The 57,081-nt window shown below is 71.9% G+C and carries 44 protein-coding genes and 2 pseudogenes (1 of these 46 only partly in view); 18 read left to right on the top strand and 28 right to left on the bottom strand.

Going from position 1 to position 57,081, the window contains the following annotated elements:
- From ACFVS9_RS31635 to ACFVS9_RS31580, 12 genes are all read right to left on the bottom strand, one after another.
- Positions 1–216, bottom strand: partial view of an acyl-CoA dehydrogenase gene (locus ACFVS9_RS31635; protein WP_389937994.1) — the start only. It extends 2,001 nt beyond the left edge of the window; 216 of the gene's 2,217 nt are visible here — the first part of the coding sequence; its start codon is at positions 214–216; its stop codon lies off the left edge, out of view.
- 6 nt (positions 217–222) lie between these two features.
- The gene (locus ACFVS9_RS31630; protein ID WP_383117747.1) at positions 223–1,383 is read right to left on the bottom strand and encodes a steroid 3-ketoacyl-CoA thiolase; all 1,161 of its coding nucleotides are present in this window, start codon (positions 1,381–1,383) and stop codon (positions 223–225) included.
- A gap of 246 nt (positions 1,384–1,629) precedes the next feature.
- Positions 1,630–2,424, bottom strand: a complete 795-nt coding sequence (locus tag ACFVS9_RS31625; protein WP_389937989.1) for an SDR family oxidoreductase — start codon at positions 2,422–2,424, stop codon at positions 1,630–1,632.
- A gap of 36 nt (positions 2,425–2,460) precedes the next feature.
- The gene (locus ACFVS9_RS31620; RefSeq protein WP_389937986.1) at positions 2,461–3,213 is read right to left on the bottom strand and encodes an SDR family NAD(P)-dependent oxidoreductase; all 753 of its coding nucleotides are present in this window, start codon (positions 3,211–3,213) and stop codon (positions 2,461–2,463) included.
- Positions 3,214–3,358: 145 nt separating this feature from the next.
- Positions 3,359–5,101: an FAD-binding protein gene (locus tag ACFVS9_RS31615; RefSeq protein WP_389937983.1), complete on the bottom strand. Its 1,743-nt coding sequence runs from the start codon at positions 5,099–5,101 to the stop codon at positions 3,359–3,361.
- Positions 5,098–6,081 (bottom strand): VOC family protein, encoded by a 984-nt coding sequence (locus ACFVS9_RS31610; RefSeq protein ID WP_389937980.1) that lies wholly within the window; start codon positions 6,079–6,081, stop codon positions 5,098–5,100. The genes ACFVS9_RS31615 and ACFVS9_RS31610 overlap by 4 nt, the downstream gene beginning before the upstream one ends.
- 44 nt (positions 6,082–6,125) lie before the next feature.
- Positions 6,126–7,310, bottom strand: coding sequence for an acyl-CoA dehydrogenase family protein (locus tag ACFVS9_RS31605; protein ID WP_389937977.1), 1,185 nt, complete (start codon positions 7,308–7,310; stop codon positions 6,126–6,128).
- Between the two features lie 8 nt (positions 7,311–7,318).
- Positions 7,319–8,383 carry a 4-hydroxy-2-oxovalerate aldolase gene (gene dmpG, locus ACFVS9_RS31600; RefSeq protein WP_389937974.1) on the bottom strand — a complete coding sequence of 355 codons (1,065 nt, stop codon included), beginning with the start codon at positions 8,381–8,383 and terminating at the stop codon, positions 7,319–7,321.
- 22 nt (positions 8,384–8,405) lie between these two features.
- Positions 8,406–9,314: an acetaldehyde dehydrogenase (acetylating) gene (locus tag ACFVS9_RS31595; protein WP_383117740.1), complete on the bottom strand. Its 909-nt coding sequence runs from the start codon at positions 9,312–9,314 to the stop codon at positions 8,406–8,408.
- A gap of 163 nt (positions 9,315–9,477) precedes the next feature.
- A complete protein-coding gene (locus tag ACFVS9_RS31590; RefSeq protein WP_383117739.1) occupies positions 9,478–10,563 on the bottom strand; it encodes a 2Fe-2S iron-sulfur cluster-binding protein in 1,086 nt (361 codons plus the stop codon).
- A 40-nt stretch (positions 10,564–10,603) separates the two neighbouring features.
- Positions 10,604–12,295: an FAD-binding protein gene (locus ACFVS9_RS31585; protein WP_389937970.1), complete on the bottom strand. Its 1,692-nt coding sequence runs from the start codon at positions 12,293–12,295 to the stop codon at positions 10,604–10,606.
- Positions 12,292–13,158: an alpha/beta fold hydrolase gene (locus ACFVS9_RS31580; protein WP_389937967.1), complete on the bottom strand. Its 867-nt coding sequence runs from the start codon at positions 13,156–13,158 to the stop codon at positions 12,292–12,294. Before ACFVS9_RS31580 ends, ACFVS9_RS31585 begins: the two co-directional genes overlap by 4 nt.
- 259 nt (positions 13,159–13,417) lie before the next feature.
- On the opposite strand from ACFVS9_RS31580, the gene ACFVS9_RS31575 reads away from it, so the two are divergent.
- Complete coding sequence (locus tag ACFVS9_RS31575; protein WP_389937964.1) at positions 13,418–14,008, top strand: flavin reductase family protein; 591 nt, start codon at positions 13,418–13,420, stop codon at positions 14,006–14,008.
- Positions 14,009–14,210: 202 nt separating this feature from the next.
- On the opposite strand, the gene ACFVS9_RS31570 is transcribed toward ACFVS9_RS31575, so the two are convergent.
- Complete coding sequence (locus ACFVS9_RS31570) at positions 14,211–15,128, bottom strand: IclR family transcriptional regulator (RefSeq protein ID WP_389937961.1); 918 nt, start codon at positions 15,126–15,128, stop codon at positions 14,211–14,213.
- 228 nt (positions 15,129–15,356) lie between these two features.
- Between ACFVS9_RS31570 and ACFVS9_RS31565 the strand changes: the two genes are divergently transcribed.
- Positions 15,357–16,211: an LLM class F420-dependent oxidoreductase gene (locus ACFVS9_RS31565; RefSeq protein ID WP_389937958.1), complete on the top strand. Its 855-nt coding sequence runs from the start codon at positions 15,357–15,359 to the stop codon at positions 16,209–16,211.
- A 31-nt stretch (positions 16,212–16,242) separates the two neighbouring features.
- A complete protein-coding gene (locus ACFVS9_RS31560; protein ID WP_389937955.1) occupies positions 16,243–17,388 on the top strand; it encodes a nuclear transport factor 2 family protein in 1,146 nt (381 codons plus the stop codon).
- Positions 17,389–17,476: 88 nt separating this feature from the next.
- Here ACFVS9_RS31560 and ACFVS9_RS31555 read toward each other — a convergent pair whose 3' ends face one another.
- The 3 genes from ACFVS9_RS31555 to ACFVS9_RS31545 all read right to left on the bottom strand — a co-directional run bounded on the left by ACFVS9_RS31555 (position 17,477) and on the right by ACFVS9_RS31545 (position 22,185).
- The gene (locus ACFVS9_RS31555; protein ID WP_389937952.1) at positions 17,477–18,982 is read right to left on the bottom strand and encodes an MFS transporter; all 1,506 of its coding nucleotides are present in this window, start codon (positions 18,980–18,982) and stop codon (positions 17,477–17,479) included.
- Positions 18,983–19,199: 217 nt separating this feature from the next.
- Positions 19,200–20,621 (bottom strand): amidase, encoded by a 1,422-nt coding sequence (locus ACFVS9_RS31550; RefSeq protein WP_389937949.1) that lies wholly within the window; start codon positions 20,619–20,621, stop codon positions 19,200–19,202.
- 652 nt (positions 20,622–21,273) lie between these two features.
- The gene (locus ACFVS9_RS31545; RefSeq protein WP_389937946.1) at positions 21,274–22,185 is read right to left on the bottom strand and encodes an SDR family oxidoreductase; all 912 of its coding nucleotides are present in this window, start codon (positions 22,183–22,185) and stop codon (positions 21,274–21,276) included.
- 109 nt (positions 22,186–22,294) lie between these two features.
- Here ACFVS9_RS31545 and ACFVS9_RS31540 point away from each other — a divergent pair, with 109 nt between their 5' ends.
- From ACFVS9_RS31540 to ACFVS9_RS31525, 4 genes are all read left to right on the top strand, one after another.
- Entirely contained in the window at positions 22,295–23,050 is a 756-nt protein-coding gene (locus ACFVS9_RS31540) for an enoyl-CoA hydratase family protein (RefSeq protein ID WP_389937943.1), read from the top strand.
- Positions 23,047–23,919 (top strand): CoA transferase subunit A, encoded by an 873-nt coding sequence (locus tag ACFVS9_RS31535; RefSeq protein WP_389937940.1) that lies wholly within the window; start codon positions 23,047–23,049, stop codon positions 23,917–23,919. The genes ACFVS9_RS31540 and ACFVS9_RS31535 overlap by 4 nt, the downstream gene beginning before the upstream one ends.
- The gene (locus ACFVS9_RS31530) at positions 23,916–24,686 is read left to right on the top strand and encodes a CoA-transferase subunit beta (protein ID WP_389937937.1); all 771 of its coding nucleotides are present in this window, start codon (positions 23,916–23,918) and stop codon (positions 24,684–24,686) included. The genes ACFVS9_RS31535 and ACFVS9_RS31530 overlap by 4 nt, the downstream gene beginning before the upstream one ends.
- Before the next feature lie 155 nt (positions 24,687–24,841).
- Complete coding sequence (locus ACFVS9_RS31525) at positions 24,842–25,834, top strand: NAD(P)H-dependent flavin oxidoreductase (RefSeq protein ID WP_389938003.1); 993 nt, start codon at positions 24,842–24,844, stop codon at positions 25,832–25,834.
- Positions 25,835–26,180: 346 nt separating this feature from the next.
- Here ACFVS9_RS31525 and ACFVS9_RS31520 read toward each other — a convergent pair whose 3' ends face one another.
- The 4 genes from ACFVS9_RS31520 to ACFVS9_RS31505 form a co-directional block, all read right to left on the bottom strand.
- Positions 26,181–27,338, bottom strand: a complete 1,158-nt coding sequence (locus tag ACFVS9_RS31520) for an acetyl-CoA C-acetyltransferase (protein WP_383116590.1) — start codon at positions 27,336–27,338, stop codon at positions 26,181–26,183.
- A 78-nt stretch (positions 27,339–27,416) separates the two neighbouring features.
- Positions 27,417–28,052, bottom strand: coding sequence for a TetR/AcrR family transcriptional regulator (locus ACFVS9_RS31515; RefSeq protein ID WP_389937934.1), 636 nt, complete (start codon positions 28,050–28,052; stop codon positions 27,417–27,419).
- Positions 28,053–28,066: 14 nt separating this feature from the next.
- The gene (locus tag ACFVS9_RS31510) at positions 28,067–28,852 is read right to left on the bottom strand and encodes an SDR family oxidoreductase (RefSeq protein ID WP_383116588.1); all 786 of its coding nucleotides are present in this window, start codon (positions 28,850–28,852) and stop codon (positions 28,067–28,069) included.
- A complete protein-coding gene (locus ACFVS9_RS31505; protein WP_389937930.1) occupies positions 28,849–30,015 on the bottom strand; it encodes an acyl-CoA dehydrogenase family protein in 1,167 nt (388 codons plus the stop codon). The genes ACFVS9_RS31510 and ACFVS9_RS31505 overlap by 4 nt, the downstream gene beginning before the upstream one ends.
- Before the next feature lie 46 nt (positions 30,016–30,061).
- On the opposite strand from ACFVS9_RS31505, the gene ACFVS9_RS31500 reads away from it, so the two are divergent.
- The 5 genes from ACFVS9_RS31500 to ACFVS9_RS31480 all read left to right on the top strand — a co-directional run bounded on the left by ACFVS9_RS31500 (position 30,062) and on the right by ACFVS9_RS31480 (position 35,627).
- The gene (locus tag ACFVS9_RS31500; protein ID WP_389937927.1) at positions 30,062–30,994 is read left to right on the top strand and encodes an enoyl-CoA hydratase; all 933 of its coding nucleotides are present in this window, start codon (positions 30,062–30,064) and stop codon (positions 30,992–30,994) included.
- The gene (locus tag ACFVS9_RS31495; protein ID WP_389937925.1) at positions 30,994–32,163 is read left to right on the top strand and encodes an acyl-CoA dehydrogenase family protein; all 1,170 of its coding nucleotides are present in this window, start codon (positions 30,994–30,996) and stop codon (positions 32,161–32,163) included. Before ACFVS9_RS31500 ends, ACFVS9_RS31495 begins: the two co-directional genes overlap by 1 nt.
- A complete protein-coding gene (locus tag ACFVS9_RS31490) occupies positions 32,163–33,194 on the top strand; it encodes an acyl-CoA dehydrogenase family protein (protein WP_389937922.1) in 1,032 nt (343 codons plus the stop codon). Before ACFVS9_RS31495 ends, ACFVS9_RS31490 begins: the two co-directional genes overlap by 1 nt.
- Positions 33,191–34,285 (top strand): acyl-CoA dehydrogenase family protein, encoded by a 1,095-nt coding sequence (locus tag ACFVS9_RS31485; RefSeq protein ID WP_389937919.1) that lies wholly within the window; start codon positions 33,191–33,193, stop codon positions 34,283–34,285. Before ACFVS9_RS31490 ends, ACFVS9_RS31485 begins: the two co-directional genes overlap by 4 nt.
- A gap of 586 nt (positions 34,286–34,871) precedes the next feature.
- The gene (locus ACFVS9_RS31480; RefSeq protein WP_389937916.1) at positions 34,872–35,627 is read left to right on the top strand and encodes an SDR family NAD(P)-dependent oxidoreductase; all 756 of its coding nucleotides are present in this window, start codon (positions 34,872–34,874) and stop codon (positions 35,625–35,627) included.
- Between the two features lie 447 nt (positions 35,628–36,074).
- On the opposite strand, the gene ACFVS9_RS31475 is transcribed toward ACFVS9_RS31480, so the two are convergent.
- The 5 genes and pseudogenes from ACFVS9_RS31475 to ACFVS9_RS31455 form a co-directional block, all read right to left on the bottom strand.
- A complete protein-coding gene (locus ACFVS9_RS31475) occupies positions 36,075–39,056 on the bottom strand; it encodes a KR domain-containing protein (protein ID WP_389937913.1) in 2,982 nt (993 codons plus the stop codon).
- Complete coding sequence (locus ACFVS9_RS31470; protein WP_389937911.1) at positions 39,043–41,925, bottom strand: type I polyketide synthase; 2,883 nt, start codon at positions 41,923–41,925, stop codon at positions 39,043–39,045. The genes ACFVS9_RS31475 and ACFVS9_RS31470 overlap by 14 nt, the downstream gene beginning before the upstream one ends.
- A 70-nt stretch (positions 41,926–41,995) precedes the next feature.
- Positions 41,996–42,646 (bottom strand): annotated as a pseudogene (locus ACFVS9_RS31465) (polyketide synthase); the annotation flags it as partial.
- A gap of 128 nt (positions 42,647–42,774) precedes the next feature.
- Complete coding sequence (locus ACFVS9_RS31460; protein ID WP_389937908.1) at positions 42,775–42,999, bottom strand: DUF5988 family protein; 225 nt, start codon at positions 42,997–42,999, stop codon at positions 42,775–42,777.
- 755 nt (positions 43,000–43,754) lie between these two features.
- On the bottom strand, positions 43,755–46,529 hold the full coding sequence (locus tag ACFVS9_RS31455) for an AAA family ATPase (RefSeq protein WP_389937905.1): 2,775 nt from the start codon (positions 46,527–46,529) through the stop codon (positions 43,755–43,757).
- Positions 46,530–46,709: 180 nt separating this feature from the next.
- On the opposite strand from ACFVS9_RS31455, the gene ACFVS9_RS31450 reads away from it, so the two are divergent.
- Entirely contained in the window at positions 46,710–47,624 is a 915-nt protein-coding gene (locus ACFVS9_RS31450; RefSeq protein ID WP_389937902.1) for an MBL fold metallo-hydrolase, read from the top strand.
- Between the two features lie 29 nt (positions 47,625–47,653).
- On the top strand, positions 47,654–49,177 hold the full coding sequence (locus ACFVS9_RS31445; protein ID WP_389937899.1) for a carboxylesterase/lipase family protein: 1,524 nt from the start codon (positions 47,654–47,656) through the stop codon (positions 49,175–49,177).
- A gap of 433 nt (positions 49,178–49,610) precedes the next feature.
- Here ACFVS9_RS31445 and ACFVS9_RS31440 read toward each other — a convergent pair whose 3' ends face one another.
- Positions 49,611–50,525: an NmrA family NAD(P)-binding protein gene (locus ACFVS9_RS31440; protein WP_389937896.1), complete on the bottom strand. Its 915-nt coding sequence runs from the start codon at positions 50,523–50,525 to the stop codon at positions 49,611–49,613.
- Positions 50,526–50,623: 98 nt separating this feature from the next.
- Between ACFVS9_RS31440 and ACFVS9_RS31435 the strand changes: the two genes are divergently transcribed.
- The 4 genes from ACFVS9_RS31435 (at position 50,624) to ACFVS9_RS31420 (ending at position 54,679) form a co-directional block, all read left to right on the top strand.
- Positions 50,624–51,202 carry a TetR/AcrR family transcriptional regulator gene (locus ACFVS9_RS31435; RefSeq protein ID WP_389937893.1) on the top strand — a complete coding sequence of 193 codons (579 nt, stop codon included), beginning with the start codon at positions 50,624–50,626 and terminating at the stop codon, positions 51,200–51,202.
- 314 nt (positions 51,203–51,516) lie between these two features.
- Positions 51,517–51,978, top strand: a complete 462-nt coding sequence (locus ACFVS9_RS31430; RefSeq protein WP_383116579.1) for a VOC family protein — start codon at positions 51,517–51,519, stop codon at positions 51,976–51,978.
- A gap of 762 nt (positions 51,979–52,740) precedes the next feature.
- Positions 52,741–52,986, top strand: coding sequence for a hypothetical protein (locus ACFVS9_RS31425; RefSeq protein WP_383116578.1), 246 nt, complete (start codon positions 52,741–52,743; stop codon positions 52,984–52,986).
- A 550-nt stretch (positions 52,987–53,536) separates the two neighbouring features.
- Complete coding sequence (locus ACFVS9_RS31420; RefSeq protein ID WP_389937890.1) at positions 53,537–54,679, top strand: DUF4190 domain-containing protein; 1,143 nt, start codon at positions 53,537–53,539, stop codon at positions 54,677–54,679.
- A gap of 806 nt (positions 54,680–55,485) precedes the next feature.
- On the opposite strand, the pseudogene ACFVS9_RS31415 reads toward ACFVS9_RS31420, so the two are convergent.
- Together ACFVS9_RS31415 and ACFVS9_RS31410 are read right to left on the bottom strand one after the other, a co-directional pair.
- Positions 55,486–56,262: pseudogene (locus ACFVS9_RS31415) on the bottom strand (IS5 family transposase).
- 48 nt (positions 56,263–56,310) lie between these two features.
- Entirely contained in the window at positions 56,311–56,757 is a 447-nt protein-coding gene (locus tag ACFVS9_RS31410; protein ID WP_389937887.1) for a hypothetical protein, read from the bottom strand.
- Positions 56,758–57,081: the final 324 nt, after the last annotated feature.

The raw sequence follows: 57,081 nt of genomic DNA, 5'->3' as shown, positions 1-57,081 counted from the left end.
GGCGAGTTCGGTGAGACCGTAGCCCGCTCCGCCGTTCTCCTCGGGCAGGTGGAGGCCGAGGAGGCCCTGTCCGGCGAGGGCGTGCCAGTACGGCGGAAGCGTCTCGTCCTCGGCGTCGACCGCCTTGCGCAGGACGTCCGCGGTGACGTGCCGGCCGGTGAAGGCGCGTACGGAGTCGCGCAGGTCACGGTGTTCCTCGGTCAGCCCGATGGTCATGGTGTCTCAGATCCGTTCGATGATCGTCGCCGTCGAGTGCGCGCCGCCGGCGCACATGGTGATCAGCGCGGTGGACTTGTCGGCACGCTCCATCTCGTGGAGTGCCTGGGTGATCAGCCGGGCGCCGGTGGAGCCCACCGCGTGGCCGAGCGCGATGGCGCCGCCGTTGACGTTGACCTTGCCCATGTCGGCCTTGTGGACCTGGGCCCAGGAGAGCACCACGGACGCGAACGCCTCGTTGATCTCGACGAGGTCGATGTCGTCCAGGGTCATCCCGGATTTCTTCAGGACCTCGCGGGTGGCTTCGACGGGGCCGTCGAGGTGGTAGTAGGGGTCGGCGCCGACCATCGTGGAGGCGATGATCCGGGCGCGGCCGCGCAGTCCGAGACTGTCGGCGCGCTCCTTGTTCATGAGCAGGACGGCGGCGGCGCCGTCGCTGATCTGGGAGGAGTTGCCCGCGGTGTGGATGCCGTCGGGGATCACGGGCCTGAGCCCGGCGAGGCCTTCGGCGGTGGTGTCCCTGAGGCCCTGGTCACGGGAGACGACGGCACGCTCACCGCTGGGTCCCTCTGCGGTCATGACCGGGGCGTCGACGTCGATGATCTGTCCGGCGAAGCGGCCCTCCGCCCAGGCGCGGGCGGCCTTCCGCTGGGAGGCGAGCCCGAGGGCGTCGGCCTCGGAGCGGGTGATGCCGCGGTGGTGGGCGATCCGCTCGGCGGCGCTGAACTGGTCCGGCATGTCCAGGGACCAGGTCTCCGGTACGGGGATGCCGGTGCCGGGGGTCTGCGCCTGTCCGAGGAAGACCCGGCTCATCGACTCGACGCCGCAGCCGATGCCCACGTCGATGGTGCCCGCGGTGATCAGCCCGTGGATCAGGTGCACGGCCTGCTGCGAGGAACCGCAGGCGCAGTCGACCGAGGTGCAGGCGGTCGTGTACGGCAGACCGCTGTGCAGCCACGCGGTGCGGGTGACGTTGTTGGACTGCTCGCCGGCCTGGGTGACACAACCGCCGACGACCTGCTCGACCAGCTCGGGTGCGAGGCCCGCCCGGTCCAGCAGGCCCTTCTGTGCCAGGCCCAGCAGTTCGGCCGGGTGCAGGCCCGACAGGACCCCGCGGCGCCGGCCCACCGGCGTGCGCGCGGCTTCGACTATGACGGCCTCGGCCATGGTTCTCCGTAGGTGTGAAGCGGCCCGCCAGGGGCCGGAGAGGATGCGTCTGGGGCGCCTGTTGGGTTGCGCCACCCACAGAACTAGAATTCATTCTGGTCAAAAGCAAGTGGCCGTCCCACTGAGTGGGTACGGCCCAGCCGTCCGGCCCCCTGTCGTGCGGGGGCCGGGGCGCGCCCCGGCCCGGTCCTGGCCGGCCGGTCCGGTTCCGGTCCGCCAGGACCGCTCCCGACCGGCCTCGTCGGGTCAGACGTGGTCCGGGCCGCGCAGGACAGCCTCGGCGCCTCCGTCGACGTACAGCACCTGGCCGGTCACATGGGTGTTCTCCACGCCGGTCAGCCAGCGCAGGGCCCGCGCGACGACCTCGGGCTCGGCGGGGCCGTTCAGCGGCATGGGCACGGCCTGCGCGACGATCCTGCGCTGCTCCTCGGTGACGGCCACGGCGGCGTGCATCGGGGTGAGCACCACGCCGGGACCGACGGCGTTCAGCGGGATGCCCGCGCCGGCCCACGCGTCGCTGACAGCGGTGCGGCGCACCCAGCGGGCCAGCGCCGCCTTGGAGGCGGGGTAGAGGGCGCGGCCCGCGCCCGCTTCCGCCAGGGCGGCGGCCGCGGCGAGCGCGGCCGGCTCGTCACCGGCGAGGCAGGCGCCGACGACGTCGTCGGCGCCGGTCTTCGTCCCGACGATGGAACCGACGAACGCGGCGCGGGGCGCGTCGGCGCGGGCGAGGGCGGGGCGCAGGCCCTGGAGGATCTCGGTGACGCCGAAGTAGTTGACGGCGATGGTGGCGGGCACCTGCGCGGAGATGCCGGCGCAGGCGATCACGGCGTCCAGTACTCCCCCGCTGCGTTCGAGGACGGCGCGGACGGCTTCCTGTCGTCCCGCCGGGGTACCGAGGTCGGCGCACACGTCGGCGTCCTTCAGGTCGACGCCGATCACGTCGTCCCCCTGGTCCTTCAGCAGTGCGGCCACCGCCCTGCCGATGCCCGAGGCGGCGCCGGTGACGGCGACCCGGCGCTGTGCGGGTGCTGTTGTGGTCATGGGTTGTGCCTTCCTGTGGGTCCTGCGTCGGTGTCGTCAGATGTGGGAGCCGCCGTCGGCCCGGATCTCCGCGCCGGTGAGGTATCCGGCGTCCGGGGAGGCGGCGAAGGCGATGACACCCGCGATCTGCTGCGGGTCAGCCGTGCCGAACGGCGCGCGGATGCGCCGGTAGTAGCTGGTGTCGAGGTCTGCGGGAAGCATGTCGGACCGGGAGGTCAGGGGTGTGGCGACGGTGCCGGGCGATACGGGGACGACCCGGATGCGGCGGTACGACATCTCGGACGCCAGGGACAGGGAGAACGCCAGCACCGCGCCCTTGGTCGCGGAGTAGGCGCTCATGAAGGGGTTGCCGTGAGTCGCCGACGAGGAGGCGACGTTGACGATGACGCCCGTGCCGTCGGGCAGATGGCGCAGCGCCTCGCGGCAGAACACCGCGGTGCCGACGACGTTGACGGAGAACAGGAACCGCAGGTCGTCGACGGTGAGCCGGTCGATGGGCGTGGTGCGGTGCACTCCGGCCACGTTGACCAGGACGTCGATGCCGCCCATGGTCTCGGCGGCACGGGACACGGCGGCCACCACCGCGCTCTCGTCGGACACGTCGGCGACATGGGTGTGGATCCGTCCGGTGCCGGGCGGCAGCAGGCCGGCGGTCCCGCGCAGTCCGTCCCCGGACCGGTCGACGGCGAAGACGGCGGCGCCCTCCGAAGCGAGTCGCAGCGCGGCGGCGCGACCGATCCCGGAGGCTGCGCCGGTGATCAGGACGGCGGTGTCCTCGAAACGGTTCATCAGGGCCCTCCACGGCAACACCCGGAGAACTCGCGGCGCGAGCCTCCGGGATCTCGGACGATGGACAGGCCGCCGCGGCCGGCCAGGGGTCAGGGCCCATCGGTCCTACGACAGCGGGACACGGCGGCGACCCTGCCCCGCGCGGTCACTCCGCACTCGGGGCAGGTTCGGAGACCGGGGAGTCGGGCTCGGAGACCAGGGCGGCGGATCCAGAGACCGGGGAGTCGGGCCCGGAGACCGGGACAGCAGGACCGGAGGCCGGGGAGGCGGGTCCAGAGACCGGAACAGCAGGACCGGAGGCCGGGGAGGCGGGTCCAGAGACCGGAACAGCAGGACCGGAGACCGGGGAGGCGGGCCCGGAGACCAGGACAGCAGGGCCGGAGATCGGGGCGGGTGGGGAGGGCCGCGGGGCGGAGCACGCGGCCGAGCGGCCCGCTCTGCGGCCGAAGAAGGTGCCGTCGCCCAGGGAGGTGCCGCTGACGTAGCCGTGTCCGTGGATGCCGGAGGTGGCTCGCCCGGCCGCGTACAGGCCGGGGACTGCGGCACCGGAAACGTCCAGCACGGCACCGTCCACGGTGGTGCGCAGGCCTCCCAGGGTGAATCCGGCGGCGCCCGGCCCGGCACCGGCGCTCTTGCGGTCGCCGGTGTGGAAGCCGAGCCGCGGGTCGAGGGCGGCGAAGGGCGGCTCCAGCGGCCTGACCCAGCGCGGGTTCTTGTGGAAGTAGGGGTCCTCGCCCCGTTCGGCGTGCGTGTTGTAGGTGCCGACTGCCGTCTCCAAGGCACCTTCCGGCATGCCGAGTTCGCGTTCGAGGCCGGCGAGGCTCTCGTCGGCGTACCGGGGCAGCACGCCCCAGCGTTCCGTCTCGGGCACGGACTCGTAGCCCTCCTGGTCGACGATCAGCCAGTAGGGGCCCGGCTGGGTCAGGAACGCCGCCGTGCTGAACAGGCCGGGGTAGACGTCCTCGTTGATGAAGCGCTGCCCGTGGGCGTTGACGAGCAGGCCGCGCACGGCCAGGGCGGGCAGCGTGGTCATGGCGATCTCCACCGCCGCCATCCGCCGGGTGGCCGCCCCCACGGCGCAGGCCATCCGGATGCCGCTGCCGTCGTCCAGCCCGTCGCTGACCTTGCCGAGGCCGAGCAGGGCGGGGGCGTGGTCGGTGAGCATCTCCTCGTTGTCGACGAACCCGCCGGTGGTCAGGACGACGCCCTGGCGGGCGCGCACGGCCAGGTCCTGTCCGTAGCGGCGGGCGGTGACACCCACGATCCGGCCGTCGTCGTCCGTGAGGAGGGCGGTGGCCAGGGTGTCGGAGTGGGTGGTGGCGCCGGCCTCGCGGGCGGCGGCGGCCAGTCTCTCCATCAGGAGCCCGCCGCCGAAGTGTCCGACGGCGGGGCGGTGTCCGCGTGGCACCGGCCGGGCGAGGGTGTCGTAGGGCCAGGCGTTCTCGCCCAGCCACATCAGGCCGTCACGGGTGGGCGGCATCCAGGCGGGGGCGTCCCACAGGCTGTGCTCGAAGGGGACCCCGCGGTCCACGAACCACTGGAAGTGCTCGGTGCTGCCGTCGCAGTAGGCACGCAGCTTGTCCTCGTCGGCGTGCGGCCCGAGGGCCGCCGAGAGGTAGGCGAACATGTCGTCGGCGGTGTCCTCGAACCCGCAGGCCGCCTGTACGGGGGTGCCGCCGCCGAGGTACAGCTCGCCGCCGGAGAGTGCCGAGGAGCCGCCCGGCCCCCCGGCACGTTCCAGCACCAGGACGTCCGCGCCGGCCGAGGCGGCCTCGAAGGCCGCCGCCGCGCCCGCGCACCCGAAGCCCACGACGAGGACGTCGGCCTCGGTGTCGTAGCGGGTGACGGACGCGGCGCGGACGGGGGTGACCGGCCGGGGCGGCGTCATTCGCCCTGCACGGGCTTCTCGGGCGTGCCGGATCCGTCCGGCGTTCCCGGCTCCTCGCTCGTCCCCGGCGGCGAGAACGCCGCGAGCGGCTGGGATCCCGACCAGTCGTGGCCCCAGTAGCTGTCGGCGGTGATCTCCTCGGCGGTGTAATGGCTCTCGTCGACGAGGAGGCCGTCGGTGCCGTACTCCAGGTCCCAGCCGCCGGGGGCGCGGACGTAGAAGGAGACCATCTTGTCGTTGGTGTGGCGGCCCAGGGTGGAGGACAGCGGGAAGCCGTGGCGGTTCACGTTGTCCAGGGCGCGGCCCACGGCGTCGAGGGTGTCGACCTCGACCATGAGGTGGACCAGGCCGGGCGCCTCGCCGTGCGGTGCCGGGCACAGGGCCAGGCTGTGGTGGCGTTGGTTGACGCCCATGAAGCGCACCCGGCGCGGCGGGGTGTCCGGTGCCTGGTGGCTGAGCTTGACCGCGCCGCGCGGCAGGAAGCCGAGGACCTCGGTGTAGAAGGTGACGGTCTCGGCCATGCGGGTGGTGGGCAGGACGACGTGGCCCATGCCCTGGGCGTCGGTGACGAACCGCTGGCCGAGGCCGGTGAGGACGGGGCTGTGGTCGAGGACGGGGCCGAAGAACACCTCGACGCGCATGCCCGCGGGGTCCTCGAAGGCGATGGCACGCTCCACGGCCAGTTCACCGGCCTCCTGCCAGGTGAGTTCCCTGACCGGGAGGCCGGCGGCCTCGACGGCGCGGGCGACCTCGGCCAGTGCGAACTGGTCGCGCACCTCCCAGCCGATGGCCTCGGCCCGGTCGCTGTCCCCGGGCAGCACGACGAGCCGGGCCCGGCGCTCGTCCATCCTGAGGTAGAGGCCGTCCGGGTCGGGACCGGTTCCCTCGGCGAAACCGAGGGCCTCCACGGTGAGTTCGCGCCAGCGGGTGACGTCCTGGGTCCTGACACGGAGATAGCCGAGTCCACGGATGTGCGTCATGTTCTTCGTCCCGTCCTTACCTGTCTGTGGTGGTCCCGCCGGTGTCAGATCATCGAGCGCATCGGGCCCTGCGGGGGCTCCACGCCGATCTGGGTGAGCGCGGCGACGTGGAAGACGGCTCCGGTGACATGGATGGCGTGGGCGAGGCCGGTGTGGGCGTCACGCCAGAAACGCTGGATGGGGTTGGCCATCCGCATGGCGTTCCCGCCGGAACGGGCGACGATCTCGTCCACCGCCCGCACGGCGCGCCAGGCGGCGCGGGCCTGGGTGCGGCGGCCGACGGCCCGCCGGTCGAAGCTGATCTGCTCGCCGGCCGCGACCATGTCGTACAGGCGGCTGATGTTGTCCAGCAGGGCGGCGCGGGAGGCGGCGATCTCGGCGGCGGCCTCGCTGACCGCGTACAGGACGTACGGGTCGTCGCGGACCGCGGTGCCGGTGATCTGGACGCGGTCCCGCTGGTGAGCGAGGTGGTGGGCGAGGGCGCCCTCGCAGATGCCGATGACGGCGGAGGTGATGCCGAGCGGGAAGGCCGCGGAGAACGGCAGCCGGTACGTCGGGTTGGTCAGACCGGCCTCGCCGGCGAGGCTGCCGTCGACGACCTTGTTGTAGTCGATGACGCGGTGCTCCGGCACGAAGGCGTCCTTGACGATGATGTCCTTGCTGCCTGTGCCGCGCAGGCCGACCACGTCCCAGGAGTCGGCGACGATCTCGTAGTCGGAGCGGGGCAGGATCACGTGGACGGAGCGCGGCGGGCTCAGCCGCTCGCCCTTCCCGTCGGCGAGGAACGCGCCGAGGAAGATCCAGTCGCAGTGGTCGGTGCCGGAGGAGAACTGCCAGTGGCCGTTGAAGACGTACCCGCCGTCCACGGGGCGCAGCAGGCCCATCGGGGCGTAGGGGGAGGCGATCCAGGTGTCCTGGTCCTCGCCCCAGATCTCCTCCTGGACGCGGGGGTCGGCCATCGCCATCTCCCACGGGTGGACGCCGACGACGCCGGCGACCCAGCCGGCCGAGCCGTCGCAGGAGGCGATCTTCATGACCGTCTCGGCGAAGTCACGCGGGTGCGTCTCGAGGCCGCCGTACTTCTTCGGCTGGAGCATCCGGACGGCTCCGGTCTCCCGCAGCACCGCGGCGGTCCGGTCGTCCAGCCGGCCGAGGGTCTCGTTCGCGGGCCCCAGGGCGCTGATCTCCTCCGCGCGTTCGGCGACGGCGTCGAGTACGGGATTGGCCATGGCTGCTCTCACTTCCCCGCGGGCGTGGGCCCGGTGGTGTCCGTGGCCGTGCCGGCTCGCTCGGCGAGCCCGACGGCGATCTCGATGAGCTGGTCCTCCTGGCCTCCGACGAGCTTGCGGCGTCCGGCCTCCAGGAGGAGTTCGGTGCCGGAGACGCCGTACTTGGCGGCCTGCCGGGCGGCGTGCGAGAGGAAGCTGGAGTAGACACCCGCGTAGCCCATGGTCAGCGACATCCGGTCGAGCAGCCGGTCGCCGCCCATGAGGGGCAGGACGATGTCCTCGGCGGCGTCGATGATCTTCGGGGTGTCGATGCCGGTGCGGATGCCGAGCTTCTCGGCGACGGCCGCGAACGCCTCGACGGGTGTGTTGCCGGCGCCCGCGCCGAAGCGGCGGGTGGAGCCGTCGATCTGCAGGGCGCCGGCCCGTACGGCGTACACCGAGTTGGCGACGCCGAGTCCCAGGTTCTCGTGGCCGTGGAAGCCGACCTGGGCGTCGTCGCCGAGTTCGGCGACGAGTGCGGCCACGCGGTCGCCGACCCCTTCCAGGACCAGTGCGCCCGCGGAGTCGACCACGTACACGCACTGGCAGCCGGCGTCGGCCATGATCCGGGCCTGCCGGGCCAGTGCCTCGGGCGGGGTGCTGTGGGCCATCATCAGGAAGCCGACGGTCTCCAGGCCCAGTTCGCGGGCGAGCCCGAAGTGCTGGACGGCGATGTCGGCCTCGGTGCAGTGGGTGGCGACGCGGCAGAGGGAGGCACCGTTGTCGGCGGCCTCGCGGATGTCGTCCTGGGTGCCGAGGCCGGGCAGCATCAGGAAGGCGATCTTCGCCTGCCGGGCGGTCTTCACCGCCTCCTTGATGAGTTCCTGCTCGGGGGTGTGGCTGAAGCCGTAGTTGAACGAGGACCCGCCCAGGCCGTCGCCGTGGGCGACCTCGATGACGGGGACCCCGGCGTCGTCGAGGGCGGACACGACGGCCCGTACGTCCTCGACGGTGAACTGGTGCTGCTTGGCGTGCGAGCCGTCCCGCAACGAGGAGTCGGTGACGCGGATGTCGAGGTCTGCGCTGAAGGGCATGACGGGGAGGACTCCTTGGTGGTCAGGACGCGGTGCGCCGGGCGATGATCCGCTGGGCGAAGCCCTCACCGACCTTGGTGGCGGCGGCGGTCATGATGTCGAGGTTCCCGGAGTACGGCGGCAGGAAGTCGCCCGCGCCCTCCACCTCCAGGAAGATCGCGACCCGGGCGGGGCCACCGCCGGCGGTGTCGGGGGCGTCGAACTGCGGCTCGGCGCGCAGCCGGTAGCCGGGCACGTACGAGGCGACCCTGCGTGCCATCTCGTGGACGGATTCGGTGATGGCGGTGCGGTCGGCGTCGGCGGGGATGGCGCAGAACACGGTGTCCTGCATCAGCATCGGCGGTTCGGCCGGGTTGAGGATGATGATGGCCTTGCCGCGGGCGGCGCCGCCGATGGTCTCGATGCCCCGGCTGGTGGTGAGGGTGAACTCGTCGATGTTGGCGCGGGTGCCGGGTCCCGCGGACGGCGAGGCGACGCTGGCGACGATCTCCGCGTAGGAGACCTCGGTGACCCGGGAGACGGCGTGCACCATGGGGATGGTGGCCTGTCCCCCGCAGGTGATCAGGCTGACGTCGGGGGCGTCCAGGTGCTCGCCGAGGTTGACGGCGGGGACGACGGCCGGGCCGAGCGCGGCGGGGGTGAGGTCGATGGCCTGGATGCCGAGCGCCGCGTACTTGGGGGCGTTGGCCTTGTGCACGTGGGCGGAGGTCGCCTCGAAGACCAGGTCGGGCCGGTCGTCCTGGGCGAGCAGCGCGTCCACGCCCTCCGCGCTCGCCGTCAGGCCTTCCTCGGCGGCGCGCTTGAGCCCGGGGCTCTGCGGGTCGATACCGATCATCCAGCGTGGCTCGATCGTCGCGGACCGGAGCAGTTTGTACATCAGGTCGGTGCCGATGTTTCCGGAGCCGACGATCGCGGCGGTCGCCTTGGTCACTGTTCGAACCTCATCCGAATCGAGGGGTCGCGGGGCGTGGTGGTCGTGCGGTCACGGGTCGGCGCGCGGGCGCCCACGGGGCGCGCTCCCCAACGTGTCAGCGCGGCGGGCGGGCCGCCCGTCCCCTCCCGCTGAGCGGGAGTCGGGGCGCGGGCCGGCCGTCTCATCCGTCGTAGGTGATCCTGGTGCGTTCGCCGAGCGGGAGCGCCTGACAGGCCAGGACGTATCCGTCGGCGACATCGCGGTCGTCGAGGACCTCGTTGTGTTCCATCGCCACCTCGCCCTCGACGAGCCGGCAGGTGCAGGCGCCGCAGGTGCCCTCCCGGCAGGAGTAGGGAGCTTCGAGGCCGGCGGCGAGGAGCACGTCGAGCAGCTTGCGGCCGGACGGCCAGGGGAGCGTCCGGGTGGTGCCGTCGAGGGCCACCTCGACCTCGCCGACCGGGCCGTCCTCGGCCGGGGGCCCGTCGGCGGGGTCGCCGGAGGTGTCGGGGGCGGCGAACGGGTCGCCGGTCAGCGAGGTGAAGCGTTCGACGCGTATCCGGTCCGCCGGCACGCTCATGCCGGTGAGGGTGGCGGTGGCCAGTTCCATGAAGGGGCCGGGGCCGCAGATGAACGCCTGCCGGTCGGTGCAGGGCCGGGCCAGGGCCCGCAGGCCGGGTCCCGTGGGCAGGCCCTGTACGGACTCCAGCCAGTGCAGCACCGTCAGCCGGTCGCCGAACTCCGCCGCCAGTGCGACGAGTTCGTCGCGGAAGATCACCGAGCGTTCGTCGCGGTTGGCGTAGAGGAGGGTGACGGACCCGGTGCCGGAGTGCAGGGCTGACGTGAGGATCGACATCACGGGGGTGATGCCGCTGCCCGCCGCGAGGAGCAGGAAGTCCTGGTCGAGCGAGTCGGGGGTGAAGGTGCCGGCGGGCCGCAGGACGTCGAGGGTGTCCCCCTCGGCGACGTGGTCGCAGATCCAGTTGGAGCCGTACCCGTTCTCCGTGCGTTTGACGGTGATCCTCAGCTTCTCGTCGCGCAGCGGGGAACTGCACAGCGAGTAGCAGCGGGCGGCTCCCCCGGGACGTTCGGTGGGCACCCGGACGGTCAGGAACTGGCCGGGCCGGTAGCTGAACCTGGCGTCGCCCTCCGGTGCGTCGACCGGTTCGAGCACCAGTGAGTGCGCGTCGGCGGTCTCGCGGACCACCTCGACCACACGGACCGTGAGGTGGGTGTCTCGCCCCATGGTTCCTCCGTCTTCCTCGCTCACGCGGCTTCCTCGCTCGTACGGCTCACCGGCACGGGGGCGGTCAGGCCCGGCCCGTGCCCGGGGCGCGCCGGGTGCCGGCGTGCCGGGCGGCGACGTAGCCGAAGACCATGGACGGGCCGATGGTGGCGCCCGGACCGGCGTACTCGTTGGCCATGACGGACGCGGAGGTGTTGCCGGTCGCGTACAGGCCCTCGATGTGGCCGCCGTCCTCGCGCAGCACCCGGCTGTGCTCGTCGCAGACCAGGCCGCCCTTGGTGCCGAGGTCGCCGACGTCGATGCGCACGGCGTAGTAGGGGGCCTTGTCGACCACGTCGAGGTTGGGGTTGGGCAGGGTGGGGTCGCCGTAGTAGCGGTCGTAGGCACTGTCACCGCGGTTGAAGTCGGTGTCCTTGCCGGAGCGGGCGAAGCCGTTGAACCGTTCGACGGTCGCAACCAGTTGCGCCTCCGGGACGCCGATGGCGCGGGCCAGCTCCGCGATGGTGTCGGCCTTGTGGACGAGGCCTGCGTCGTAGAACCCGCGGGGGAAGGGCAGCCCGGGCAGGACCTGCGCGAAGGGGTAGCGGGCGCGGGCCTTGGTGTCCATCACAAACCAGGCCGGGACGTGCTTGCCGTCGAGCTGGTCGTGGACGAAGTTCGTGTACGGCGAGGACTCGTTGGTGAACCGCTTGCCGGTGGCGGAGACGATCAGCGACGGCGGGATGCACCGCTCGGAGACGAGGGGGATCGTCACGCCCTTGGGGTGGCGCACGGACGGCATCCACCAGGCGTCGTCCATGAAGTCGAGGGCCGCGCCGAGTTCCAGTCCGGCGAGGATGCCGTCGCCGACGTTCTCCCGCGCGCCGGCGCTGAAGTTCTCCTTGCCGCCGTCGGGCAGGTACTTCTCCCGCATCCGCTGGTTGTGGTCGAAGCCGCCCGCGGCGAGCAGGACGCCGTGGCGGGCGCCGATGCGCACGGTCCTGCCGTCGCGCTCGGCGACGATGCCGGTGACCCGGCCGCTGTCGTCGGTGACGAGGGAGGTCATCGGGGTGCGCAGCCACAGGGGCACTCCGGCGTCCTTGAGCGCCATGCGCATCCGGGCCACGAGGGCGCGCCCGCCGGTGGACATGTGGCGGCGGCGGATCACGTTGGAGGAGACCCGCCAGGCGGCGACGACGGAGGCCCACCGGCCGCGCCACGTCCGCTTGACCATGGCCAGGTCGTGGTAGTCCTTGCCGGTGACCCACAGGCCGAGGGGGCCCTTGAGGCTGTTGGGCCGCTGGTACTTCTCGTCCTCGCCGAGCTTGCGGGTGTCGAACGGGAGCGCCTCGATGGAGCGGCCCATGGGGCGGCCGCCCTCGTACTCGGGGTGGTAGTCGGAGTAGCCCTTGGTCCAGAAGAAGCGCATCCACCGGCTGCGGCAGAGCAGTTCCACCGTGGCGGGGCCCTCGTCGACGTAGGCGTCGAGGCGGGCGGCCGGGACGCGGCCCTCGGTGAGCAGGTCGAGGTAGCGGCGGATGGACTCGCGGCTGTCGTCGTGTCCCCGGGCGCGCAGGACGGGGTTGCCGGGGATCCAGATGCCACCGCCGGAGATGCCGGTGGTGCCGCCGTACATGGTTCCCTTCTCGACCACGACGGTGGACAGTCCGGCATCGGCAGCGGCCAGCGCGGCGGTCATGCCGCCGCCTCCGCTGCCGACGATGACGAAGTCGAACTCGTGCTCCCGGGCGGGGGCGGGGGCGGGGGTGCCGGTCATGCCGACTCCTTGCGGGTCAGGAAGGCCAGTACGACGCTCTCCCAGGCCGCCTTCTGCTCGATCATCACCCAGTGACCGCAGTCGGGGAACACGTGCAGTTCGGCGTCGGGAATGGTGCGCATCGGCACGATGGACATGTCGACGGGGCTGACGCGGTCGTCCCGGCCCCAGGTGATCAGGGTCTTCGGCCTGAGCCGGTGGAGCATCGCCCAGTACGGGGCCTGGTCCGAGGCGGCCGCTGCGGCGGTGCCGGCGGCGAAGGCCTCGCTGCCGTACATCATGCGGGCGTTGGCCAGGGCCTGCGGGTCGTTGGCGAGCTGCCAGCGTTCCTCGACGAGTTCCTCGGTGACCAGGCTCTGGTCGTACACCATGGAGCGCAGCCAGCGGATCAGGCCCAGGCGGGTCGGATCGTCGGTGAACTCGGTAAGGAGCCTGATGCCCTCGCCGGGGCCGGGGCTGAACACGTTGCGGCCCATGCCGCCGATCGTGACGAGCCGGCGGATGCGGTCGGGGTGGCCCAGCGCGTACCGGGTGCCGACGATGCCGCCCATGGAGTTGCCGATGAGGTCGGCCCGTTCCAGGCCGAGGGCGTCGAGGAAGCGGCCGAGGGCGGCCGGGGCGGTGGCCATGGGGTGCCCGTCGGCGGGGTCGCTGACGCCGAACCCGGGCAGTTCCAGGACCAGGCAGCGGAAGTGCTCGGCGAAGGCGGCCAGGTTGCCTCGGTAGTTGCGCCAGCCGGTGACTCCGGGCCCCGAGCCGTGCAGCATCACCAGCGGCGGTCCGTCACCGGCCTCGTGGTAGCGCAGTACGCCCTGGTCGGTGGTGAGTTCACGCGCGGTGGACTCACGGCTCAGCTCCGTCATCGTTCCTGCCTTCGCCGTCCTGTGGTCAACGCCCGGACCGTAGCCAGCGGGGTGGGGGCGGGGCGGGGAACGTCCCGATCAGCGGGACGTGCGGGCGGCCGCGGCGTGGCTCGGGCGGGGGTCGCGGCGGGTGTGCCGGGAGGCCGGGGCGGGTTCCACTCATCGGGAGCGCCGTCGTGCGCGGTCGGGTGCGGCCCTACCTTCGGGCTCCGTTCGCTCACCGCGCGACGCAGCGCCGTCCCCTTGAAGGTGAAACCCGATGAGAGCAGAGTCTCCCGCCGTGCCCCACACCCTCGGCAGAGCGGCACCCACCCCGGACGGGATGCGGCGGGCCCTGGGCTCGTTCGCCACCGGCGTGACCGTGGTCACCGGGCTGGACGGCGAGGACGAACCGGTCGGGTTCGCCTGCCAGTCGTTCGCGTCCGTGTCACTGGAACCGCCGCTCGTGCTCTTCTGCGCCGACCACCGCGGCCGGGCGTGGCCCCGGATCAGGGCCTCGGGCAGGTTCTGCGTCAACGTGCTGGCCGAAGGGCAGGCAGGTCTGTGCGAGCGCTTCGGCTCCCGCCGGGGCGCGAAGTACGAGGGGCTGGGCTGGGACCTGTCGCCCTGGGGTACGCCCTCGCTGCGAGGCGTGCTGATGCGCGCGCACGCGGAGGTGTACGCCGTGCACGCGGCCGGTGATCACGACGTGGTGATCGGCCGGGTCCTGGAGCTGGAGACGGAGACCAGTGCGGAGCAGCGGCCGATGCTGTTCTTCCGCGGGCGTTTCGGAGTCGACGGTGCCCCGGCCGCGCCGCCCGCCCTCCCGACGGGCCGGTTCACCTGGGGCATGGGCGACCTCTGGGGGTGACGGACCGGCAGGCCGCACGGCGCCGGTCCTCCACGCCGTGCGGCCGGTCGTCGCGCCGCGGCCGACCGCCGGCAGCCCTGCGGGCAGTGGTCGGCAGCCGTCCGGACACCGGCCGCTCAGCGGGACGTCACGCCGTCGGGCGCTCAACCGGCCGCTCGCCCCGCCGTCGTGCGGTCGGACGTCACGCGGCCGGCCGTCGTTCCTACAGCCAGTCGCCGTTCTGGCCGGCCGCGAGCAGCCGGTCCATGGTCTGCGCCGACCAGGTCCCCTCCTGGTCCGTGGCGGCCCGGCGGGCCTTCCCGTTGCGGTCGGTGCGCTCGGCGGGGTCCAGGCCGTGCATGCAGGGGAAGAGTTCCCGCGAGACCTGCCGGGCGGCGTCGACCACGAGGGGCGCGACCCGCTCCAGCGGGGTGCGTGCCTCGCCTGCCAGCGAGATCGCGGCCACCGGGCCCTCCGGGCCGCGTACGGCCGTCGCCACGCAGGCGATGCCGGGGAAGTACTCGCCGCACTCGAAGGCCAGGCCCCGGCGCTGCCTGATCCGGTTCAGTTCCTGGTGCAGCGTGGACAGGTCGGCGATGGTGCGCTGGGTCAGCCTGCCCAGGGTGTCGGCCAGTCTGGCCTCGACGTCCTCGGGCTCCAGCCAGGCCAGCATCGCCTTGCCGAGCGCCGTCGCGTGGGCGGGGGTGCGGCCGCCGACGTGCGAGGGGACGGAGGCGGCGAACCGGCCGCCCACCTTGTCGAGGTAGTGCACCTGCCCCTCGTCGAGCACCGCCAGGTGGACCACCAGGCCGGTCCGCATCTGCAGTTCGTGCAGCCCTCCCGCGGCGACCGCGCGGATCTCGGCGTGTGCTCCGTCGCCACCGCCGAGTCCCAGCGCGCGGCGGCCGAGACCGTATCCGAAGTGGGTGTGCTCGAGCCATCGCAGCCGGACCAGCTGTTCGAGGATCCGGTGGGCGGTGGAACGGGGCAGGTGTGTGCGGCGTGCCACGTCCTCCAGGGACAGCCTGGTGGTACGGCCGGTGAACGCGTCCATGATGAGCGTCATCCGCTCGACCATCGACGGTGGCAGCTCCTTGCGAGCGGGCGCGTCCACGGCCGCCACGTCATTGACAACCGTCATGGGGCCCTCCTCCCATGTCGAACTCGAACTGAAATGAATTCTACTTCTGGAAGCTAGCAGCGAGTTCGACCGGTAGGAAGAGTCGTGCACGGGCTTCCGTCCGCCGGACTTCGTGACACACGCCGGCGCTCTCCCGATCAGCGGGACCGTCCGGGGCCCGCCTCCCCCTCCTGCGTTACCAATCGGCTGGACAGCACGCGCTTCGCCGACGGCACGAGGAGAGAGTCCATGCGGATCGGGATCACATCGCCCGTGGTGGTGCGGCTGCCGGGCACGGCCTCCCCCTGGGAGGCGGACGCCGGCGCCGAGGAACTGGGCCTGGTGGCGCGGACCGCCGACCGGCTCGGTTTCCACCACCTCACGTGCAGCGAGCACGTCGCGGTCCCGGTCGGTGTCGCCCGGGAGCGCGGCGGCAGCTACTGGGACCCGCTGGCCACGCTCGGTCACCTGTCCGCGCTGACCAGCCGTATCCGGCTGGTCACCCAGGTGCTCGTGCTCGGCTACCACCACCCCCTGCAGATCGCCAAGCGCTACGGCACCCTGGACCGGCTCAGCGGCGGTCGCGTCACACTGGGCCTCGGGGTGGGCAGCCTGGAGGAGGAATTCGAGCTGCTCGGCGCCGAGTTCACAGGCCGGGGGGCACGCGCGGACGACTCGCTGCGCGCCCTGCGGGCCGCCCTGTCCAGCCGGGTGCCGGAGTACCACGGCGAGTACTACGCCTTCGAGGACTTCGTCGTCGAACCGCACGCCGTCCAGGAGCGGGTGCCGCTGTGGATCGGCGGCCGGACCCCGCGCTCACTGCGCCGGGCCATCACACTCGGTGACGGCTGGGTGCCGTTCGGGCTGGCCCCGGAGCGGCTGCGCGAGATGCTCGACGCGGCGGACGTACCGGACGGCTTCGAGATCGTCCTCGCGCCCGGCCGCCCCCTCGATCCGGCAGCGGCGCCGGAGGCCGCGGCCACCGCCCTGACCCGGCTGCGCGACGCCGGCGCCACCGTGCTCTCGGCCTCGGTCTCGGCACGGTCCGCGGCGCACTACTGCGAGCAGCTGGAGGCCCTGCACACCCTGGCCTCCGACCTCTGACACCGCTCGACCCCACCGACGGGAGCGACCATTGAGCAGCACCGAGCAGTCACCACCGGACACCGGGCAGACGCGGTCCCCTGCGGACACCCGCCGGGCCCTCGCCGGGAGCCGGGCGGCCCTGGCCCGCCTCGAACGGCGCCTGAACCGGCTCGAGGACGAGGCCGCCGTCACGTCCCTGATCCTCTCCTACGGTCCGCTGGTCGACAGCGGCTCGGCCCGTGCGGTGGCGGACCTGTGGGTGGAGGACGGCGTCTACGACGTCGACGAACTGCTGATGACCGGGCGCGCGGAGATCGAGGCCATGGTCCACTCCCCCAGGCACCAGCGGTGGATCAGCCAGGGCTGCGCCCACGTCGTGGGCGCGCCCCGGGTACGGGTGGACGGCGACGATGCCGTGGCCGTCTGCTACACCACCATGATCGTCCGCGATCCGGAGGCGGGCGCGTTCGTCGTGCGCCGGGCCACCGCGAACCACTGGCGGCTGCGCCGAGGCCCCGACGGCTGGCGGGTGACCGTCCGCACGAACCGGGTCCTGGACGGGCGCGCCGAGTCCCCGGCGCTGCTCGCCTCGGGTGTGTCACCGGCGCTGCTCGCCCCGGGTGTGCCGGACGGGCGGCGGCGAGCGGGCGGAGAAGGAGTGAGGGAGGGTGCGGAAGGGCCGGCCGGGGGCCTGCCGTGGCAGGTCGAGGATGCGGCGGGGCCGGCCGAGGGACCGGTGGCCGGAGCAGGCGGATCCCGTCCGTCCGGTGCGGCCGACGACCACCGGCTGATCACCGAGGCGCTCGCCCGGCTGGCCTCGGCGCTCGACCACCGTGACTGGGAGGGCGTCGCCGCCGCCTTCGCACCGGACGCGACCGGCTACGGCGCCACCGGTGTGGCGCAGATCGTCGATGTCGTCCGCCGTCACCTGGGCGGCTGCGGCCCTTCCCAGCACCTGCTCGGCAACCACCGGGTGAGCGTGGACGGGGACCGCGCCCGGTCCCTGACGTACGCCCGGGTCCACCACCAGGGCGCGGGCTCGTGGGCGGACCGCTTCTTCGAGTGCTGCGGCGAGTACGACGACCACTGGTCCCGCACGGGCGGGCAATGGCTGCTGTCCCGGAGGGAGTTCACGGTGACGCTCCAACTCGGGGACCGCGGCGTGCTGCGCCCGCCACCCGGGCCGGAGGGATGAGCCGCGGCCGGGCCGTGAACGGGACGGCCGTCCGGCCGCGGGCGGGGACCGCGGCCGGACGGTGCGCCCGGTGGTGGCGGTGCCTGGATCAGCCCGCCGCCCCCTTCGCGGGGACAGGCGCGTCGAGCGGCGAAAGCCCCTCGGCGGGCTCGGTCAGACCGCCCCGGGCGGGGGCCCGGCCGTGCTTCATGAGCAGGGCGATGGCGATTCCGACGACGCCCACGACGGCCGCGTAGGCGTAGGCGTGGGTGAGCGCGCTGTCGGCGTAGACCACGGAACTGGTGGCCGCGTCGACCGTCAGCACATGGTCGGACATGATCACGCCGGTGAGCGCCGTGGCGATGCCGGCGGCGAGCAGGGTGGTCATGCCGCCGATCGAGTTGCCCACCGCGTTCTGCGAGGGGGGCAGGGAGTCCTGGAGCAGGTTGGCGTTGGAGGAGTGCAGGAAGCCGTTGGCGAAGCCGCCGACCAGGGCCAGCAGGCCGATCTGCCACTGGACGGTGAACAGTTGGGACCCGAGGAACATGACCAGGAGGTAGCAGAGACCACCGGCGATCAGTACGTTGCGGGCGCCGATCCTCGTGGTCAGCCAGCCGCCGAGGGGCCCCACGAACATGGCGGTGATGCCCAGGGGGCAGGTCCAGACGGCCAGTTCGGTGGCGGACAGCCCGGCGCCGTAGCTGAGGCCGGGGACTCCCTCGGGGGTCCGCAGCATGGTGGGGCTGATCAGCGCGTGCGCGTTCATCATGTACGACACGCAGGCGACCGCCAGGACGGTCGGGCCGAACCTGCGGCCCAGCAGGATGTCGAGCGAGATCAGCGGGTGTTCGCAGACGCGCTCCCAGGCGACGAAGCCGATCAGCATGGCGAGGCCGAGGAGGAGGAAGGCCAGGGTGGAACCGGCTGACCAGCCCCAGGCGTTGCCCTGGGTGATGCCGAGCAGGAGCAGGCCGATGCCGGGGCCGAGGAGGAGGGTTCCGACGTAGTCGACGGGACGGTCGACGCGGACCGTGCTCTCGGGGATGACGAAGGCGTAGAGCGGCAGCAGGACGGCCGCGTAGAGGGCGAGGAACCAGAAGACGCCCTCGACGCCGTGGTTGTCGATGAGCCAACCCGCCACGAAGGGGCCGGCGACCGCGGCCATGCCTATGCCGGTCACCACGGCGCCCAGGGCGACCGGTACGAAGGCGCGCGGCATGATGTCGCGCACGAGGCTGTACGAGAGGGAGATGATCCCGACGAGACATCCCTGCAACGCCCGTCCCAGCATCAGGACGGTGAAGTTGGGCGCGAGCGCACAGATCACGCTGCCCGCGAGGAAGACGAGCCCCAGCAGGAGGATGATCCGTTTCTTGCCCCACTTGTCCGCCGCCTTGCCGACCAGCGGCATGACGGTGGCACCGGCGAGGGTGATGATCGAGGCGACCCAGGCGGTGTTCAGGGTCCTGAACTCGGCGGCGATGTCCGGCAGCGCCGGGTAGACCATCGTGATCTCGAAGGTGCCGGCCTCCGAGAGGAGGATGACCAGGGCGAGCACGGCCACTGCCCTGCCTTTGGAGATCACCGCCGGGGGCGGGGTGACGTTGTCTGCCATCGTGCTCCTTCGTCGGGGGTACGGGGCGTGGTGAGGTGCGGGTGCCGGGGTTGCGCGGGGCTGCGGGTGATGCGCGTGGGGCCCGCGGGCTGCGGCGGCAGGACCGTCGAGGACGGGCCCTGCGGGCTGCGGCAGCGGGGCCGTCGGGGACGGGCCCTGCGGGCGGGGTGCCGTGAACGGGCGGTGCGTAGGGGTGTGATGTGGTTTTGAGGGCCCGTCAGCAGCCGTTTCCGAGCGGTGCGGTGAGGTCCCAGGGGGCGGCCTGTTCCAGCTGTGCGGCGAGAGCGAGGAGGGTTCCCTCGCCTCCGGCGGGGGCCGCGAACTGGACGCCCAGCGGCAGTCCGCCGCCGTCCCGCCCGAAGGGGACGGACATCGCGGGCATGCCGGTGACGTTGTACACGCTGGTGAACGCCGAATGGGCGGCGGCGTGTTCGTAGACGGTCTCCGGCCGTCGCGTGTCGAGGGTGCCGAGCCGCGGTGCGGGCTGCGCGAGCGTGGGGCTCAGCAGCACGTCGTACGTCTCGAACGCGGCGCCGACCTGCCAGCCGATCTCCTGCGCCCGCCGCAGGGCGCGGCTGATGTCCGCACCGGTCAGGGCGCATGAGTGGTCGTAGATCACCCGGGTGAGGGGTTCGATGTCGTCGTCGCGCAGCGGCCGGCCGAGCTGTTCGAGCCGGGCGTCGATCTGGGCGACGACCTCGGAGCCCATCAGCGCGGCCGAGGTGGCACCGACGTCGTCGGGCCGGTAGGGGGCGACGGTCTCGACGACGCGGTGGCCCAGTTCCTCGCACACGCGGGCGGCGTCCAGCGCGGCCCGCAGCGTGTCGGCGTGTACCGCCGGACCGTCAGGCAGCGCGGTGATCAGGCCGATCCGCAGCGGCCCCGGGTCGCGTCGCGCGCAGGCGGCGAACGTGTCGTCGCAGGCGGGCGCGGCGTAGGCGTCGCCGAGGAGCGGGCCCGCCGCGATGTCGAGCAGCAGCGCGCTGTCGCGCACCGTGCGGGTCAGGGCGTGGTGTACCGAGACCAGCCCGGACAGGGTGGTGGGGCGGGGTGCGGGCGAGACACGGCCGCGGCCGGGCTTGAGCCCGAAGAGTCCGCAGGCCGCCGCGGGGATGCGGATCGATCCGCCGCCGTCGCTGGCGTGCGCGACGGGCACCAGGCCGGCGCTCACGGCGGCGGCCGAGCCGCCACTCGAACCGCCGGGCGAGTGCCCGGTGTTCCAGGGGTTGCGGGTCGGACCGTACAACGTCGGCTCGGTGCCGGCGTTGAGGCCGAGTTCCGGGGTGTTGGTGGTCCCGAGGACGACCATGCCGGCGCGCCGGTAGCGCCTGACGAGTTCGCTGTCTCGGGTGGCGACGGCTCCCGTGCCGGCGAAGAGCCTGCTGCCGCCGGTGGCGGGCAGGCCGGCGACCTCCGTACCGAGGTCCTTGACGAGGACCGGCACGCCGCGCAGCGGCCCGTCGGGGAGCCCCGCGTCCACCTCGGCGCGCGCCTCGTCGAAACGGGTGTGGATGACGGCGTTGAGTTCGCCGTTGAGCTTCTCGATGCGGGCGATGGCGGCCTCGACCACATCGCGGACGCTCACCTCACCGCCCGCTGTCGCGGACGCCGTCGCGACGGCGTCCCACCTGTCGGCCACTGGCTTCTCCTCACGGTCGGACAACCGTGCTGCGTGCCCGTGACCGGAACGGACACCGGTCACAGGCGCGGCTCGCCGCACGGCGTTGCTTCCTTGCGGTCCGTGTTCCGCCGGTCCCCGTGCCGGGGGAGGCACGAAGAGGGCGGAGTACGGGGCGGAGCCCTGGGGGGTGAGGGGAAGTTACGGCCCGGCACACCTCCAGATGTGGGACATCCCACTCACCGGGAGCGCCGGATGCGCCCCCCGGTGACGGTCTGGCAACCGGCACCGGGGCGGAGGTGATCAGGGTTTGCGCCCCCTCTTTCGGGCCGGGACCACGAACGCCGAGGAGCCGGGGTACGCGGCTGGGTTCGCACCCCGGAGCCGGGCTCACCCGCCCCGTCCGTGAGAGCCTGCCGACGCTCTCGCCACCGTGGGGCCGCTGGGCCGGGCCCGAACGCCCGCACACACGGCGGCCGGCGGACCGGGTCTCCTGGAAACGGGTCCCTGCGGCGATGCGGCCTGCGGAGCACCGCGCACCGGAGGCCGCCATCGGGTACGGCGGCGCCGGAGGCCGCCGGGACGCCGCACACCGGACGGCGAGGACCGGGCTCCGGGCGCCCGCCTGGGGGTGGCGGGTGCCCCGTGGCCGACAGCCTGTTGCGAGCCGTGGTTACCGGGCGCCGTACACCGGCTGGGGTGTCAGGGCTCCGGCAAGGAGTTCGCGGGCTGCCGCGCCCGCCTCGGCCGGGGTCCGGCGGGCGTTCATGTCGGCGGTCGGGCCGGGGCGCCAGCCCTCCATGACGGTGATCCGGCCTCCCTCTGCCTCGAACACCCGGCCCGTCACCCCGGCCGAGTCGGCGGAGCCCAGCCAGACGACGAGCGGGGAGACGTTCTCCGGGGCCATGGCGTCGAATCCGCCCTGTCCCGGCGCGGCCATGGTGTCGGCGAAGGTCTGCTCGGTCATCCGGGTGCGGGCAGCGGGGGCGATGGCGTTGACCTGGACTCCGTAGCGGCCCATCTCGGCGGCGGCGACCAGGGTCAGCCCGACGATCCCCGCCTTGGCCGCCGAGTAGTTGCCCTGCCCGACGCTGCCCAGCAGCCCCGCGCCCGAGCTCGTGTTCACCACGCGGGCCTCCACCTCGCGGCCGGCCTTCGCCTCGGCCCGCCAGTAGCCGCCCGCGTGCTTGAGCGTGAGGAAGTGACCTTTGAGGTGGACGCGCAGGACGGCGTCCCAGTCGTCCTCGTCGAGGTTGACGAGCATCCGGTCGCGCAGGAACCCGGCGTTGTTCACCAGGGTGTCCAGGCGGCCGAAGGTGTCGACGGCGACGGCGATCAAGGAGGCGGCTCCGCCGGAGGTGGCGATGTCGCCGCCGTGCGCGACCGCCTCTCCCCCGGCCGCCCTGATCTCGTCGACGACCTCCTGGGCGGGGTCGGAGGCACCGCCGGTGCCGTCCAGGCCCACACCGAGGTCGTTGACGACGACCTTGGCCCCCTCGGCGGCGAACGCGAGCGCGTGCGCGCGCCCGAGGCCGCGTCCCGCTCCGGTCACGACGGCCACGCGTCCGGTGCACAGTCCTGTCATGTGAGGTGAGTCCCCTTCTGATCGAGGCATCGGGATGCCTTCCCGCGATGGGGATCCCGCTGCTACATTTCCCTAACAAACGTTTGGTGGAAAGGTAGCTGATCTGCTCATGGGTGTCTCCACCTCCGCCCCGGACAGGGGCGTCGCCGTCATCACAGTGGACTTCCCCCCGGTGAACGCCCTGCCCGTACAGGGCTGGCACGACCTGGCCGCGGCCGTCCGCGCCGCCGGGACCGACCCTGACGTGCGCTGCGTGGTGCTCGCCGCGGCCGGCCGGGGCTTCAACGCGGGCGTCGACATCAAGGAGATGCAGCGCTCGGCCGGCCATGAGGCACTCCTGGGCGCCAACCACGGGTGTGCGGAAGCCTTCGCCGCGGTCTACGACTGCCAGGTACCCGTCGTCGCCGCCGTGCAGGGCTTCTGCCTGGGCGGGGGTATCGGCCTGGTCGGCAACGCGGACGCGGTCGTCGCCTCCGAGGACGCCACTTTCGGCCTGCCGGAGCTGGACCGCGGAGCGCTCGGCGCGGCCACCCATCTGGCCCGGCTGGTGCCGCAGCACCTGATGCGCACGCTCTACTTCACCTCGCGCACGGTGGCCGCGCAGGAGCTGCGGGGACACGGCTCGGTGTGGCGGGTGGTGCCCCGCGAGCAGCTGCTCGACGCCGCGCTGGAACTGGCCCGGGAGATCGCCCTGAAGGACGGGTCCCTGATCAGGCTGGCCAAGGCCGCCATCAACGGCATCGACCCGGTGGACGTCCACCGCAGCTACCGCTTCGAACAGGGCTTCACGTTCGAGGCCAACCTCAGCGGTGTCGCCGACCGTGTGCGCGACACCTTCGGCACGGAGCGGGAGAGGAAGGCATGAGCAGGGACAAGACCATGACCGCCGAGGAGGTCGTCGGCCGGCTGCGCAGCGGCATGACGATCGGCATCGGCGGCTGGGGTTCGCGGCGCAAGCCGATGGCCCTCGTCCGGGCGCTGCTGCGCTCGGACGTCACCGACCTGACCGTGGTGTCCTACGGCGGCCCCGACGTGGGTCTGCTGGCGGCGGCCGGGAGGATCAGCACGCTGGTCGCGGCGTTCGTCACCCTCGACTCGGTCGCGCTGGAGCCGCACTTCCGCGCGGCCCGGGAGCGCGGCGAGCTGGAACTGGTGGAGCTGGACGAGGCGATGTTCATGTGGGGGCTGACCGCCGCCGCGCACCGCCTGCCGTTCATGCCGGTCCGCGCCGGGCTCGCCTCGGACGTGATGCGGGTCAACCCTTCGCTGCGGACGGTCACCTCGCCGTACGAGGACGGCGAGGAGCTGGTCGCCGTGCCCGCGCTGCGTCTGGACGCCGCCCTGGTCCACCTCAACCGCGCCGACGCGCACGGCAACGCCCAGTACCTGGGCCCCGACCCCTACTTCGACGACCTGTTCTGCGAGGCCGCCGACAGCGCGTACGTCTCCTGCGAGCGGATCGTGGACAGCGCCGGTCTCCTCGGTGCGGCGGGCCCGCAGTCGCTGCTGGTCAAGCGGGCGTTCGTGGACGGTGTGGTGGAGGCGCCGAACGGCGCGCACTTCACCTCCTGCGCCCCCGACCACGACCGCGACGAGGCCTTCCAGCGCGCCTATGTTCGCGCCGCGGGCGACCCGGAGTCCTGGGCGGCGTTCACCGCACGGTTCCTCTCCGGCGACGAGCAGGCGTACCGGGCCGCGGTGGCGACGTTCCACGAGGAGGGGAAGACCGCATGAGCGACACCGCTACGACGACGGCCACGCGGGCGGAGTACTGCGTGGTGGCCTGTGCCGAGGCCTGGCGGGAGGCGGGCGAGGTCCTGGCCGCCCCGATGGGCACGGTGCCGACGATCGGGGCCCGGCTGGCGAAGCTGACGTTCTCCCCCGACCTGCTGCTCACCGACGGCGAGGCTCTGATCATGGCCGACGTGCCGGCCGTCGGTGCCCGGGCGCAGGTCGTGGAGGGCTGGCTCCCCTACCGTCAGCACCTGGCGATGGTGACGAGCGGGCGGCGGCACGTGATGATGGGCGCCTCCCAGATCGACCGCTTCGGCAACCAGAACATCTCCTGCGTCGGCGACTGGGACCGGCCCCGGCGGCAGCTGCTGGGAGTACGAGGCGCACCCGTCAACACCCTCAACAACCCGACGAGTTACTGGGTGTCCCGGCACTCGGCGCGGGTGTTCGTGGAGAAGGTGGACATGATCTGCGGCGTCGGCTACGACAGTGTGGCCGCCGCCGGTCCGTCCGCCGCCCGCTACCACCGCGTCCCCGAGGTCATCAGCGACCTGGGCGTCTTCGACTTCGCGACGCCGGACCGCTCGATGCGGCTGCGTTCGGTGCACCCGGGTGTCACCGTGGAGCACGTGGCCACGGCCACCGGATTCGCCCTCGCCGTTCCGGAGGAGGTGCCCTTCACCCGTGAACCCACCGCCGCCGAGCTTCGGTTGATCCGTGAGGTCATCGACCCGGCGGGCGCCAGGGACCGCGAGGTCCGCCCGTGAGCGGGGCGGACGCCGGGCGTGAGGCAAGGACAGCGGGCCCGGCGGAGGCACCGGGAACGGCCGGCGTCGTAGGTGCGGAGGGCGCTGCGCGCACCGGCTTCCCGACCCGGCTGACGGAACTGGCCGGCGTCCGGTACCCGATCGTGCAGACCGGCATGGGCTGGGTGGCCGGGCCCCGTCTGGTCTCGGCCGCCGCCTCGGCGGGCGCGCTGGGCATCCTCGCCTCGGCCACCATGCCGGTGGACCGGCTGCGCTCGGCGGTGCGCGAGGTCAAGTCCCGTACCGACGCGCCGTTCGGCGTCAACCTGCGCGCCGATGCCGCCGACGCCCCCGAACGCGTCGAGGTCATCATCGAGGAGGGGGTGAGGGTCGCCTCGTTCGCGCTGGCGCCCTCCCGTGAGCTGATCGCCCGGCTCAAGGACGCCGGTGTCGTCGTCGTCCCGTCGGTCGGAGCCCGCAGGCACGCCGAGAAGGTCGCCGCGTGGGGCGCGGACGCCGTGCTCGTGCAGGGCGGCGAGGGCGGCGGCCACACCGGGAACGTGGCCACCTCGGTACTGCTCCCCCAGGTCGTCGACGCCGTCGACATCCCGGTCGTGGCGGCCGGCGGCTTCCACGACGGCCGCGGCCTGGTCGCCGCGCTCGCCTACGGTGCCGCCGGCATCGCGATGGGCACCCGCTTCCTGCTCACCTCCGACAGCACCGTCCCCGACGCGGTCAAGGCGAGGTACCTGGCCGCCACCGTCAGGGACGTCACGCTCACCACCAGGGTGGACGGGCTGCCGCACCGGATGCTGCGCACCGGGATGGTCGACGGACTGGAGCGCTCGGGCCGGGCCTCCCTCCTCCTCAGGGCGGTGCGGCACGCGGCGGCCTTCCGACGGGAATCGGGGATGAGCTGGGCGGGCATGGTCCGTGACGGTCTCACCATGAAGCACGGCAGGGAACTGACCTGGAGCCAGGTGCTGCTGGCCGCCAACACGCCCATGTTGCTGCGGGCGTCCATGGTCGAGGGCCGTACCGACATCGGTGTGATGGCCGCCGGCCAGGTCGCCGGGGTCATCGACGACCTGCCCTCGTGCGCCGAACTGGTCGAACGGATCATGGACGAGGCCGAGGCCGCCCTGCTCACCCTGCCGGCGGCCCGCTGAGCGGCCCACGGCGGACGGCCCGGTCCCGGGGTGGGACCGGGCCGTCCGCCGTTCCCGGACCTCCGGACCGGAACGTCCTCCATGGAGTGCCGCGCCCGCTCCCGTCCAGGCTGAGGCGGTCGGACTGCCTCCACTCCCGTACGTACGTTCCCGCCGGGGCGAGACACGGCCGGCGGGATCGGACGCCCCAGGCCGGTCGCAGGTGGGGGCTACCGCTGTGCGGACCGCGGGTGGCCCCGGTGAACACACTGTCGGAGACCCGGCCGGGGACGCTCGGCCGGGTGCCCCACCGCTGCGGGACCGGCCGCGGACCGGCGTCCCCGGCGGCCGGCGTCGCGCACCGGGGTCAGAGGCGTTCGATGATGGTGACGTTGGCCTGGCCGCCGCCCTCGCACATCGTCTGGAGGCCGTAGCGGCCGCCGGTGCGTTCCAGTTCGTGCAGCAGCGTGGTCGTCAGCTTGGTGCCGGTGGCCCCCAGCGGGTGGCCGAGCGCGATGGCGCCGCCGTTGGCGTTGACCTTCTCCGGGTCGGCGCCGGTCTCCTTCAGCCAGGCCAGGACGACGGAGGCGAACGCCTCGTTGATCTCGACCAGGTCGATGTCGTCGAGCGACATGCCGGCCTTCTTCAGCGCGTACGCCGTGGCCGGAATCGGTGCCGACAGCATACGGATCGGGTCCTCGCCGCGCGCCGAGAGGTGGTGGACGCGTGCCCGGGGGGTGAGTCCGTGCTCGCGCACGGCGCGCTCGGACGCGATGAGCAGGGCCGAGGCCCCGTCGGACACCTGCGAGGAGACCGCGGCGGTCAGCCGGCCGCCCTCGACGACGGGCTTGAGGGACGCCATCTTCTCCAGTGTGGTGTCGCGGCGCGGGCCCTCGTCGGCGGTCACGTCACCGAAGGCGACCGTCTCACGGGCGAAGCGGCCCTCGTCGATGGCGCGGACGGCCCTCCGGTGCGAGCGCAGCGCGAACTCCTCCATGTCCTCGCGGGAGATGCCCCACTTCTCGGCGATCATCTCGGCACCGGCGAACTGGTTGACCGGCTGGTCGCCGTAGCGGGCGCGCCAGCCCTCGGAGCCGGCGTACGGGCCCTGGGTGAGGCCCAGTGTCTCGGCGGCCTGCCGGGTGGCGAAGGCGATCGGGATCATCGACATGTTCTGCACCCCGCCCGCGACCACCAGGTCCTGGGTACCGGAGAGGACGCCCTGCGCGGCGAAGTGCAACGCCTGCTGGGACGAGCCGCACTGGCGGTCCACGGTCACGCCGGGCACCTCCTCCGGCAGTCCCGCGGCCAGCCAGCAGGTGCGGGCGATGTCGCCGGCCTGCGGGCCCACGTTGTCCAGGCAGCCGAAGACGACGTCCTCCACGGCGGCCGGGTCGGCACCCGAACGTCGCATCAGTTCCTTGAGGACGTGCGCGCCCAGATCGGCCGGGTGGACGGCGGACAGTCCGCCGTTCCGCCTGCCGACAGGTGTGCGGACCGCTTCCACGATGTATGCCTCGGCCATGCCTGCCGCTCCTTCTGTGAGGTGCTGTCGGGTTTCTCCGGCGTGCTGTCGTGTGCGTACGGCGCCTGTCCGCGGGCTTCAGGTCCTTGCGGCGAAGCCCTCCAGCACCATGGACAGGTACTGGCGGGCGATCTCCTCCGGGCTGTACCGTCCGCCCGGCCGGTACCACGACGCGGCGACCCACACGGTGTCGCGGAGGAAGCGGTAGGTGAGCCGCACGTCCAGGTCGGTGCGGAACGCTCCGGTCGCCACTCCCCTTTCCAACGTCCCGAGCCACGCCGTCTCGAACTTCCGCTGGGAGTCGCCGAGATAGGCGAAGCGCGGCAGGCTCCGCAGGTGCTTGGACTCCTTCTGGTAGATGGCGACGGCGTCGCGCTGCCGGTCGATCTCCCGGAAGGACTCGGTGACGAGGGCCTCGATGGTCTCCCTCGGTTCCAGGCCGGCGGCCAGGACGGCGTCGTAGCGTTCCCAGAGCTCGTCCAGGAAGGTGGAGAGGATCTCGTCGACCATCGACTCCTTGGAGTCGAAGTGGTAGTAGAGGCTGCCGGCGAGCATCCCCGCCTCGTCCGCGATCTTGCGTACGGTCGTGGCGTTGTAACCCTGCGCGGCGAACACCTCCGCGGCGGTGGCGAGGAGTTCACCGCGCCGCTCGGGCGACGGCGGCGTCGCCTTCTTCTTGCTGTTGCTGTTGCTGTTGCTGTTGGCTTTCGGCACCCGCTCATCCTCGCTCAGGCTTGCTGACTGCTGACGGACAGGACCTCGCCCGTCATGTACGAGGAGTATCCGCTGGCGAGGAAGACGATGGTGTTCGCGACCTCCCAGGGCTCGGCGTACCGGCCGAACGCCTCCCGCGAGGTCAGCTCGGCCAGCAGTTCGGGGGTGGTGACCTTCACCAGGTGCGGGTGCATGGCCAGGCTCGGCGCGACGGCGTTGACCCGCACCCCGTAGTCGGCGGCCTCCAGTGCGGCGCAGCGGGTGAGCGCCATCACGCCGGCCTTGGCGGCGGCGTAGTGGGCCTGGCCCCTCTGGGCGCGCCAGCCGATCACCGAGGCGTTGTTGACGATCACGCCGCCGCTGCCGGACGCCTTCATCCGGCGCAGCGCGGCGCGGGTGCAGCGGAAGGTGCCGTTGAGGGTGACGTCGATGACCTTGTCCCATTGTCCGTCGGCCATGTCGACCAGGTCCGCGGTGCCGCCGAGGCCGGCGTTGTTGACGACGACGTCCAGCCGGCCGTGCCGTTCCTCGGCAAGGTCGAAGAGTGCGCCCACCTGGCTCTCGTCGGTGACGTCGCAGGTCAGGGCGGTGACCCTGTTCCTGCCGAACGCGTCGGCGAGGGTGGCCCTGGTCTCCTCCAGCCTGCGCGCGTGGGTGTCGGAGACGAGTACGTCGGCGCCCTCCTCGAGCAGGCGCCGGGCGGTGGCCCCGCCGATGCCCGCGCCCGCGGCGGCGGTGACGACGGCGGTACGGCCCTTGAGCAGGCCGTGGCCGGGGACGTAGACGGGGTCGGTGGTCATGGGCGGACCTCTCTGGGCAGACCGAGCACCCGCTCGGCGATGATGTTGCGCTGGATCTCGTTCGAGCCCGCGTAGATCGTGTCGGACCGGGAGAACAGGAAGAGGCGCTGCCAGTCGTCGAGGTCGTAGGGTTCGCCGGCGGCGAGCATGCCGTCGGCGCCGCACACGTCCATGGCGAGTTCGCCGAGTTCCCGGTGCCAGGTGGCCCAGTAGATCTTCCCGATGGAGGCCTCCGGGCCCGGCGCGCCAGCGGCGGCTCCCTCCAGCATGCGCAGCGCGTTGAACCGGATGATCTCCAGGCCGGTCCAGGCGCGGGCGATCCGGTCGCGGATCAGCGGGTCGTCGGCGCTTCCGTTACGGCGGGCCAGGCCGATCAGGGTCTCCAGTTCGCGGCGGAACCCGACCTGCTGGCCGAGGGTGGACACGCCTCGTTCGAAGCCGAGCGTGGCCATGGCGACCTTCCAGCCCTCGCCGGGGGCCCCGACGATGTTCCCGGCGGGGGTGCGGGCCCGGTCGAAGAACACCTCGTTGAATTCGCTGGTGCCGGTGAGCTGGGTGATGGGGCGGACCTCCACGCCGGGCTGGTCGAGCGGGACCAGCAGGTAGGAGAGCCCGTGGTGGCGCACTGAGCCGGGTTCGGTGCGGGCGACGACGAAGCACCAGTGGGACTCGTGGGCGAGCGAGGTCCAGATCTTCTGGCCGGTCACCGTCCACGCGTCGCCGTCGCGCTCCGCCCGGGTGCGTACGTTGGCCAGGTCGGAGCCGGCGTCCGGCTCGCTGTAGCCCTGGCACCACAGCTCCTCGGCCTTGACGATCGGCGGCAGGAAGCGGGCGCGCTGTGCGGGGGTGCCGAAAGCGATGAGGGTCGGGCCGAGGAGCTGTTCGCCGATGTGGTTGACGCGGCCGGGTGCGTCGGCGAGGGCGTACTCCTCGTGGAAGGCGACCTGCTGTTCGAGGGTGGCGCCGCGTCCGCCGCACTCCACCGGCCAGCCCACGCAGGTCCAGCCGGCGGCGGCCATGTGCCGCTCCCAGGCGAGCCGTTCGGCGAACGCCTCGTGTTCACGGCCCGGCCCGCCGCGGCCTCGCACGGCGGCGAACTCTCCGGTGAGGTTGGCCCGGAGCCAGCCGCGGACCTCGGTGCGGAACTCCTCGACGCTGGTCATGGACGTACGTTAACCTACCAAACACTTGTTAGGGAAGGAGGGGCGGATGTCCGCTGCCCACGAACAAGAGACCGAGCGCCCTCAGACACGGGACGGCCAGGCACCGCAGGCGCGGGACGCGGAGGTGCCGGACCAGGAACCGCAGGACGGCCCGGTGCGCTACGACCGCGACGGGCCGGTCGCGGTGATCACCCTGAACCGGCCCGAGTACCGCAACGCGCAGAACTCCGCGATGACCTACGCCCTGGACCGGGCCTTCTACCGGGCCGCCTCGGACGACGGGGTCAAGGTCGTGGTCCTGGCCGGTGCGGGGAAGCACTTCTCGGCCGGTCACGACATCGGCACCCTCGAGCGCGACGCCCATCTGCCCTTCGAGCGCAGGGCGGGGCTGTGGTGGGACCACTCGGACAAGGCGGGGGCGGAGAGCCGTTACGCCCGCGAGTCCGAGGTCTACCTCGGCATGTGCCGCCGCTGGCGAGAGCTGCCCAAGCCCGTCATCGCCTCCGTGCAGGGCGCCTGCGTCGCGGGCGGTCTGATGCTGGCCTGGGTGTGCGACCTGATCGTCGCCTCCGACGACGCCTTCTTCGCCGACCCGGTGGTCCGCATGGGCATCCCGGGCGTCGAGTACTTCGCGCACCCCTGGGTGATGCCGCCGCGCGTCGCCAGGGAGTTCCTGTTCACGGGTGACCGGATGAGCGCGCGGCGCGCCTACGAGGTCGGCATGGTCAACCGCGTCGTCCCACGGGACGAACTCAGCTCCAGAACTCACGAGTTGGCCCTGCGTGTGGCCGAGATGCCGCGCATGGGACTGGCGTTGGCCAAGCGTGCCGTGAACCAGGCCGAGGACCTCCAGGGTCTGCACACCGGCATGGACTCGGTCTTCGGGCTGCACCACCTGGCGCACGCGCACAACGCGGAGACCGCCGCGGACCCGCTCGGCGGCATGGACATCCGTGCCATGAAGAAGGGTTCGGCCTGATGGACCTCCAGTTCACCGCCGCCGAGGACGCGTTCCGCGCCGAGGCCGGCGACTGGCTGCGCGCGCACGTCCCCGCGGAGCCGTTGCCCTCCCTGGAGACCGCGGAGGGCTTCGCCGCCCACCGCGAGTGGGAGCGCACCCTGTTCGCCGACCGCTGGTCGGTGGTGTCCTGGCCGAGGGAGTACGGCGGCCGCGACACCTCGTGGCTGGAGTGGCTGATCTTCGAGGAGGAGTACCACACGGCCGGCGCCCCCGGCCGGGTGAGCCAGAACGGCATCAGCCTCCTCGCCCCCACCCTCTTCGAGCACGGCACCGACGAGCAGCGCGCCCGCGTCCTGCCGTCGATGGCGAGCGGTGAGGTGATCTGGGCCCAGGCCTGGTCCGAGCCGGAGTCGGGCTCCGACCTGGCCTCGCTGCGCTCCACCGCCGTACGCTGCGAGGGCGGCTGGCTGCTCAGCGGCCAGAAGACCTGGTCGTCGCGGGCGGCCTTCGCGGACCGCGCGTTCGGCCTGTTCCGCAGCCACCCCGACGCGGACCGGCCGCACCGCGGTCTGACCTACCTGATGTTCCCGCTGGACGCCGCCGGTGTGACCGTGCGTCCCATCGGGCGGCTCGACGGCAAGCCCGCCTTCGCCGAACTCTTCCTCGACGAGGTCTTCGTCCCCGACGAGGACGTGATCGGAGAGCCAGGCCGGGGCTGGCGGGCCGCGATGAGCACGGCGGGCAACGAGCGGGGACTGACGCTGCGCAGCCCCGGCCGGTTCACGGCCGCCTCGGGCCGGCTCACCGAGCTGTGGCGCTCGGCGGGCGAGCCGTCGGACACCGCGCTGCGCGACCGGGTGGCCGACGCCGCCATCGCGGCCCGCGCCTACCAGTTGTTCGCCTACCGGAACGTCTCCCGGATCGCCGAGGGAGACACGATCGGCGCCGAGTCCAGCCTGAACAAGGTGTTCTGGTCCGAGCTGGACATCGCCCTCCACGAGACCGGCCTCGACCTGCTGGGCGCCGTCGGCGAGCTGTCCGACGCCGCCCCGGAAGCCCCGGCGCACGGCCACTGGACCGAGGGCCACACCTTCTCCCTGGCCGGACCCATCTACGCGGGCACCAACGAGATCCAGCGCGACATCATCGCCGAGCGGCTGCTCGGCCTGCCGAAGGGACGCCGGTGATGCGGTTCCTCCTGAACGACGAACAGCGGGAGTTCGCCCGCTCGCTGGACACCATGCTGGCCGCGGCCAGGACCCCCGCCGTCGTACGGGCCTGGGCGGCCGGTGACACCGCGCCGGGACGCGCGCTGTGGTCCAGACTGGCGGACGCCGGGGTGTTCGCCCTCGCCGTGCCGGAGCGCCACGAGGGCCTCGGTCCGCTGCCGGCCGAACTGGCCGTCGCCTTCACCGAGCTGGGCCGGCACGCGGTGCCCGGTCCGCTGGCGGAGACGGTGGCGGCGGCGGCCTTCCTGGACCGGCTCGGCGACCGGGCGCTGGCCGCCGACTGGCTGCCGGGCATCGCCTCCGGCAAGTCGGCCGTCTCCTTCGCCCTGCTCGCCGCGGACGCGCCGTACGCGCTGGACGCCGCCACCGCCGACGGGGTGTTCGCGGTGGAGGGCGACACCGTGAGGCTCGCGGAGTCGGCGGGCGAGGTGCAGCAGTCCGCCGACCCGGCGCGCCGGCTCGCCCGTCCCCTCGGCGGAACCGTCCTGGCCCGCGGGGCCGCCGTGACGGACGCCGCCCGGCACGCCACCCGGCACGCGCGGCTGGCCACCGCCGCGCAGTCCCTCGGCCTGGGCCGAACCCTGCTCGTACACACGGTCGACCATGTGCGCCGCCGCTCCCAGTTCGGGGTCGCGATCGGCTCCTTCCAGGCGGTGAAGCACCAGTTGGCGAACGTCCTGATCACACTGGAGTTCGCCGAACCGCTGGTGCACTCCGCCGCACTCGCGCTGGCCTCCGCAGACCTCTCCACCGGTGCCGCGGCCGACGCCGATCGCGAGATCGCCGCGGCGAAGGTGGTGGCCGGTGAGGCGGCCTACGGTGCCGCGCTCACCGCCCTGCAACTGCACGGGGCACTCGGCTACACGGACGAGCTCGACCTCTCGCTGTGGATCCGCAAGGCCCGCCCCCTGCGGAACGCCTGGGGAACACCCTCAGCGTGCCGGGCCCAGGTCGTCACCGGACTCGTGCCCGATGGGGCGCAGGCATGAGGCTGACCCAGGAGCAGGACGAACTGCGCGCCGCCGTAAAGTCGTTGCTCGCCCGGCACGAGGGCACGGACGCCTGGCGACCCCTGACCGAGCAGATCGGCGTCGCCTCTCTCGCGGTTCCGGAGAAGTACGAGGGCGCCGGGTGCGGGGCGGTGGACGTGCACGTGGTGATGGAAGAGCTGGGCCGGGTACTGAGCCCGGTACCCCTGCTCGGCTCCGCCGTGCTCGCCGCGCAGCTCCTCCTCGCCACCGGCGACGACGACGCCTGCGCGCGGCTGCTGCCCGGCATCGCCGACGGCAGTGCCGTGGTCGGCGTCGCCTGGGCGGAGGACGGCTCGTGGGACCCGGCGGCCACACGTGCCACGGCCGCTCCGAGCACCGCGGGCAACCGTCGGATCGACGGTTCCAAGCGGCACGTACTGGGCGGCACCGAGGCGGACACCCTGCTCGTCACTGCTCGTACCGGCGTCGGCGTCTCCCTCTTCGAGGTCGCCCCCGGCGACCCGGGCGCCCACGGCGAGACCATGGTGGCCATGGACCGGACCCGCCCGCTGGGGCGGTGGCGGTTCGAGGGGGCCGAGGGGCGGCTCGTCGGCACGGACGGCGGCGGGGCGCGCGCCCTGGAGCACGCCCTGGACCTCGCTCGCACGGCCCTGGCCGCGGAACAGGTGGGGGCCGCGCAGGCATGCCTGGACCTGACGGTGGCGTACACGAAGGAACGCGTACAGTTCGGCCGCTCCATCGGTTCCTTCCAGGCCGTCAAACACCGGCTGGCGGACGCGTACGTGCTGGTCGAGGCGGCGCGTTCGGCGGCGCTCGGCGCCGCGTTCGCGGCGGAGGGGGCTGAGCCGGCCGGGTTCGGCAGGTATGCGTCGGTGGCCCAGGCCGCGGCCTCGGAGGCCTTGTCGACGGTGGCCGGCGACATGATCCAGTTGCACGGCGGCATCGGCATCACCTGGGAACACGACGCGCACCGCTACTTCAAGCGGGCGCACAGCTCCGCCCAACTCTTCGGGACACCGGACTGGCACCGGCGCCGGATCGCCCGAAGCCTGGATCTCGGCAGACCGCAGGAGGAGGCGCGCCCCTGAAGAGCGCCGACAGTGCGCACCCCCTGCGCGCCGACGCGTCCGGCCCGGTGCCCGGACCGGGCGGGACGGCGCCGAACAGGCACTTCGGACGTCGCGGGGGCCCACGAACGGGCCCGGCGTGGCGGAGAACGCGGGGGCGAGGCCGAGGAGCAAGGCCGGGCCCGGGTCACGGTGGGCCACGGACCGTGCGCGGCGGGCAGGCACAGCGAGATGCTGCCTATGGGCGTGGGCCGGGGCGTCCGCCCCAGGGACGACACGTGCGGCAGGGGCGGCGCCGAGCGTCTCGTTGCAGAGCCCGGCCCTCCCCTGCCGGTGCGCAGATGAGCCAAGTGTCGCCGGATGCCTCGGCTCGGCGACTGGATACGCGGACCTCACGGTTCGCGGTCCGTGCACCCGCTCCGCACACGGACCGCGGACGGCGCCACCGAGGGCGGGCGGCCGGGGGTCCGCCGCATTGCGCATGGTCCGCGAGGCCTGCCGGGCTCCCCGAAACCGTCATACTAGAATTCATTCTAGTAAAGGTGCGGCGGATCCCAGCTGCGGCATCGGACGCCCATGTCCCCGTCAACGTCAGGAAGCGATCACCATGAGTTCCCTCGGTCTTCAGGGCAAGGCAGCCATCGTCACCGGAGGCGCCTCCGGTATCGGCGGGGCCGTCACCAGGCTTTTCGTGGCACGCGGCGCTCGCGTCGTCGTGGTCGACCTACAGGAGGACGCCGGGAAGGCCTTGGCCGACGAGCTGGGCGACTCCGTGGTCTTCCAGTCCGGCGACGTCTCGGACCGTGCCGTCGCGGACCGGGCGGTCACCGCGGCCGTCGAGCGCTTCGGAAAGCTCGATGTGCTGGTGAACAACGCGAGCGTGTCGCGGCAGAGGCCGTTCGAGGACCAGACGGACGACGACTGGGACCTCGCGATGAACACCGGCCTGTACGCCACCCGCAATTTCATGCTGGCCGCCCTGCCGGAGCTGAAGAAGGCCGGCAGCGCCTCGGTCATCAACTTCGGCTCGGGTGCGGGACTCGACGGCCAGCCCAACCAGGCGTCGTACGCGGCCGCCAAGGAGGCCATCCGCGGCCTGAGCCGGGTCGTGGCCAACGAATGGGCGCCGCTGAACATCCGCGTCAACGTGGTCTGCCCGATGGCCCTGACGGCGGGCGTCGCCAAGTGGGCGGAAGCCCGGCCCGAACAGTACGCGCTGTCCGCGGCCAAGGTACCGCTGGGCCGCTTCGGCGACCCCGACAAGGACGTCGCGCCCATCGTCGCCTTCCTCGCGAGCGATGACGCGCGGTACATGACGGGCCAGACGGTCATGGCGGACGGCGGCGCGATCAAACTGCGCTGATCCAGGGGCTGTTCGTCCAAGGTGCGAGTTCCAGCGCTGTCTGCGGATTCTGCGGGTGGTCGCCGTGATCCGCGGCTTCGTCACCATGTGCTGCCCAAGAGCCTGACCGCGACAGGCGGAGCGGGGACCGCGTCCTCGGCGTAGCCCCGCCCCGGCGACCCGCTGCGCTCAGAGGCTCTTCGATATCACCGAACGAACCGCCGTGCGCCGCATCGGGACCGCCCACCAGGGCAGAGTGTCCCGATCGCGTGACGTCGGGCCCGGCCGATCCGCCGCAGTTCCGGGGGAGGAAACAGGTGGGGGCGGCGCCGACTTGGTCGATCCGGAGTCGGGTGCTCCCGGTAGGCGTCGCGCTGCCGGCGTGGGGCACGGCGCCTACCGGTTCTCGCGTGCTCGGTCCGGGAGGGACTCGTCGAGGCTCCCGGCCTGCGGGTGGGCAGTTGCTCCTCAGCGCTCGACGGTGCGTGGGGTGGCGATGCGGTCGGCGATCGTGACGATGCTGGCCCCCTTGAGGAGCATGGTGACGGGGAGCGTGACGTCGAATTCCCGCTGGAGACGGTTGCGCAGCTGGGTGGCCATCAGGGAGTCCATGCCCTGCTTGTTGAGGGGTCGCCTGGTGCGGATGCGCTCGGGGGGTGTGCCGAGGACGTCGGCGGAGATCAGGATGACGGTCTTCTCCACTGTGTCTCGGTCGCCGGTGTCGTCGTCCAGGGTTGCTCCCGCGTCCCCTGCCGAGGTGGATCCGCCACTGGTGTCCCGGGTCGACGCGGGTTCGTGCTCGCCCGGTGATTGCTCGGTGGTGGGCTCGTCATCCGCTGCGGAGCCTTCGTCGTCAGCGACTGACGGGGAGGGCCGGTCGTACGGAGCTGATGGGTCGGGTCCGGGCTGTGCGCCGGTCAGCTCCCGCAGGAGGGGAGAACTGGCGGCTTCGGGGTACACCTGTGCCCATCGGGACCAGTCTGTGGGCAGGGGTGTGGTCTGCGGGCGTGCTGTCCGGAGTATCTCCTCGAGCACGGTCATGCCTTCGTCGGGAGTGAAGCTCGTCATGCCCTGAGGCCGGGAGCTGCGTCCGTTCTCCTTCTCCCAGCGGGCCGTCATGCCCGCCTCGCTCCAGAAACCCCAGTTGACGACCGTCGCGGGCAGGCCGTGCGCGCGGCGGTAGTGGCCCAGCGCGTCGAGGAACGCGTTGCCCGCCGCGTAGCAGCCTCGGAACGGAGAACTGATCTGGGAGGCGGCGGACGAGAAGAGTACGAAGAGGTCGACCTCGTCCAGGGTCCTGTGGAGTTCCCAGGCGCCTGCCGTCTTGGGGCGGAGGATCCGTGCGAGTTCGGTGCGCCCCACGTCCGTGAGTGACACGTGCCCGAGCACTCCGGCCAGGTGGAAGACCCCACGGACCGGTGGCTTCCCGGCGCGCTCCCGTTCGGTGAGGAGCGTGCCGAGGGCGTCGTGCTCGGCGATGTCGAGGGGTGCGTAGACGGCATCCACTCCCCTGTCCTTGAGCCGGCGCACATGGGCGTGACCGCTGTCGTCGAGTTCGCTGCGGCCGATCAGCAGCAAGCTGGTGCATCCGTGATCGGTCAGCCAGTGCGCCAGGTGCCGTCCCAGGCCGCCCATGCCTCCCGTCACCAGATAGGTGGCGTCGGCGCGAAGTGGCAACACACTGTCCAGGTCGCTGCTCGGGTCGATCGGGGCGTGCGGTGCGGGCAGGGGTTGGGGTGAGGCGGGGAACGTGATGACGATCCGGCCCGAGTGCTGTGCCTTGGCCATGTACTGGAGGGCCGCGCCGATGTCGCTCAGTTCGAACTCCGTGGCGTTCAGGGGCTCGAAGACGCCGCGGCGAACGAGGTCCCAGATCTCGTCGAGTGCTTCTGCGACCCGTTCGGGGTCCCGCCTCAGCATCTTCCAGACGTCGAGGGTGATGAGGGACCGGTTGTCGGCGAGCAGTCCGAGCGGCAGCGGGGTGTTCTCCAGGATGTCGCGTTGGGTCAGCTCGACGTAGCGTCCGTAGGGCGCCAGGAGGGACAGGTTCGTCCTGATGGCTTCGCCCGCCAGGGTGTTGAGGATGACGTCCATCCCCTCTTCGGCTCCGTCGGCGCGGAAGTCCTCCGCGAAACGCTGTGACCGGGAGTCGGAGATGTGCCGTACTCCGAGGTGTTCCAGCTGGTGGCGCTTGCTCTCGCTGCCCGCGGTGGCGTAGACCTCGGCCTGCTTCCATCGGGCGATCTGCAGGGCGGCCATGCCGACCCCGCCGGTCGCGGTGTGGACGAGGACGCGTTCCCCGGCCTTGAGCCGGGCCTGGGTGTGCAGGGCGTAGTAGGCGGAGAGGAACGAGCTGGGGATCGTGACCGCCTGAGCGGCTGTCAGGCCGGCCGGCACGTGGGTGACCACGCATGCCTTGGCGTGGACGTGGGTGGCGAGGGCTCCGGTCACGGCGGCCACGACCTTGTCACCGGCTGCAAGGCCGGTCACCCGGGGGCCGACGGCCTCGACGATGCCGGCGCATTCGAAGCCGAGGTCCGGCGCCTTCTCCCCGTCCCAGGGTGGCAGGCCGAGCGTGGTGAGTACGTCGTGGTACGTGAGCCCGGCGTGGGAGACCTTGATGAGGACCTCGTCGTCGTCCGGTGCACGCGTGTCGACGGGGAGCATGGTGAGGTCTTCGATCAGGCCCGGCTCCGGGAGGCTCAGCCGTCCCGGCTCGCTTGCTGTGACACCGGTGTGCTGCGGGCGCGCGACGGGGCGGTCGGCCTTGAGGAGGCGTGCGTGGTAGCGGCGGCCGTCACGTAGCGCTGTCTGGTCCTCCTCACCGGGCTCCGTGAGCAGCGAGGCCAGTGCGTCGGCCGATGTGGCGGTGGCGTCGAGGTCGACCAGGCGCGTGCGGAGGCCGGGGGCTTCCGTGGCCAGGGTCCGTCCTAGGCCCCACAAGGGGGCCTGGGAGGGTGACGTCACGTCCGTGTCACTGACGACGGCCTGTGTCCCCTGGCTGAGCAGCCAGAGCGGGGGCGTGTCCGTGGCCTTGTGGGCGTGAAGTGTCCGGGCGAGGTGTACGGGGCCCTGGCAGACCGCCTCCTCGCACCGTGTCGGGCCTCGGGAGCCGGTGTCAGGGCCGGCGTTCAGGGCACGGGCGTAGACGATGCCCCGGGGTGCGGCGGTCGAGGTCAGGGCGTCGAGCGCGTCCGTGATGTCCGTGCCGTCCTCGTCGTCGATCACGGTGACGCGGTCACCGCGTGCGGTGAGGGAGTTGGTCAGGATGCGGCTGGTGGGCCCGTTGTCGGCGAATATCAGCCACGAGCCGCCTCGTCCGGACGGGCGGGAGGCCGCGGGTGCGGGTGCGGGTGTGGGGAGCCAGCGCAGTTCGTGGAGCCAGGCCTCGTGGTGGGGGCCGGAGGGCTGCTCCGCCTCGTGGTGCGGTCGGCGGTCACGGTCGGTCATCGGGTGTTCGTTCCTCTCGGTTGTGCCGGGTCTCTTCCACGGGGTCGTGCGGGGCGGCTCCCAGGAGGTACTGGAGCCGGAATCCGCGCAGGATCGCGGTGAGGCGGCCGTGGTCGTCGTAGATGGTGATGTCGCCCCGGAAGGAGTCGTCGCGGGGTGAGGGCAGGGCGCGTGCGTGTGTCCACAGGCGGCGGGTGGGGGGCCGCAGGAGTGTCGCCGAGTCGGCGCTTCCGGCGACGATCAGCTGGTCGCGGCCGTCGGGGACCGGTGGGCGGGCGGAGAGCAGACACTGGCCCGCGGCGTCGAGCAGTGCGGGATGGAAGGCGTAGGAGTCGAGCTCACCGAGCAGTTCTTCGGGGCACTCGATGAGGCCGAGCGACTCACCGGGGGCGGTCCAGACGTCCTTGAGTCCGCGGAACACGCCGCCCCATTCGTTGCCTGTGCGGGCGTGGTCGGCGTAGAAGTCGTCGCCGGACCGGTGCCGCGTGCACCGTCGCTTCGCGTCGGCGAGGCTGTCGGTGTGGTCGGTGGCGGGTGCCGGTGTGCCGGTTCGTGCCGGCTCGTCGGCGGCGGTCGCGGCGGCCTCGCCGTGCAGGGTCCACTCACGGTCGTCGGGGGTACGCCCCAGCACCCGCACCTTGTACCGGCCGGTCCCGATGGGTCGTGCCGTCACCTTGAGCTCGATCTCGTCGCCGTCGTCCAGGAACAGGGCCCGGTGGTAGGCGATGTCCTCGACGCGGGCCGTCGTGCCGAGGACGGCCCGGCCGGCGGCGGAGATGATCTCCACGTACGCCGTTCCGGGCAGGATGACCGTGCCCTCGACACGGTGCCCTCGCAGGTAGGCATGTTCGTGGGCGGACAGGGCCAGGGTCGAGCGCCATTCGTGGGCGCCTTCTTCGTCGGTGCTCATGCGTGTGGCCAGGAGGGGGTGCCTGGGCGGTGTGGCGCTTTCCGCGGTCCGACGGGGCTGCGGTGCCCCGGTGGGGGCGGGGGTGAGCCAGAAGGACTCTCGCTGCCAGGGGTAGTGGGGCAGCGGTACGTAGGAACCACCCTCTGCCACCGCTTCCCATCGCACGGGGGCGCCGGCGGTGTAGAGCGATCCGAGGGACCTGAGGAGGCTGCCGCGTCCGGTCTCCTTCCGGCGCAGGGACCCGACGGCGAGCGTGCTGCGGCCTGTCTGGTCCGCGGTCTCGGCGATGGCTTCGGTCAGCAGCGGATGGGGGCTGATCTCGACGAAGAGGGTCTCCTCCCTCAGTGCCTGCCGTACGGCCCCGACGAAGTCGACGGGTTCGCGGATGTTGCGGGCCCAGTAGTCGGCGTTCATCTGGGAGCCGTCGATGGTCCGGGTCAGCAGTGTGGAGATCACCGGCAGGCGGCCGCTGTGCGGGACCACGTCCGACAGCGAAGTGAGGAGCTCTTCCCTCACGGGTTCCATCTGGCGGCCGTGCGAGGCGTAATCGACCTTCACCCACCGGTGGAAGACGTCCCTGGTGTCGAACTGCTTGAGCACCCGGTCGAGTGGGCCGCGCTCACCGGAAAGGAGGGTGGAGGTCGGACTGTTGGCGGCTGCGACGCACACCTCGTCGTCGTCGAGGGCCTCGCGGACGTCGTCGGCTCCCAGCTCGACCCAGGCCATGGCCCCCTGCCCGCTGGTGCGGGCCGCGAGCGAGCTGCGCCTGCAGATCACGGCCGCGCAGTCGGCCAGCGGCAGGGCTCCGGAGACATAGGCGGCGGCCGCCTCGCCCATGCTGTGTCCGATGACCACGTCGGGTTCGATGCCCCAGGAACGCCACAGTGCCGCCAAGGCGACTTCCATCGCCCACAGGGTGGGCTGCACGATGTCGGGAGCGGTCGCCTGCTTCTCGTCACGGCCGTACAGCACCTCGACGGGCGACCAGCCCGCCTCCGCCTGGACGGCCGCGTCACAGGCGTCGAGAGCGGCGCGGAAGGCGGGCTCGGACGCGTACAGGTCACGGCCCATGGACTCCCACTGGGAGCCCTGGCCGGGGAAGACGAACGCGACTCGGGCGGTCAGCGTCTCGACGTCGTCTGCCAGGCAGAGGCCGGCCGTGTCCCCGTCCAGGAAGCTGTTCAGCGCGGTGCACGCCTGTTCGTGGGTGGTGGCGACGATCGCGATCCTGTTCTCCCGGTGCTCGCGGCACACGGATGCGCTGAAGCAGATGTCCCGGAAGGAGGAGGCACGCCCGGGGCCTTCGGGGGCGAGGAAGTCGGCGTAGGCGCGAGCCAGGTCCCTGAGGCCGTTCCCGGACGCGGCGGAGAGCGTCAGCAACTGCGGTACGTCCGGCGGGTCCTGGGCGCGGTCGGGGGGTACGGGGGCCGTGTCGGGCCGGGCGGAGAGGACGACGTGAGCGTTGCTGCCGCCGATGCCGAAACTGTTGACGCCGGCCAGTGCTCCCCCGGTGCGCCGGGCGAGGGTGACGGATCGGGTGGGGACTCGCAGCGGTATGTTCTCCCAGTCCACTTCGGGGTTGGGCTCGCCGCTGTGCAGGCTCGGTGGCAGGAGTGCGTTCTCCAGTGCCAGGGTCGCCTTGATGAGGCCCGCGAGACCCGCGGCGGCCTCTGTGTGACCGATGTTGGTCTTCACCGAGCCGACGTAGCACAGCCGGTCAGGGTGGCGGCCCCGGCCCAGCACGGCGGCCAGGGAGCTGAGTTCGACGGGGTCTCCCGACGCCGTGCCGGTGCCGTGCGCCTCGACGAAGTCGACCTGGGCCGGGTCCAGACCGGCGGTCAGGTAGGCGCGCTCCAACACGGTGCGCTGTCCTTCGTGCGCGGGGGTCGCCAGATAGCCGCTGGTCTGTCCGTCGTTGCCGACCGCGCTGCCGCGGATGACAGCCCGGACACCGGTCACCGTCGCGCATCGCCCGGTCCAGGGGCTTCAGGAGGAGGGCTCCGACGCCATCGCTCCGAACGAAGCCGTCCGCCGTACGCGAACCGAACTTGCAGCGGCCGTCCCCGGCCAGCATCCCGGCGTCGAGGTACGCGACACCGTCGCCCGGGGCGAGGATGAGGTTCGCGGCACCGACGAGCGCCAGGTCGCACTCCCGGGTGCGCAGGCTCTGGACGGCCAGGTGGACGGCGGTGAGTGAGGAGGCGCACGCCGTGTCCACCGTCATCGACGGACCGCGCAGGTCGAAGGCGAATGACAACCGGTTGGACGAGATGGCGCGTGACGACGCGCCGGTGAGTCCGTAGAACTCGACCGGGTCGTCACCCGCCTGCTGAAGGTGCCAGTAGTCGCTGCCGATCTGTCCCACGAAGACACCCACGTGCTGTCCCGCGAGGCGTGCCGGAGGGCGTCCGCCGTCCTCCAACGCCTCGTAGCCGACCTCCAGGAGTAAGCGCTGCTGCGGGTCCATCAGTCGGGCTTCGCGCGGGGATATCCCGAAGAAGTCGGCGTCGAACCGGTCGACGCCGCTGATGAAGCCTCCGCGCGTCGGGACGTTCTGGCCGTGGGGCGTCGTGTCGGTGTCGTAGCGGTCCGGAGGCGTGTCGGTGATCGCGTCCCCGGCTTCGCTCATCAGGTTCCAGAATTCCGCCACGCTGCGCGCACCTGGATAGCGGCAGGACATACCGATGATCGCGATGGGCGTGTGAGGGAGGTCTTCACTCTCGTTTTCCCTGTCGTAGGTTCTACTGTCCTGCATTCTCGCTCCTTCTCGGTCGCGGGTCGGTCGGATTTCGTCGTGCGGAGCTTCGGTCATTCGGCGATCTTGGTGCTGTAGATCCACCGGTAGACGGGAGTCGAGTGACCGTCGGTCTCGATGCAGTCGTCGGTGGCTTCGAAATGTTCACGGCCGTTCAGATGGCGTACGGCCACTCGGTCGGCGAGGGCGTCGGCCGACACAGCCCACCGCTCCGGAGTACCGTCCGGGCCTCCTGTGAGCAGTACTTCGACGTCCTCTTCGCTTTCGTCCCGCCGCATGATTCACCTCTCGGTATCAAATGCCCGGCCTTGATCGGCATTTCCTCGGAAAAGGGAGCCGTCCCGTACTGATGGCGCTTCGCGCCGCCCGTACGTTCACGCCCGCCGCCTGCCCTGGGGGGAAATCAACTAACACAGGTGAGGCGTGCACGTGTTGAACGGCTCGCGGGGCGAGGGAACACCTGAGGGACCGGTGGGGACAGAGAGGGGGGATTTCCTGTGGCCAGAGGCGTCCTCTCGCCACTTACCGGAATGGACCCGGCGAAGAGCGGATCTTCGAGCGACAGCGCCTACGGGGTTTCTTGATTACTGGTCACGGTCACGGGACGTTCCTTACCGGCCGAGGCCCACCGGCCCTCAGCGCGGGCCAGGGGTGAGGTCCGGGCGCGGCTTGTCGCCCGCCCCGCTCGGTGTCGTTCCCGAGGGCGTGGGTCTCGTCGACGGGGCCGCGCCGGGGATCGTCCCGGGTCACCGCACTACGAATGCTGCGCGTGCGCTCGATGCCGGCACGCGACGTCCTGGCCACCGGCGCCGGCGGGGCGTGGGTCACTCCGCCCGTCCGCACCGGGTTCGAGCGAGGGCCTCGGGGTGCCGGGGAGAAGGGGCCGCCCGGCCGGTCACGGCTCGAAACTCGCGCGGCCGACCCGGTCCGGCGGGACAGCTGGACGGCCGGACGGACGGCGGGACAGCTGGACGGACGGCGGGACGGCCGGACGGCATCCGTCAGGTGGCTGCGTCCACGGCCGGGGATGCCGTCATTCCTGGTGGCCGGCCGTCGTGAGGGTGCCCTCGACGAGGTCGCGCAGCTGGGACCGGGCGGTGATGCCCAGTTTGGGGAAGCTGCGGTAGAGATGCGAACTGACGGTGCGCGGGGAGAGGAAGAGCCTTTCGCCGATCTCCCGGTTGGTCATCCCGTGGGCGGCGAGCCGGATGATCTGCTGCTGTTGTGGGGAGAGTGCGGCGAGCGCGTCGGGGGCGGCGTCCACGACGTCCAGGCCGGCGGCACGCGATTCGGCCCGGGCGCGCTCGATCCATGGGCGTGCGCCCAGGCGCCGGAAGGTCTCCAGGGCCTCGGTGAGCGGCCCGCGCGCCTCCGCGACGCGTCGACGGCGCCGCAGCCACTCGGCGAGGTCGAGCAGGGTCTGTGCGCGTTCGAAGGGCCAGTACTCCAGTACCGGATCGGCCAGAGCCGCCCGGAAGTGCGGTTCGGCGTCGTCGGGGCCCGCCAGCAGGCCACGGGCCCGGCTGATCAGCGCACGCAGACGAGGTGAGGCGTTGTCCGCCAGGGCGGACACCGAGCGCTCGACGATCTCGGCAGCTTCCTCCCGGTGACCGCAGCGCACAGCGGCGGCGGCCAGGTCAGCGAGGGCCGGGTAGGAGGCGTGGTAGTGGACCGGCGCGCCGTCCACCGTGAAGACCTTGCGGAGCTCGCCGTACGCGGTCCCGTAGGCGCCTTCCGCGGCTGCCGCGGCGCCGAGCGCACGGCGGGCGTGAACGGAGACCGAGCGGCTCTCCAGCGGATCGATGAGGACGAGCGCGTCCTCGGCCCGGGCACGGGCCGAGTGCACGTCCCCCTTCAGGGCCAGCACTGTGGCATCCACGGCTGCCGCGCATGCCACGGCGTGGTCGAGGCCGGCCGCCCGGCCGACCGCGGTGATGCGGGCGCAGGCCTCACGGGCCTGGTCCCACCTTCCTCGTTCCAGGTAGGCCCAGGCGACCGCGCCGCCCAGGCCCTCGGGCAGCGCTCCCCGCGTCGCCCAGCGGTCGAGGGCCTCGTCGAAGGCGCGGACGGCCTGTGGGGTCTCGTCCAGGAGCCATGCCATGATCCCGAGAGCGATGAGCCGCTCCGGCCGGCCCTCCGCCTCGGCGGCCAACCGTGGGAGTCGACGGACGAGTTGGTCGCGGTTGTCGAAGGGATCCGATACGGCACTCACCCAGGTGCGCAAGCCTTCGTGCGGGGCGTTCCCGGGAAGACGCCGCAGGACGTCCTGGATGCGGTGGCGCTGGGTGTCCTCTCCCGAGTAGAAGCGGACCACGGCGGCGCCGGCGAGGAGGTCCAGCCCGGCGTCAGGCTGGGAGGAGGCCAACTGCTCTGCGTGGTCGGCCAGTCGGGTGAAGACCACGGAGTGACGCAGGGTCAGGACCGCGAGCCGTCCCGCGTGCACAGCGGCGGCGGCCAGCAGACCTTCGTCGTCCGTGCGCGTGTGTGCCGCGGCGACCAGATCCTCGACCCAGGCGAGGTCTCCGGTGAACACGGCCTCCCCGGCGGCTTCCACCAGCAGCCGGGCGCTGTCCTCGTAGCGCGGTGCGAGTTCCGCGGCGCGCTGTAGAGCCTGGGCCGCCGCCGCGTGGCCGCCGCGGCGGCGGGCCCGGCCGGCGGTCCGCTCCAGCTCCGCCGACACGGCCGCGTCCGGGTGCGGGCAGGCGGCAGCCAGATGCCAGGCACGCCGGTCCGGTTCGTCCCGCAGCGTCCCGGCGAGGGCGAGGTGAGCCTCGCGCCGGGCGCCCGGGGACGCGGCGTGGTAGACGGCGGACCGGACCACCGGGTGACGGAACCGGACGTCGCGGCCGACCCACCGGACCAGCCCGGCCTCCACGGCGGGCAGCCAGGCCGCGTCCCCGGCGCGCGGGAGGCCCGCGGGGACGGAGATCGTGGTGTCGGCGCTGTCCATGGCGGCCAGGAGCAGCAGGGCTTGCGTGGTGGGGGTGGGGAGGCTGTTCAGACGGGCGGCGAAGATCTGCTCCAGGTGGTCGGTGAGCGGAAGCGGGCCTGCCGGCGGCAGCCCCGCGGCCGTGTCCTGCGCGGAGGCTGTCCTCGCCAGTTCCCACAGCGCCAGCGGGTTGCCGCCCGCCTGGTCGAGGACGCGTGCTCTGGTGTGCCCGGTGGGGCTTTCCGCCCGCAGGTTCAGCAGCTGATCGGCGGCAGCTCTGTCGAGCGGCTCCAGGGTGAGCAGGGGTACATGGCGGCCGAATCCCGGAAGATGAGTGCCGGTACGGACACCGAGCAGCATCGTGACCGGTTCACCTTCCAACCGTCTGGCGACGAAGGACAACGCGTCCAGGGAAGCACGGTCGAACCACTGCACGTCGTCCAGCACCACGAGCACGGGGTGGTGGGCGCCCAGGGCCGACAGCAGGCTCAGGAGGCCGACGCCCACCAGCATGAGATCGGGGTCTGGCACGGCCGGCCCGTCGCCGAAGGCGTGCCGCAGCGCCGCGCGCTGCCTGCCCGGCAGTGTGTCCATCTCGGCCTGCACCGACCGCAGCAACTGGTGCAGTGCGGAGAACGCCAGGCTCGACTCCGACTCACTCCCCTGGGCCCGCAGTACGCGGGCGGTGCCGGCTTCAGCCCGATGCACCGCGTGGTCCAGCAACGCGCTCTTCCCCGTGCCCGTGTCACCGACCAGCATCAGGACGGGGTCGGCCGACACCGAGTCCACGGCAAGGAAGAGGCGGGCCAATTCCGCGTCCCGGCCGACGACCGGCTCCGGTCCTGCGACCGCGCCGCGGTCGCCTGTGTACTCGTCCACGGAGTCTCCCGGAATCATGGCTTTCGATCGGAGTGGCCCAGCCCTGGCCCGTTCAGGTTACAAGCGGCCGGGACGGCACCCGGGCCATGCGCGCAGGTGCAGTGATGTGACGGATACCGCGCGCGCCGAAGCCGCTCGTACGGTTCCTTGAAAACCTCCGCATTCCCGAGGAACGGCCCCATGGAACAGATCACGCTCGGCGACGTCACCATCACGCGGGTATGGGAGTACTTCGGTTCCGTCGAAATGACGCCCGACGCCTTCTTCCCCGAAAGCCCGGAAGAAGTGTGGAATGAGGGCGCCTCCTGGCTGACCCCGCACTTCCTCGATTCCGGGACCAATACTGTCAACTCCGCGATCCAGACCTGGCTGGTGCGCAGCGCGGGCCAGACGATTCTCGTGGACACCGGCGTGGGAAACCACAAGGACCGCCCGTACGCGCCGGTCTGGAACCGGCTCGAAACAGGGTTCCTGGCCAATCTGGCGCGCGCCGGCGTCGCGCCCGAGGACGTGGACATCGTGATCAATACACATCTCCACATCGATCACGTCGGCTGGAACACGTATCTGAAAGACCGGCAGTGGATACCCACTTTTCCCCATGCCACCTATGTGATGCCGAAGGCCGACTTCGACTTCTGGAATCCCGAGAGCGACCACAGGCCTCTGCTCGGTCGCGGCAACCAGAACGTCTTCGAGGACAGCGTGGCCCCGGTGCACCGGGCCGGCCAGACACTGCTGTGGGAGGACAGCCACCAGATCGACACCGGCCTCCGTCTCGACGCGGCTCCCGGACACACCCCCGGCTCCTGCGTACTGACCCTCACCTCCGGGACCGATCGCGCGGTGTTCGTCGGCGACATGCTGCACAGCCCCGCGCAGATCCTCGAACCCGACTCCAACAGCTGCTTCTGCGAGGACCCTGCGGGCGCCCGCGCCACCCGACGCAAGGTGCTGGGATGGGCGGCCGACAACAACGCGCTCGTCATTCCCGCGCATCTGGGCGGCCACGGTGCCGCCGAAGTGGCGCGGCGGGGGGACAAGTTCTCCATCAAGGGCTGGGCCCCTTTCGCCCCGTACCCCGAGCAGGTCTGAGTCCTGCGGAAAGACACGAGACACAGAACATGAGCCACCACACCGATCCCGTCGTGACCACGGTTCAGGGAGCCGTCCGTGGTCTGCGGCAGGGCGGCACCACCGTGTTCCTGAACATCCCCTACGCCGCCCCGCCCCTTGGCGGCGGCCGGTTCGAGCCGCCCCGGCCGCACGCGCCGTGGGACGGTGTACGGGACGCCACCAGGCCGGGGCCCAACGCGCCGCAGTCCGGACGCACGCTCGGCAGCGTGGACATGTCCCCCTACTTCGGGCCTGGTTGGAGCCGGGGAGAGGACCACCTCACCGTCAACGTCTGGATGCCCGCGGCCTCCGGCGGCGAGCTGCCCGTCATGGTGTTCGTCCACGGCGGCGGATTCGTCGCCGGATCCACACGGTCCGCGCTGTACGACGGCTCCGCCTTCGCCCGCGACGGCGTCGTCCTGGTCACCCTCAACTACCGTCTCGGCATTACCGGGTTCCTCGACCTCCCCGGCGCGCCGGCCAACCGTGGCCTGCTCGACGTCGTCGCCGCACTGGGCTGGGTTCGGGAGAACATCGCAGCCTTCGGCGGTGACGCGCACAACGTCACTCTCTTCGGGCAGTCGGCCGGGGCCACCATCGTCGGCGGCGTCCTCGCCGCTCCCGAAGCCGCGGGTCTGTTCCGCCGGGCGATCGTCCAAAGCGGCAGCGGCCGGGGGGCGTTCACCACCGAGCAGGCGGCCCGCGTCACCCGGGCGGCGGCGGAGGCCCTGGGCATCGAGCCCCGCGCCGACGCCTTCGCGGACGTTTCCGACGACCGCCTCGTCGAGGCCGCCTCCCGGCTCGCGGGCATCGACCTGCAGACCGGGACGGACCGCGATCCACTGATCGGATTGAGTCCCTTCAGTCTGGTCCTCGACACGCAACCTGCCGATTCCGTCGCCGCAGGCCTCGGCGAGGACATCGACCTGCTCATCGGGACCAACACCGAGGAAGGGAACCTCTATCTGGTCCCCGTGGACAAGTACGCCACCTCGACCGCCGGGGACGTCGACGACGCGGCGGCGCGCTCGCACCCGAGTCCGGCGCAACTCGTCGAGACGTACCGCAAGGCACGCCCCGAGGGGTCCTTCGGTGAACTGCGCTCCGCCATCATGGGCGACGCGCTGTTCGGCGCGGGCAGTTGGGCCCTGGCCGACGCGCATGCGGCCCACCCCGGGTCGGCCACCTACGCCTACGCGTTCGCCTGGCGCTCCCGCGCCCTGGACGGAGAGCTCGGCGCCACCCACGCGGTCGAGCTGCCCTTCGTGTTCGACCTCGCGCACCTCCCCCAGCTGCACGGCCCGTCCCGCCTGCTCGGCCCCGGGAAGCCCCCGGCGGATCTCGCCGCCCGCATGCACGCCGCCTGGGTCCGGTTCGCCAGGACCGGCGACCCCGGCTGGGACCCGTACGACGACGAGCGCCGGGCCACGATGCGCATCGACACCGAGTGGACGCAGGTCGACGACCCTCGCCGCCGGGAACGGCGGGCCTGGCACCGGCCTGCCGCCGTCCTTCCCGAGGACACACCCTGACCAGAACCGTCATCACCACGGAGAACGCACCCGCCCTGGCAGTCCAGCCGTCCCAAGGCACCCGTCGAGGTCCCCGTTCTGGAGTTCATCTCCGCGCAGCTTCCGCTCGGCCCGGACAGGAGGGAGCCTTCGGCGCCACGGCCACCGAGCGGACGAAGGAGGCCCTGCGCAAGGCAACCGCCGTACCCGATGAGGACGTCACGGTACTCCGCGTGTACCTCACCTTCCCCTGCCAGTCCGGCCGAGGCGTACGCGGAGCCACCCGGCGAGCCCCTCCCTGCCCGCACCATCGTCTCCGCATGCGGCTTCCACCGGGTCGACTCGTGAAGTCCGACGCCCTGGCGGTGCTGGACGACTGACGACGGGGCCGGTCGTCCGACGAGGACGTGCGCCGGGTGGGCGGCATGTTCCGAGTACTTTCCGCTCCGCCTCCTCAGCGGGACGTCGCCGTCAGGTGCTTGCGCGCCCAAGCGGCGAACGAGGTCAGCGGGATCCCCAGCTGCTGAGCGAATTCGGGGCGCGCCGGATGGGCGACCGTGTTGGTCCACTCATGTCCGGCGCCCCATGACGGCATCCCTGCGGCGAGGGCTTCTTCCACGCTCATCGACGGCGCGACGACGGGCACGCCCCATACCTCGGACAAGGTCTCCGCCAGCTGCTCCATCGTGAGCCGGTCGCCCGCCAGCTCCAGTTCCACCTCGTGGAAGCGCTCCGGGTCGGCGAAGGCATGAGCAGCAGCCGCGCCGATGTCCTCGCACGAGATCACGGCCAGCTCCGTGTCCGGCTTCAGCACGGTGGCCAGACCGCCGGCGGGCCCGTTCGGCACCAACGCGGGGATGTTCTCCATGAAGAACGCGGGCTTGATCACCGTCCAGCGGTCGAAGCCCGTCCTGCGCACCGTCTCCAGGATCGCCTGCTTGGTGTGGAAGTAGTCCTCCATCGCCGCCCAGCGGCCTTCGGCCCAGCCGGGGGCTCGTGTGTGTGCGCCGACCCCGCTGGTCGAGGACTGCACGAACTGGCGCACCCCCAGGCTTTTCGCCACTTCGATCAGGTTCGTGGCCTGCGCCAGTTCTCCCGCGAAGTCGACGCTGGTCTCCGTCATGGGCGGCATCTGCACCGAGAACACCGCGCGGACTCCTGCCAGGGCGGGGTCCAGGGAGGCCCGGTCGGAAAGGTCGGCCTTGACCAGCTCGGCGCCCAGCGCCTCGACGGCCCGGGCGGGCTTCGACTGCGGGTTGCGTACGAGCGCTCGTACGGGCGTACCGGCGGCCAGGAGGGCGCGGGCGGCGGCCCCACCCTGACGGCCGGTGGCCCCGGTGACGAGAACGGGCGCGGCTTGAGTGGTCATGGTTCTGCTCCTCACAGGTCGAGAACAGAAACGGCGGGGCCCGCCGTTTCTGTTCCACTAGAATATGGAGGGCCCCTCCGTTTAGCAATGAGGAGAACATGACCGGCCAGCGATCGGACGCCCGCCGCAACTACCAGCGCATCCTCGCCGTCGCGGAAGCCGAGGTCGCGGCACACGGCAGTGACGCCTCGCTCGAACAGATCGCCCGCACCGCCGGCGTCGGGTCGGCCACCGTGCGCCGCCACTTCCCCACCCGCCAGGTCCTCCTCGAAGCCGTCTTCCAGGAACGCATCGAGAAGCTCTGCGAACGTGCCCGCCGACTGGGCGAAACAGACGACAGCCGCGCCGCGCTCCTGGACTGGCTCCACGGCCTCGTCCAGTACGCCGTCTCCGCCCGAGGCCTCGCCGACGCCCTCACCTACCAGCCCCCCACCGACGAACCCACCACGCACTCCTGCGGCGACGCGCTCGAAGAAGCCGGTACGCCTCTGCTCCGGCAGGCCATCCGCGACGGCGCGGTCAAGCCCGACGTCACCTACCGAGACCTGCTCACCCTGAGCGTCGGCATCGCCCTGGCCACCGAACATCTCAGCACCCCCGCGACCCAGGCCGACCGCCTCTTCCACCTGGCCGTCGAGGGGCTCAGTCCCGCACGGGGGGAGGGCGTCACGTCCTGAGGGAGCAGGTCCAGAAGCCGGGCCGACACGCGACGCTCGACCACTTCGTACCGCCGGGGTGCACCGCGACGAGCTCGACGAACCGCAGGGTTCTGCCTGCACAGCATCCGCGACCGCCCGCCGCCCATGCCCTGCCCTCCCCCCTGTGGCACACCGGTCCAGAAGCCTCCAAGATGCCCCGAATGTCGCAGCAGCGGTGGCCGCCCTAACCTGACAGAAGGCTCCGGCGGAACAGCTGGGACCGACTGCGCGATGACAGTCACCGACATCGGCCAGGAGCTGCCCGTTCACTCACGAAGAAGGGAGACCGCCCCATGCCCCAAGAAGGCTTTCCCGCCCCGGACTCCGGAATGCTCCTCAGCTATTTCCTCACCGTCGCCGACGTGCCGCGTTCCCGCGCCTTCTACACCGACGTCCTCGGCGGGGAGATCGTTCTCGCCGAGAACCCGTGCACCGTCCGGCTGGCGAACAGCTGGCTCATCATGAACCCCGGCGGCGGCCCCACCCCCGACAAGCCCGGCATCACCCTGCACCCACCGGACGACCCGACCACAGCAACGTGTTTCCTCAACATCCGTGTGGCCGACATCCAGGCCGTCTACCGCGAGTGGAGCGCCAAGGGAGCCCAGTTCCTCACCGAACCGATCGACCGGAAAGCCGAGGTCCGTTGTTACCTGCGCGATCCCGACGGCTACCTGATCGAGCTGGGACAGGCCACGGGCATGCTTCACGGCGTCTACGCCGACCGTCCCCCCGGACAGCCGGGACACGCCTGAGGGCAGGCGCCCTCACACACGACGGCCGGGTGTCGGGTCCCCGCCGCAGGAACGCGGTGCGGTCACTGAAGACGCTGGGACGCCGCTCCAGGAGTCCCGATCCGGGACAGCGAGGACGGGCGCTCCGAGTTCCGCTGTGCGTGCAGCCCGATCTCAGCGGTGTGACACCGCCTGAAGACTCGCCGCGCCCGGCAGACCAGATCGTTCGTCCGCACGGTCATGCGCAAGGCTCGACACGTTCCGGATGTCCCCAAATGCCGTTCAGTGGCCTGCAACGAGGCGCTCTTCCTTCGGAGCCGGCAATCCGGATCAGCAACAGCTGCGGGTTCCGCTCATGCGGATCCACCCTGCTCCGCGCCTCCGCCGTTCGGTACGTCCTCCGCTGCGGTGCATCGCCGTTCCACCGCGTGTGGCCCGAGTTGGTCCGACGCCGCTTCGTTCACCGTGCGGCGCTGGACCAACTCGGTTCACAGCGACGGGGTTGACGGGATTCCGGCCCTCAACACGCCCTTGGGCAGCTGGACCGGGAGCGTCACCGTCCCCTGCCTCGGCGAGACTTCGCAGACCGCCTCGCCTACCCCCGCACCGCGCCGAGGCACCGTCGCGGCCGGTCTCGTATGTGACGCTGTCGGCGTCTGGACCTGGGGCTTCTCGGAGAACGATCTCGTCCGGGTGACATGTCGTTTCCAGTGATCGTTGCACGGCGTTGAACCATCCGACTGGCCGTTCCCGGCACGTCATCCAAGATCCATGGGAGTAGTCATGCGTATGCGCTCTGCCCTCACCTCGTCCGTCCTCGCCGTCGGCATCCTCCTCGGCGGTGCCGGCGCCGCCCTCGCCAACGACGGTGGCGGGCTCATCCAGGCCACCGGTTCCCAGGGGGCCAAGCGGACCGACAGCACGTCGTTCGCCGGGGTCATCGACCACGTCGGACCGGTCTGGGCCAACAACAGCCAGTCGGAGTCCGAGTGGGAGCACTTCTCGCTCCAGGGCATCTTCAGTTTCTGAAACGTTGGCCCGGCACCGTCAGGTGAAGCACCGGGCCGCCAGTGACGGTACGGGGGCGGTCGACTTCACGTCGGCCGCCCCTCCTCTGTTCCGTATCGGCGTCCGACCCCGAGGCGCGGTTGTCCGTTTCAACCCCTGTGGCTCATGGCCGCGTTGAGGGGCCGGGAGGTCAGGACGGCGCCCGCACGGCCACGCCCACCGGCCGCCGACAGCCATACGGCTGAGTCCCGCCTCGTCTGCCCCTCCACCCGCTGTCCCCGACGGCCGTGCGTTGCTGAACGGCCCCGATGCCGGGCCGCGCCCGGACCACGGCCGCCCGTCTGGCAGGGGCAACTCCCGCGTTCCGACGGACGGCGCTCCGTACTCGGGGCCAAGACCCCTCACGATGCGATGGATCGGGGCGCGGTGACTGCCGGGGTCCGGCAACGTGCGGCTGCGTGAGCTGGTGGGTTATGGCCCTGTGTTTCCCTGTGGCGGCGACCGTACGGTCCATTCTCACGTGCGGGCGCGGGACCGACGCTCCCGGAAGTCAAGAGAATGAGCTGTGCACATGACGCTTTCTCCCCCTGGCCCACCTTCGTCGCAGGGGCAACCGCCCCAGGACGGCCCGCCGGCCTGGCACGGGCCGCACGTTGTCCAGCCACTGCCGGTCAGCGGATTCGCCATCGCCTCGCTCGTCCTCTCACTCGTCTGCCTGGCACCCCTGGGCATGCTGTTCGGGATCATCGCGCTGGTACGGATATCCCGTCGCAAGGAACGCGGCAGAGGACTGGCGGTGGCCGGCATCGCCGTATCCGGCGTGGTGCTGCTCCTGGCCCTCCTGATGATGGCGGGGGCCGTGCATTTCTCCGCCTGGTCGAACACCGCGCCCCGGGGCCCCGTCGAACGGAGCGACGAGGTGAGCGTTTTCGCCCTGAGGACCGGCGACTGCTTCACCCCGGCCACCGAACTGTCACGGGACAACCAGGGGCCGCTCAGGAACGCCACGGCCGCGCGGGTGCACTGTGATGCGCCCCACCGTGGCGAGATCTACGGCAGCTTCAAGCTGACTGGCCAGGGCGCATTTCCGGGTACCGAAGAGGTCATGAAGACCTCCCGTGACCGGTGCGGAGCGCTTCTCCTGGACTACGCGCTGGACTTCGTGGCACACGGCCGGTTGCAGACCTACTTCTACTATCCGGACCGCGGCGGATGGGAGCAGGGCAGACGGTCCGTGCTGTGCTGGGCGGGTAAGCCGGAGGGAACCCTGCAGGAGTCGATACGCAAGGGGGAGGGCGACTTCGAACCGGTCCAGTACGCCTACGTCTCGGCATTCCGCCCCCTGTTGGAAGCACAGCTTCGGGCCCCCCAGCAGAGTCCTGACGAGGACGTGGACGCGGCGCGTCGATGGGCCGGGGAGATGAGCGCGGCGTACCTGGAGACCGCCCGCTTGCTGAGGGAGGCCCGGGACGGGGAGCCGAGCGATGCCCGAGGACCGGCCGGGCGCATCGCGGTGACCCTGGACGGGGCCGTTCCTCATTGGAAGCAGGCCTCGCAGGCAGAAGACGCCGACGCGTTCCTGGCAGCGCTCGAGAAGGCGGAGAGCGGGGGCGACGTGATTGTTGAACTGGACTCCGAGGCTCGGACGGTGCTGGGACTTCCTGTCGCCGAAAGTCCGGCGCCGGAGAGCGGGAAGGGCAGTAGCGGGGCCTGAGTTCAGGAGTGGGGGGCTGAGCGTGGCCGCGTCGAGCACGGGGCCGGGAACCCCGCGCCGGGCACAGCCGATGTCGGTGCGATGAACCCGGGGCCCCTCACGATGAGGAGAGTGGACCCCGGGCCCCGGTCGCCTTCCTGCCGCGGGGCGGTGCCCGCTGCTTCCGTCGGGCACAGCCTCCGGGCCTTCACCCCGGCGCCGTCGAGCGGCGGCACGGGGCAGCCCGATGCGCTGCCCACAGCTCCAGCCGGTCGACCGGCGCCTGCCTCACGGCGCTGCCGTTCGGGCAGTGCTCGCCTGTCTGAAGCCAACCGTCCCGTTCGCGCAGGACGGTCCGCGCGGCTTCCCTGGGGGATGTCGCGACGGTGACCTCTTCCTGTCCCGAGCGTCCCCGGTGTGTCCTGCTTGATCGCACCACGTCGGTCCTGCTTGATCACACCGCGCCAGGTGCCACTGGCGACCGGCCCGCAGCGTGGCCCGGCGCGAGCTCGTAAGCCGCCCGATGACCGTCCGCGCGCTGGTCCCCTCGGCCAGGAGGGCTGCTCCGACGGCCCGCCGCTCGCCGGCGGGCGCGGCGCGGGCCAGGGCGACTCCCAGCGCCACACCGCCCACCGCGCGGCATTCATGTGGGTTCCGGTGTCGGCGTACTTGCGAATGTGGCTCTGGCGAGATTTTCGTAGGCGGAGATCATCCCGGTGCGGGCAGTCGCCTGCTTTGCGAGGCGGGCAGCCTTTGAGGCTGTTCTGTTGAACTGTCCTCGTTGTGAGCGCACTTGGCCGGGTTGCTGGTCTTCTCGGTCGATACTTCTAGGCACTGTCTGACAAACGATCTTGGGCGGGTTCGCGGAGCCAGAGGATGAGTGCCGCAAGGTGGAGTCCGGCCTTGCAGCGGGTGGCCAGTTTGTCCAAGCGGGTGGCGATCGCACGGAACTGCTTGAGACGGTCGAAGCGGCGTTCGACCACGCTGCGGGCCTTGCAAAGCTCTCGGTCGAAGGGCGGCGACCTGCCGTCGGCCTGACCGCGCCGCACACGGTTGGCCTTCCGATCCGCCCGCTCCGGGATCACCGCCCGGATACCCCTGCGCCGCAGAGACCGGCGGATCGCCCGGGACGAGTAAGCCTTGTCCGCGATGACCGCGTCGGGCCTGCGGCGGGGCCGTCCGGCCCCGGTCCGGGACCGGCCGAGCGCCTGGCCAGCCGTCGCGCATGCCGGATCTTCCAGTTCGTCCCCTGCCGCCGCCCCATTTTGCGGGCTCCGGCGGCGTACTGGTGGGCTCGGTTGATCGTGGAGTCGACCTGAACCGTCCACTCCACGGTTCCGACGGAGTCGTCCCGGAGCTGAACCTGCTCGAGCAGGCGGGCCCAGGTGCCGTCCGCCTCCCAGCGGGCGAACCGCTCATAGACCGTCTGCCACGGCCCACAGCGTTCCGGCAGGTCACGCCACGGCACCGGTCCGCAACCGCCACAACACCCCGTTGATCACCCGCCGGTGATCCCGCCACGGATGCCCGCGCCCGTCAACACCTCGCAGCAGCGGCGCTATCCGCTCCCACGCCGAATCCGTCAGCTCACCACGACCCACCACAAGATCAATTATCAGACAGGTCCCAGGGATCCGGCCAATGGCTTCGGGTCAGGTCCGCTTGCGGCTCGCGATCTCGTCAGAGAGCTGCTGCACATGGGCGGGGTCCGCGTCCCGGGCAAGGGCGACGTAGTGATCCATGACGGCCGGCCGGTAGCGCACGGGCAACGTCTGTCCTGGGGCGAGTCGGGTGAGCTCGGTGATCGTGAGGTCTTCGTCCGCGATACCGCGGAACGAGATGCCTCCGGCGGTCTCCACGTCGAACATCAGGACCACGCGTGGATTGCCGTTGACCTCCCGCCAGTCGACGAGCACGCCGAGCGCAAGCGCCCCCGTACGCAGTTCCGCATTGCGCTTCCGTGCATCACTGCTCAGGAACGGGTTCGGGGCGACGCCCGGGAAGTCGGGCCCGACGCCGAGCGATTCCCGACTCAGGTCGGGCCTGAGCTGCGCCATCAGATCGTTCAGATCGGTGAGCTTCTTCTTCCAACCGAACATCCTGACCCCTCCCTCACGCCAGTGCCGGAATCCCGACCTGGTGCTTCGCTCCCACCGCGATCATACGGCGCGGCCATTCCCGACCACCGCCGCATCGCCCCGTCCCGACGGGGTCGCCGTCTGCGGTCGCGGACGGGCTCGGTCGAGAGCAACTGAAAACACGACACGGGACCAGAGTTCCGGCCAGAACGCCCAACCTTTGCCAGACACGCCCTACGGTGCGTTTCGAAAGTGGATCAAGCTAGTGTGCCCCGATGACAGAGACGCAACGACGCCGCGACGTAGGCCCGCCTGGCAGCGACTCCGACGAGAAGTCGACATTGT

This window comes from Streptomyces sp. NPDC058008 (genome assembly GCF_042886395.1).
Lineage (GTDB): Bacteria > Actinomycetota > Actinomycetes > Streptomycetales > Streptomycetaceae > Streptomyces.
The sequence above is the reverse complement of the archived record's forward strand: the minus strand, read 5'-3'. Positions and strand labels throughout refer to the sequence as shown.

Excerpts from the sequence above, each read along its gene's own strand:
- ACFVS9_RS31500 (WP_389937927.1), top strand. The coding sequence starts at position 30,062 with ATGTCCGCTGCCCACGAACAAGAGACCGAGCGCCCTCAGACACGGGAC.
- ACFVS9_RS31620 (WP_389937986.1), bottom strand. The coding sequence starts at position 3,213 with ATGAACCGTTTCGAGGACACCGCCGTCCTGATCACCGGCGCAGCCTCC.
- ACFVS9_RS31440 (WP_389937896.1), bottom strand. The coding sequence starts at position 50,525 with ATGACCACTCAAGCCGCGCCCGTTCTCGTCACCGGGGCCACCGGCCGT.
- ACFVS9_RS31610 (WP_389937980.1), bottom strand. The coding sequence starts at position 6,081 with ATGACGCACATCCGTGGACTCGGCTATCTCCGTGTCAGGACCCAGGAC.
- ACFVS9_RS31435 (WP_389937893.1), top strand. The coding sequence starts at position 50,624 with ATGACCGGCCAGCGATCGGACGCCCGCCGCAACTACCAGCGCATCCTC.
- ACFVS9_RS31510 (WP_383116588.1), bottom strand. The coding sequence starts at position 28,852 with ATGACCACCGACCCCGTCTACGTCCCCGGCCACGGCCTGCTCAAGGGC.
- ACFVS9_RS31530 (WP_389937937.1), top strand. The coding sequence starts at position 23,916 with ATGAGCGACACCGCTACGACGACGGCCACGCGGGCGGAGTACTGCGTG.
- ACFVS9_RS31425 (WP_383116578.1), top strand. The coding sequence starts at position 52,741 with ATGCGTATGCGCTCTGCCCTCACCTCGTCCGTCCTCGCCGTCGGCATC.
- ACFVS9_RS31605 (WP_389937977.1), bottom strand. The coding sequence starts at position 7,310 with ATGGCCAATCCCGTACTCGACGCCGTCGCCGAACGCGCGGAGGAGATC.
- ACFVS9_RS31545 (WP_389937946.1), bottom strand. The coding sequence starts at position 22,185 with ATGACAGGACTGTGCACCGGACGCGTGGCCGTCGTGACCGGAGCGGGA.
- ACFVS9_RS31555 (WP_389937952.1), bottom strand. The coding sequence starts at position 18,982 with ATGGCAGACAACGTCACCCCGCCCCCGGCGGTGATCTCCAAAGGCAGG.
- ACFVS9_RS31420 (WP_389937890.1), top strand. The coding sequence starts at position 53,537 with ATGACGCTTTCTCCCCCTGGCCCACCTTCGTCGCAGGGGCAACCGCCC.
- ACFVS9_RS31480 (WP_389937916.1), top strand. The coding sequence starts at position 34,872 with ATGAGTTCCCTCGGTCTTCAGGGCAAGGCAGCCATCGTCACCGGAGGC.
- ACFVS9_RS31580 (WP_389937967.1), bottom strand. The coding sequence starts at position 13,158 with ATGACGGAGCTGAGCCGTGAGTCCACCGCGCGTGAACTCACCACCGAC.
- ACFVS9_RS31495 (WP_389937925.1), top strand. The coding sequence starts at position 30,994 with ATGGACCTCCAGTTCACCGCCGCCGAGGACGCGTTCCGCGCCGAGGCC.
- ACFVS9_RS31505 (WP_389937930.1), bottom strand. The coding sequence starts at position 30,015 with ATGACCAGCGTCGAGGAGTTCCGCACCGAGGTCCGCGGCTGGCTCCGG.
- ACFVS9_RS31445 (WP_389937899.1), top strand. The coding sequence starts at position 47,654 with ATGAGCCACCACACCGATCCCGTCGTGACCACGGTTCAGGGAGCCGTC.
- dmpG (WP_389937974.1), bottom strand. The coding sequence starts at position 8,383 with ATGCCCTTCAGCGCAGACCTCGACATCCGCGTCACCGACTCCTCGTTG.
- ACFVS9_RS31535 (WP_389937940.1), top strand. The coding sequence starts at position 23,047 with ATGAGCAGGGACAAGACCATGACCGCCGAGGAGGTCGTCGGCCGGCTG.
- ACFVS9_RS31490 (WP_389937922.1), top strand. The coding sequence starts at position 32,163 with ATGCGGTTCCTCCTGAACGACGAACAGCGGGAGTTCGCCCGCTCGCTG.
- ACFVS9_RS31630 (WP_383117747.1), bottom strand. The coding sequence starts at position 1,383 with ATGGCCGAGGCCGTCATAGTCGAAGCCGCGCGCACGCCGGTGGGCCGG.
- ACFVS9_RS31575 (WP_389937964.1), top strand. The coding sequence starts at position 13,418 with ATGAGAGCAGAGTCTCCCGCCGTGCCCCACACCCTCGGCAGAGCGGCA.
- ACFVS9_RS31520 (WP_383116590.1), bottom strand. The coding sequence starts at position 27,338 with ATGGCCGAGGCATACATCGTGGAAGCGGTCCGCACACCTGTCGGCAGG.
- ACFVS9_RS31475 (WP_389937913.1), bottom strand. The coding sequence starts at position 39,056 with ATGACCGACCGTGACCGCCGACCGCACCACGAGGCGGAGCAGCCCTCC.
- ACFVS9_RS31585 (WP_389937970.1), bottom strand. The coding sequence starts at position 12,295 with ATGACCGGCACCCCCGCCCCCGCCCCCGCCCGGGAGCACGAGTTCGAC.
- ACFVS9_RS31625 (WP_389937989.1), bottom strand. The coding sequence starts at position 2,424 with ATGACCACAACAGCACCCGCACAGCGCCGGGTCGCCGTCACCGGCGCC.
- ACFVS9_RS31485 (WP_389937919.1), top strand. The coding sequence starts at position 33,191 with ATGAGGCTGACCCAGGAGCAGGACGAACTGCGCGCCGCCGTAAAGTCG.
- ACFVS9_RS31540 (WP_389937943.1), top strand. The coding sequence starts at position 22,295 with ATGGGTGTCTCCACCTCCGCCCCGGACAGGGGCGTCGCCGTCATCACA.
- ACFVS9_RS31460 (WP_389937908.1), bottom strand. The coding sequence starts at position 42,999 with ATGCGGCGGGACGAAAGCGAAGAGGACGTCGAAGTACTGCTCACAGGA.
- ACFVS9_RS31570 (WP_389937961.1), bottom strand. The coding sequence starts at position 15,128 with ATGACGGTTGTCAATGACGTGGCGGCCGTGGACGCGCCCGCTCGCAAG.
- ACFVS9_RS31525 (WP_389938003.1), top strand. The coding sequence starts at position 24,842 with ATGGGCTGGGTGGCCGGGCCCCGTCTGGTCTCGGCCGCCGCCTCGGCG.
- ACFVS9_RS31450 (WP_389937902.1), top strand. The coding sequence starts at position 46,710 with ATGGAACAGATCACGCTCGGCGACGTCACCATCACGCGGGTATGGGAG.
- ACFVS9_RS31615 (WP_389937983.1), bottom strand. The coding sequence starts at position 5,101 with ATGACGCCGCCCCGGCCGGTCACCCCCGTCCGCGCCGCGTCCGTCACC.
- ACFVS9_RS31430 (WP_383116579.1), top strand. The coding sequence starts at position 51,517 with ATGCCCCAAGAAGGCTTTCCCGCCCCGGACTCCGGAATGCTCCTCAGC.
- ACFVS9_RS31565 (WP_389937958.1), top strand. The coding sequence starts at position 15,357 with ATGCGGATCGGGATCACATCGCCCGTGGTGGTGCGGCTGCCGGGCACG.
- ACFVS9_RS31410 (WP_389937887.1), bottom strand. The coding sequence starts at position 56,757 with ATGTTCGGTTGGAAGAAGAAGCTCACCGATCTGAACGATCTGATGGCG.